The sequence below is a fragment of the Reinekea marinisedimentorum genome (genome assembly GCF_004341165.1).
Lineage (GTDB): Bacteria > Pseudomonadota > Gammaproteobacteria > Pseudomonadales > Natronospirillaceae > Reinekea > Reinekea marinisedimentorum.
Genome location: NZ_SLZR01000018.1, coordinates 1 through 57,671 on the forward strand (window position 1 = coordinate 1; position 57,671 = coordinate 57,671).

The following is a 57,671-nucleotide window of genomic DNA, read 5'->3' on the forward strand; positions in this document are numbered from 1 at the left end:
CTAGCATCTAGCATCTAGCATCTAGCATCTAGCATCTAGCATCTAGCATCTAGCATCTAGCATCTAGCATCTAGCATCTAGCATCTAGCATCTAGCATCTAACATCTAACATCTAGCGCCTTTCTACAGGCAATAAAAAACCCGAGGGCTTTCGCACTCGGGTTTCTAAAACGTGAACTGGCTAATTACTTAGCAGCAGCTTTACGCTCTTTAACTTCTGCAATTACAGCTTCTGCCACTGTGTTAGGGCAAGGCATGTAGTGGCTGAATTCCATAGAGAATTGACCACGGCCAGAAGTGATTGTACGCAGGTGACCGATGTAGCCGAACATTTCAGACAGAGGTACGTCTGCTTTGATTCGCACGCCAGTTGGGCCAGCTTCCTGGTCTTTGATCATGCCGCGACGACGGTTAAGGTCACCGATAACATCACCAACATTATCTTCTGGGCTGAACACGTCTACTTTCATGATCGGCTCAAGCAGTTGTGGCTTGGCTTTAGGAATAGACTGACGGAAAGCGCCTTTAGCTGCGATTTCATAAGCGATCGCAGAGGAGTCAACTGCGTGGTAGCTACCATCGTACAGTTCTACTTCCATATCCAGCATAGGGAAGCCGGCCAGTACGCCTTCTTCCATCATGCTAGCAAAGCCTTTCTCTACTGCAGGCCAGAATTCCTTAGGAACGTTACCGCCAACAACGGTTGACTGGAATTTGAAGCCTGAGCCTGGCTCACCAGGACGGATACGGTAGTCGATCTTACCGAACTGACCAGAACCACCAGACTGTTTCTTATGGGTATAAGAATCTTCAACAGCAGCTGTGATCGTTTCACGGTAAGCAACCTGTGGCTGACCAACTTCCAGTTCAACGCCGTAAGTACGCTTCAGGATGTCGACTTTAATGTCCAGGTGCAGCTCACCCATACCTTTCAGGATCGTTTCACCGGAATCTTCGTCGGTTTCAACCTGGAACGATGGGTCTTCAGCAACCAGTTTACCGATCGCAACACCCATTTTCTCAGAGCCGCCTTTGTCTTTAGGCTTAACGGCAATAGAAATTACCGGCTCAGGGAAGATCATTGGTTCCAGAGTACAAGGGTTCTTCGGATCACACAGGGTGTGACCAGTCTGTACGTTCTTCATACCAACAACGGCCAGAATGTCGCCTGCCTGAGCAGAAGACAGTTCGGTACGGTCGTTTGCGTGCATCTCAACCATACGGCCGATACGCTCGGTTTTACCGGTTGCTGAGTTCAGGATGGTGTCACCCTTGTTCAGAACACCCGAGTAGATACGGATAAAGGTCAGAGCACCGAAGCGGTCGTCCATGATTTTGAACGCCAGCGCGCGGAACGGCTCGTCAGTAGAAACGGTTGCAACTTTGCCTGTTGGTTCACCGGTTTCTTCGTCAGTCAGATCTTGTGGATCAACTTCAGTTGGCGCAGGCAGGTAATCAACAACAGCGTCCAGTACCAGCTGAACACCTTTGTTCTTAAATGCAGAACCACAGAACGTCGGGAAGAAGGTTAGATCACGGGTACCCTTACGGATACAGGTTTTGATCTGCTCAACAGAAGGTACTTCACCTTCCATGTAGGCCATCATCAGGTCATCGTCAACTTCAACCGCTGTTTCGATCAGTTGCTCGTGGTACATGTCAACGTCGTCAACCATGTCCGCTGGTACGTCCTGAACTTCAAAGTTTTCAGGCAGGCCGGTATCGTCCCATACGTAGGCTTTCTTGGTCAGTACGTCTACAACACCTACGAAGTCATCTTCAATACCGATAGGCAGGGTCATAACCAGTGGGTTTGCGCCCAGAACCTTACGTACCTGCTCTACAACGCGGTAGAAATCGGCACCCATACGGTCCAGCTTGTTCACGAAAATGATACGTGCAACTTCAGATTCGTTCGCATAACGCCAGTTGGTTTCTGACTGAGGCTCAACACCGCCAGAACCACAGAATACGCCAACACCACCATCCAATACTTTCAGAGAACGATATACTTCTACAGTGAAGTCAACGTGTCCTGGAGTATCGATGATGTTCAGGCGGTGGTCTTTCCAGAAACAGGTCGTAGCAGCAGACTGAATAGTAATACCGCGCTCTGCTTCCTGCTCCATGAAGTCCGTAGTGGATTCACCATCATGTACTTCACCGGTCTTATGAATTTTACCAGTCAGCTTAAGGATACGCTCGGTAGTTGTAGTTTTACCGGCATCAACGTGTGCGAAGATACCGATGTTTCTGTAGTGAGATAAATCTGCCATGTTTGCTCTCAAAAATTAGTCAGGAGAAAATCGAGCGGTACTATACAGGAATGTGAGAAAATTTTTAGCTTATCTTGCAAACTTGTTTAAAAGTTCGGCAATTTTTTGTCAATAAACAGTTAAGATCAGGGATTGCGCTCCATTTTGGGTAATAAAACTCACCAGTTCACCATGTTGTGTGACTTAAGGCAGTCAGATTGGAACAAAAAATAAAGCTTTTACATGCCCTTTCAGACCACAAAATTTGGTCTGGTGAGGCGTTGGCCTCGAAGTTGGGGGTTACCCGGGCTACGGTTTCGCAATGGATCAAGCTGCTTGAGAAAAGCGGGATGGAGTTCAATAAGGTAAAAGGCCGTGGCTACCGGCTTTTGTCTCCGGTTCAGATGTTGGACTACAAAGAGCTACTGGCCGGCCTGTCACCCGAGGTTCGAAACCGCCTGTCTCAGGTGGATATCTCGGTTCAATCCCCGTCTACAAATGACACGGCTATTAAAGCAAATTACGAACCAGGTAAGTGGAAATTGTTCACGACCGAGCACCAAACGCAGGGGCGTGGCCGAAGAGGACGCAGCTGGGAAAACCCTCCGTGTTCGAATCTCGCGTTCAGCCTCGGCTACAAGGGGCATATCCCGATGCCTCAGCTGTATATGTCGAGCCTGTTGGTGGGCTACGCTATTGCTGCGGAATTGACTGAATCCTTTGAGGTGGAGGCAAAGATTAAGTGGCCGAACGATATCTATGTCAACGACTGCAAGATTGCCGGCATATTGTGTGAGCTTCAGGGCTCTCCACCGGATGACGTCCTGCTGGTCATTGGCGTGGGTATGAATGTTTTCAGTGAGCCGGAATTGACCACTCAGAGCGCAGCAGGAATCACCTCATTGGCTCAGGTTTGCGGTAAGGCGTTTTCCAGAACTGAACTCCTGGCTCGGCTGGTCGACCGCATTGTTTCCAGTTTCTACGAATTTGAACAGCAGGGTACGAGTTGGCTGTTGGATCGATGGTCCGAGATGGATCTGCTACAGGGCCGGCCTATTAAGGTAATAAAGGGTGATCAGGAAATTCTCGGTACCGGGGCCGGCGTGGATGAGAGCGGTCAGTTGAGGTTGCTGGATGACAACGGAAGCATTGTTTTATTTAACGGCGGTGAGGTATCGGTAAGGTGGAGCTAGAAAACACGCTTTATCTTGATTGTGGAAATACCCGGGCCAAGTATCGCTACCAGGGTGAATACGGGGTGTTGCCTTATGCTGAAGTGCAGCGGTTCTTTACTGACAACCAGCCAGCCTCCGTGGTCTATTCTTCCGTTGCCGGTGCCAGGCAGGAAATAACCACAGCTGCCGATAGTCTGGAAATTGCCGTGGCTCGTTGTACCGTAGAGCAGGGCTTTGGTGATCTGACCCTGGCCTACGAGGATGTGTCCCGTTTAGGGGTCGACAGGTGGCTGGCTATGCTGCAGGCACGGGCGTTATTTTCCGATGATTATCACCGCCTGTTGATTGCCGATGCCGGAACAGCGCTAACCATGGATATCTTAAATAGCCCGAATCAGCATGCCGGAGGATTGATTGCTCCGGGCCTGAGAATGAGCGCCAGTTCACTGTTCAAAAATACGGTGGATTTACCGGAGGTGCTTTTAGAGGATGCGCCGGGCTTGGGGATAGATACCCGGTCCTGTATTAACTATGGTGTGGTTCATAGCGCGGTCGCTCTGATTGAATCCACTGTGGTAAGGTTTGGCAGTAATGAAAGTCAGCTGATTATTACCGGAGGGGATGCTGGCCTGATTTCACGGCACCTTTCCATGCCCTTTCTGTACCAGCCTAATCTGGTGGTCGATGGACTGTATTTATATTGGAAGTTAAAAATTCTGGGTGAGACAACAACATGAAATGGATCTTGATCGCGCTGGTATCTTTAAATCTGGCACTGTTTGGCTTTCAGTACTGGAGCTCCACGCAAGAAGACGGCGGCACAGAAGAAACGCTGAGTGCAACGTTAAATAACCTCGAATTAACGGCTTCACAGCAGGCGCGGTTCGAGCAGGTAGGTAAGTCGACTCCAAAGAAAGAGCCGGAGAAGGTTCTGCAGTGCATCCGTATTACCGGGCTTAAGGAAGGGGACAGCTACTCAGTCGTTGAGTCTAGGCTGGCGGCTCTGGAGGTTTCTTCGGAGAAGCGTGTTGTTAAGCAGTTAAGTAATACCGACTATCAGGTTTTGCTGGGGCCTTTTGTATCGCAGGAGGAGGCCCGTACCAAACTCGAGGAAGTGAAAGCATCCGGGGTTGAAAGTTATGTAATAACGTCAGGCCAGCATGCTAATTCGCTGTCGCTTGGGGTTTTCTCGAGCCTTGAGAATGCAAATCGACGGCGTGATGAATTATTTACAATGGATATCTCGGCAACTGTCTATGAGAACAAGCGCTACATAGATGCGGCAATTCTTGAAATTGATGCTCAATCAGCCGCGTTAATTTCAGATGAATCGATCTCCGGAATGCTCTCTGAGTTTGATGGCGCTAAATTTATTCGCTTTAACTGCAATTAGGCTTGCATTTGAAAAACTATGACACTAATATGCCGCCTCTCTCGCAATGCGAGGTGATGGGCAAAGTTGAGATTTGATGCCTAAGTGCTTGTTCTAATTGAAAAACTTCATATTTGAGGTTGACATAGAAAAAGCAGTGAGGCAGACTTTGCGCCCGTTTGGAGGGGTTCCCGAGTGGCCAAAGGGAGCAGACTGTAAATCTGCCGCGTAAGCTTCGATGGTTCGAATCCGTCCCCCTCCACCACTCCTTCCTTGGGAAGGGGTTGTAAGCGGGTATGGTACAATGGTAGAACCTCAGCCTTCCAAGCTGATGATGCGAGTTCGATTCTCGCTACCCGCTCCATTATAGGTGTTTTGCTCGCGTAGCTCAGTGGTAGAGCACTCCATTGGTAATGGAGAGGTCATGAGTTCAAATCTCATCGTGAGCACCATATTGAAATTTTTTAAGGCAGGCACTAAAGTGACTGCCTTTTTGGCATTATACGATTTAGTTAATTTAGTTAACCCTGAAAGGCGATTGATATGGCGAAGGCTACTTTTGAGCGTACTAAGCCCCATGTAAACGTGGGCACAATTGGTCACGTTGACCACGGTAAAACTACTCTGACTGCTGCGTTAACTCGTGTGTGTTCAGAGGTTTGGGGCGGCGAAGCGATCGACTTTGCTGGTATCGATAATGCCCCTGAAGAGCGTGAGCGCGGTATTACTATTGCGACTTCACACGTAGAATACGATTCTCCGACTCGTCACTACGCACATGTTGACTGTCCTGGACACGCCGACTATGTGAAAAACATGATTACTGGTGCTGCTCAGATGGACGGCGCTATTCTGGTTTGTGGTGCGACTGACGGCCCAATGCCTCAGACTCGTGAGCACATCCTGCTGTCTGGTCAGGTAGGTGTTCCTTACATCGTAGTATTCCTGAACAAAGCTGATCTGCTGGCTGAAGACTGTGGTGGCGTTGATTCTGAAGAATACGCTGAGATGCTTGAGCTGGTAGAGATGGAAATCCGTGATCTGCTGTCTCAGTATGACTTCCCAGGTGATGATGCTCCAATCATTGCAGGTTCTGCTCTGATGGCTCTGGAAGGTAAAGACGACAACGGTCTGGGTACTACTGCTGTTAAAGCCTTGGTTGAAGCTCTGGATTCTTACATCCCTGAGCCAGAGCGTGCGATTGATATGCCGTTCCTGATGCCAATCGAAGATGTATTCTCAATTTCTGGTCGTGGTACAGTTGTGACTGGTCGTGTTGAGCGCGGTATCGTTAATACTGGTGACGAAGTTGAAATCGTTGGTATTAAAGAAACAACTAAGACTACCGTAACAGGTGTTGAAATGTTCCGTAAGCTGCTTGACGAAGGTCGTGCGGGTGAGAACATTGGTGCGCTGCTGCGTGGTACTAAGCGTGAAGAAGTTGAACGTGGTCAGGTACTGGCTAAGCCAGGCTCTATCACTCCTCACACTAAGTTCGAGTCTGAAGTTTACGTACTGAGCAAAGATGAAGGTGGTCGTCACACTCCATTCTTCAAAGGTTACCGTCCACAGTTCTACTTCCGTACAACTGACGTAACGGGTGCTTGTGAGCTTCCAGAAGGCGTAGAAATGGTTATGCCAGGTGACAACATCAAGATGGTTGTTACTCTGATTGCTCCTATCGCTATGGATGAAGGTCTGCGTTTCGCGATCCGTGAAGGCGGCCGTACTGTTGGTGCAGGCGTTGTAGCTAAGATTATCGACTAATTCCTTTAGTTGAATATCTACATTGAGGGTGCTTCGGCACCCTTTTTGGTAGGTGCTGTTAATGCTTGGCGTGGCCAGGCGGTTATTTCTCTGAAAGTGCCTTCAAGTTAAAGTATTTTCTTAGAAAGGGTGGAAAATCTCATTGAATTTCAATAAGATGCGCATCCTCGAAAGCAGGCATTACTTTAGATTGCTATAGAATAGTCAAGAGTTCTGCTAAGTGCTTGTAAAGCACCGTTGGTTGGCGTAAAATCCGCCGCCCAAATTAAACATAGGCCAGTAGTTCAATTGGTAGAGCGTCGGTCTCCAAAACCGAAAGTTGGGGGTTCGAGTCCCTCCTGGCCTGCCACATTATTATCGACAGCACAGGTGTCTTGCTGAATGAATGCACAGGTTAATTCCTCAAACAAAGCGTTGGACTTATTGAAGTGGTTTGTTGTCGTCGCGTTAGTTGTTGTAGCTATCGGCGGTAACTACTATTTTTCTGCAGAGTCTCTGATTTTGCGCGTTGTGGGTGTGTTGGTTTTGCTTGCCGCTGCTGTTGGTGTTGCCCTGACCACTGAAAAGGGTAAGACGGTTGCTCGTCTGCGCAAAGAAGCGTGGGTCGAGGTTCGTAAGGTTGTATGGCCTACCCGTCAGGAAACAATTCAGACGACCGGTATTGTGGTTGTTTTTGTTGCAGTGGTCGCCTTAGTGCTTTGGCTGGTCGATATGCTTCTGGGCTGGGGCGTATCTTTCATAATCGGTTAAAGAGGGGGCTGTATGTCTAAGCGTTGGTATGTGGTTCATGCCTATTCGGGCTATGAGAAGCGTGTAGCTGGCTCTTTAAAAGAGCAGGTTGAGCTGCAGGGTATGCAGGATTTGTTTGGTGAGATCCTGGTGCCTACTGAATCTGTCGTTGAAATGCGTGACGGCAAGAAGCGCAAGAGTGAGCGTAAGTTCTATCCGGGCTATGTCCTGGTTGAAATGGATATGAATGATGAGACCTGGCACCTGGTTAAAGATACTCCTCGGGTGATGGGTTTTATCGGCGGTACTGCAGAAAAGCCTGCGCCGCTGACAACTAAAGAAGCGGATGCGATTCTTCAGCGCGTTAAAGATGGTGCTGATTCGCCAACTCAGAAAACGATTTATGAGCCAGGTGAAGTTGTCCGTGTTATCGATGGTCCGTTTGCAGACTTTAACGGTACCGTTGAGAAAGTTAACTATGAGAAGAGTCGCCTTCAGGTGTCTGTCTCTATTTTTGGTCGGGCAACCCCGGTCGAACTGGAATTCTCGCAGGTCGAAAAGACCTGAAGTTAAGGTGTGTGCATAAGCCCGGTCAGTTGATCGGGCTTTGTCGTATCTATTTGTTTAACAGGGGAGCAGTAATGCGTTTGTACCCGAATATAGGAAGCTATCATGGCTAAGAAAGTAGAAGCTTATATTAAGCTGCAAGTTAAGGCCGGTCAGGCCAACCCAAGTCCACCAGTTGGTCCTGCTCTGGGTCAGCACGGTGTGAACATTATGGAATTCTGTAAAGCATTCAACGCCGAAACTCAAAAGCTTGAGCCAGGCCTGCCAGTGCCAGTTGTTATTACTGTGTATGCAGACCGAAGCTTTACGTTTGTTACCAAGACGCCTCCAGCTGCGATTCTGCTGAAGAAGGCTGCTGGTATTCAAAGCGGTTCCGGTCGACCAAACACCGAGAAAGTAGGTACGGTTAGCCGTGCTCAGCTGGAAGAAATCGCAACTGCAAAAGATCCTGACCTGACAGCTGCCGATATGGACGCTGCGGTTCGTACAATTGCAGGTACTGCACGAAGCATGGGTTTGAATGTAGAGGGTGTTGAGTAATGGCTAAGTTAACTAAACGCGCTCAATTAGCGAAAGAAAAAGTAAATCCTACTCAGTCTTACGGCTTCGAAGAAGCTGTAGCGATTCTGAAAGAGCTGGGCACTGCCAAGTTCAAAGAGTCTGTAGATATCTCTGTTAACCTGGGTATCGATGCGCGTAAATCTGACCAGAACGTACGTGGTTCCACCGTACTGCCGAATGGTACGGGTAAAGACGTTCGCGTTGCTGTGTTCACTCAGGGTGCAAACGCTGAAGCCGCTAAAGAAGCCGGTGCTGACGTAGTTGGCATGGAAGATCTTGCTGAAGCAATGAAAGGCGGCGATCTGAACTTCGGTGTTGTTATCGCTTCTCCAGATGCAATGCGCGTTGTAGGTCAGCTGGGTCAGCTGTTGGGTCCTCGTGGCCTGATGCCTAACCCGAAGGTTGGTACTGTGACTGCAGATGTTGCAACAGCTGTGAAGAATGCTAAAGCGGGTCAGGCGCGTTTCCGTACTGACAAGAACGGCATTATCCACGCTTGCATCGGTAAGATTGATTTCGACGCAAAAGCAATCCAGGAAAACGCAGAAGCGCTTATCGCAGACCTGAAAAAACTGAAGCCAGCTTCAGCTAAAGGTGTCTACCTTAAGAAGATTTCTCTTTCCAGCACAATGGGCCCTGGCGTAACTATCGACCAGAGCTCTTTGAGCGTCTAAGAACTTTGGGGCGCAGCTTCCAGGCTGCGCAGTCAAAGACCGTAGGTGAACCATGGTTCTTAATTTCCTACGCAGACGGTAACCCGAGCACATATTTAAGATGTGCCTGATGAAGGGGCTTTCGACAGGGTCGTCAGTCACCGGCATCTAAGCGCATCAATGAGCTTACTCTGTTGCCGTTAAAAACAGGTCAACTCTTCGGAGTTGAAAATAGGTTGACCCTTTCGGGGGTTGTTAACAGGAGATTTTTCAGTGGCACTGAATCTCGAAGGCAAAAAAGCAATTGTTGCAGAAGTAGCCGAGCAAGCGCAAAGCGCGCAGTCAGTTGTAATTGCTGACTCACGTGGCGTAGCAGTGAATGATATGACTGCTTTGCGTGCAACTGCTCGCGAAAATGGCGTATGGCTGAAAGTCGTACGTAACACACTTGCTCGCCGTGCAGTTCAAGGGACCGCATTTGAAGGTCTGGCTGACGCTTTTGTTGGTCCTACGTTGATCGCTTTCTCTATGGATCACCCAGGCGCCGGTGCGCGTATTCTGGGCGATTTCGCTAAAGCGAATGACAAGCTTGAACTTAAGACTGCTATGTTCGAAGGCGAAGTAACGCCTGTAGCAGTATTGGCGAGTCTGCCGACTTACGACGAAGCTATTGCGAAGCTGATGATGACTTTGAAAGAAGCATCTGCTGGCAAGCTGGTACGTACTTTGGCTGCATTGCGCGATCAAAAAGAACAGGAAGCTGCTTAAGCCTCATTGCTTAAGAAAGCTAATTAACGGTTAAATGAGGCAAAGCCTCAACAGATTAGGAATTAAAGTCATGTCTCTGACTAAAGACGATATCATCAATGCAGTAGCTGAAATGTCTGTAAAAGACGTTGTTGAACTGATTGAAGCTATGGAAGAAAAATTCGGTGTATCTGCTGCTGCTGCAGTTGTTGCTGGCGGCGCTGCTGCTGGTGGCGAAGCTGCTGCTGAGCAAACTGAATTCGACGTAATCCTGGCAGGTGCTGGTGACAAGAAAGTTAACGTCATCAAAGCAGTACGTGAAATCACTGGCCTGGGCTTGAAAGAAGCTAAAGGCGTAGTTGATGGTGCTCCTGCTCCTGTTAAGGAAGGCGTATCTAAAGATGAAGCTGAAGAAATCAAAGGCAAGCTGGAAGCAGCTGGCGCAAGCGTAGAAGTTAAGTAATCTACGCTATTGAATGGGCAAGCCCCGTTCAATACCTGATGGCTGGTAGCGAAAACGTTACCGGCCTTTTCCTGTCTTACGGGAACAAGTTTTTAGCTGGTGCTTTTTGCCAGTTTGGACATTGCGAAAGCAAAGGGGCTCCTAGAAGATGGAGCGCACAGGAAGTGAAAGTCGGAGTTATTAGATATGTCTGCTGATAACTGCTTTCCGACATGCCGCAAAGGCGGATCAACCACACAGACACACCGTTGGTGAACAAGCTGGGGATTGCTGATGGCATACTCTTACACCGAAAAAAAGCGAATTCGCAAGAATTTCGGCAAACTAGAGCCAGTTATGGATATTCCATATCTTCTGGCAATACAGTTGGACTCCTACCGGAGTTTTTTACAGTCTGAAGCAGCTGCTGCAGAGCGACAGGATACTGGTCTGCATGCTGCGTTTAAATCCGTATTTCCTATTGTCAGTTATTCCGGAAATGCAGCTCTTGAATATGTTAGCTATGGCTTAGGAAAGCCTGCATTTGACGTGAAAGAATGTCAATTGCGTGGTGTTACCTATGCTGCTCCTTTGCGCGTCAAGGTGCGTCTGATCATCTACGACAAAGATTCACCAAGCAAAGCAATTAAAGATATCAAAGAGCAAGAAGTCTATATGGGTGAAATCCCTCTGATGACTGATAACGGTACTTTCATCGTTAACGGCACAGAGCGAGTTGTTGTATCCCAGCTTCACCGTTCTCCTGGTGTGTTTTTCGATCACGATAAAGGCAAGACTCACAGCTCCGGTAAGTTGCTGCATTCTGCCCGTGTTATTCCTTACCGTGGTTCCTGGCTTGATTTCGAATTTGATCCGAAGGATCAGGTGTTTGTTCGTATCGACCGTCGCCGTAAATTGCCGGCTACTATCTTGCTGCGTGCACTTGAGTACACAAATCAGGAAATCCTCGATATGTTCTTCGAACGGGTTGAGTTCAACCTGACCGAAGAAACGATCGAGATGAAAGTGATCGCCGATCGCCTGCGTGGTGAAACAGCGGCTTTCGAAATTAAAGATAAAGAAGGCAACGTCATCGTTGAGGAAGGTCGCCGCATCAATGCTAAGCATCTGCGCGCCTTCGATAAAGCCGGTTTAGACTCAGTCGTCGTTCCGGATACATGGTTGTTTGGCCGTTCTCTGGCAACCGATGTGATCAACACTGAAACCGGTGAGATCATCGCTAATTGTAACGATGAAATTACGGTTGAAGTGCTGGAAGCATTGCGCGTCGCTAAGATCGAGAAGTTCGAAACACTCTACACCAACGATCTCGATTGTGGTCCGTTTGTATCCGATACTCTGCGATCAGACCCAACCAATACACCACTGGAAGCTCTGGTAGAAATCTACCGTATGATGCGTCCGGGTGAGCCGCCAACGAAAGAATCAGCTGAAACTCTGTTCCAGAACCTGTTCTTCTCGACTGACCGTTATGACCTGTCGGCTGTAGGCCGCATGAAGTTCAACCGTCGTCTGGGTCGTGATGTAGACACCGGCGAAGGTATCCTGAGCCGTGAAGACATTGTTGAAGTGCTGCGTACGCTGATCGATATTCGTAACGGTAAAGGTCAGGTGGACGATATCGATCACCTGGGTAACCGTCGTGTTCGTTCTGTTGGTGAAATGGCTGAGAACCAATTCCGTGTGGGTCTGGTTCGTGTTGAACGTGCCGTTCGTGAGCGTCTGTCCATGGCAGAAAGCGAAGGCCTGATGCCGCAGGATCTGGTTAACGCCAAGCCCGTTGCTGCAGCGATTAAAGAGTTCTTTGGCTCTTCACAGCTGTCTCAGTTTATGGATCAGAACAACCCGCTTTCCGGTATTACCAACAAGCGTCGTGTTTCTGCGTTAGGCCCAGGTGGTCTGACCCGTGAGCGTGCCGGCTTTGAGGTTCGTGACGTACACTCCACGCATTATGGTCGTGTTTGTCCTATTGAAACGCCTGAAGGTCCAAACATTGGTCTGATCAATACCTTATCCACCTATGCGCGTACCAACAGCTACGGCTTCCTGGAAACGCCTTACCGTAAAGTGGAAAACGGTAAAGTCAGTGATGAGATCGTCTATCTGTCTGCTATCGACGAAGCCAAGCACACCATTGCTCAGGCAAACGTTCCGGTAAATGCAGAAGGTATGATCGAAGGCGAATTCGTACAGGTTCGTCACCAGGGTGAATTCACCATGGCTCCGCTGGAAAAAGTGGACATGATGGACGTTTCCCCGCGCCAGGTTGTATCGGTAGCAGCATCGCTGATTCCGTTCCTTGAGCACGACGATGCTAACCGAGCATTGATGGGATCGAACATGCAACGTCAGGCTGTTCCGACGCTGAAATCCGACAAGCCTCTGGTAGGTACCGGTATTGAGCGCAACGTAGCTGTCGACTCCGGTGTTTGTGTGGTTGCAAACCGTGGTGGTATCGTTGAGTACGTTGATGCTTCTCGTATTGTTGTGAAGGTTTCTGAAGATGAAATCAGCGAAGATGATGCGGGCGTTGATATCTACAACCTGACCAAATACACCCGTTCTAACCAGAATACCTGTATTAACCAGCGCACCATTGTGCGTCAGGGCGATGTTATTGCCCGTGGTGATGTTCTGGCGGATGGTCCTTCTGTAGATATGGGTGAGCTGGCTCTGGGTCAGAACATGCGTATCGCGTTCATGCCTTGGAACGGTTACAACTTCGAAGACTCGATTCTTGTTTCTGAGAAGGTTTCCCAGGAAGACCGCTTTACCTCGATCCATATTCAGGAACTGACCTGTATCGCTCGTGATACTAAGTTGGGCCCTGAAGAGATCACTGCGGATATTCCAAACGTGGGTGAAGCGGCACTGAGCAAGCTGGATGAGTCCGGTATTGTTTACATTGGCGCAGAAGTGGGTGCCGGTGACATTCTGGTTGGCAAGGTAACGCCGAAGAGCGAAACCCAGCTGACTCCGGAAGAAAAACTGTTGCGTGCGATCTTCGGTGAGAAGGCTTCAGACGTTAAAGATACGTCGCTTCGCGTTAAGGGTGGTATGCGCGGTACGGTTATTGACGTGCAGGTATTTACCCGTGACGGTGTTGAGCGCGATCAGCGTTCTAAAGACATCGAACGTCAGGCGCTGGAAGAGTTCCGTAAGGATCTGAACGCAGAATACCGCATTGTTGAAGACACCATCTTTGAGCGTCTGACCAATGCACTGGTCGGCTCTACTGTTTCCGGTGGTCCGGGTCTGGCTAAAGGTGATCAGCTGTCTGAATCTTACCTGGCTGATCTGCCACGTTCTGACTGGTTCAAACTGCGTCTGCAGGATGAAACACTGGCCGCTCAGCTGGAAGCAGCTGAAAACCAGCTGAAAGAGCGTAAAGAAGATCAGGAAGCCCGTTTTGATGACAAGAAGCGTAAGCTTCAGTCCGGCGATGACCTGCAACCGGGTGTCCTGAAGGTTGTTAAGGTTTATCTGGCGGTTAAACGTCGCATCCAACCGGGTGACAAGATGGCCGGTCGTCACGGTAACAAGGGTGTTATCTCCGTAATCATGCCTGTTGAAGATATGCCTTACGACGAGAAGGGTAATCCGGTCGACGTGGTTCTTAACCCGTTGGGTGTACCTTCGCGTATGAACGTAGGTCAGATTCTGGAAACTCACCTTGGCGCCGCTGCCAAAGGTTTGGGTGACCGTATCAACGACATGATCGAAGAAGAGCGCAGCACGGCAGAGGTTCGTGAGTTCCTCGACCGCGTTTATAACCAGACGGGTGCTGGCTACCGTAACGAAACTCTGGATGACTTCAGCGATGAAGAAGTTGTAGAGCTGGCGCACAACCTGCGCGGCGGTGTGCCTATTGCAACGCCGGTATTCGACGGTGCCAAAGAAGAAGAAGTGAAAGACCTTCTGCGTCTGGCAGGTACTTCGGATACAGGTCAGATCCAGTTGTGGGATGGCCGTACCGGTGATGCCTTCGAAAACAAAACGACCGTTGGTTACATGTACATGCTGAAGTTGAACCACTTGGTGGACGACAAGATGCATGCTCGTTCAACCGGTTCTTACAGCCTGGTAACTCAGCAGCCGCTGGGTGGTAAGGCGCAGTTCGGTGGTCAGCGATTCGGTGAGATGGAAGTGTGGGCACTGGAAGCATACGGTGCTGCCTATACTCTGCAGGAAATGCTCACAGTTAAGTCGGATGACGTAGCTGGCCGAACCAAGATGTATAAAAACATCGTTGATGGCGACCATCGTATGGAGCCTGGCATGCCGGAATCTTTCAACGTACTGGTGAAAGAAATCCGCTCGCTTGGTATCGACATCGAGCTGGAAAACGAAGAGTGATTGAACGGTGGGCAGCCTGATGGCTGCCCTGTTGCCAACTCCCCTCGGAGCTGAAACATGAAAGATTTATTAAACCTGCTTAAAACACAAGGTCAGGCGGAAGAATTCGACTCCATTCGAATCGGCCTGGCATCACCGGACATGATTCGTTCATGGTCTTTCGGTGAAGTTAAAAAGCCGGAAACGATTAACTATCGTACCTTTAAGCCAGAGCGTGACGGTCTGTTCTGCGCCCGTATCTTTGGCCCAATCAAAGACTACGAATGCCTGTGCGGTAAGTACAAGCGCTTAAAGCATCGCGGTGTTATCTGTGAAAAATGTGGCGTTGAAGTCACTCAGGCGAAGGTTCGTCGTGAGCGCATGGGTCACATTGAACTGGCTGCGCCGGTTGCGCACATCTGGTTTCTGAAATCACTGCCATCCCGTATCGGTTTGATGCTGGATATGACGCTGCGTGACATTGAACGCATTCTTTATTACGAGAGCTTCGTTGTTATCGATCCGGGCTTAACGAGCCTGGAAAAAGGTCAGTTGCTGACCGATGAAGAGTACTACGAGTCGATCGAAGAGTTCGGTGATGACTTCGATGCCCGCATGGGTGCCGAAGCGGTTCAGAAGCTGCTGGAATTCATCAACCTTGAAGGTGAAATTGCTCAGCTGCGTGAAGAAATTCCTGCAACCAACTCAGAAACCAAGATCAAGAAGCTGTCTAAGCGCCTGAAGCTGCTGGAAGCCTTCTACAAGTCTGGTAACAACCCGGAATGGATGGTCATGACCGTTCTTCCTGTGCTGCCACCAGATCTGCGTCCTTTGGTTCCTCTGGATGGTGGTCGTTTTGCAACGTCCGACCTGAACGATCTGTACCGTCGTGTTATCAACCGTAACAACCGACTGAAGCGTCTGTTAGAGCTGTCTGCTCCGGACATCATCGTACGCAACGAAAAGCGTATGCTTCAGGAATCTGTTGATGCGCTGCTGGATAACGGCCGTCGCGGTCGGGCCATTACTGGCTCTAACCGTCGTCCGCTGAAATCTCTGGCTGACATGATTAAGGGTAAACAGGGTCGTTTCCGTCAGAACCTGTTGGGTAAACGTGTGGATTACTCCGGTCGTTCCGTGATCGTGGTAGGCCCGACGCTGCGTTTGCATCAGTGTGGTCTGCCTAAGAAGATGGCTCTGGAGCTGTTCAAGCCGTTTATCTTCTCTAAGCTGGAGCACCGTGGTTTAGCGACGACGATCAAAGCTGCCAAGAAGATGGTCGAGCGTGAAGAAGCCGTTGTTTGGGATATTCTGGATGAAGTGATCCGCGAGCACCCGGTTATGCTTAACCGTGCACCAACACTTCACCGTTTGGGTATTCAGGCATTTGAACCGGTACTGATCGAAGGTAAAGCGATTAACCTGCACCCATTGGTGTGTGCGGCTTATAACGCTGACTTCGACGGTGACCAGATGGCTGTTCACATTCCGCTGACCATTGAAGCTCAGCTGGAAGCGCGTGCGCTGATGATGTCGACCAACAACATTCTGTCGCCAGCATCCGGTGAGCCTATTATCGTTCCTTCGCAGGACGTTGTACTGGGTCTGTACTACATGACCCGTGCGCGTATCAATGCGAAAGGCGAAGGTATGGTGTTCTCTAACATCGAAGAAGTTCAGCGTGCTTATGGCGCAGGTCAGGCCGCACTTCAGGCGATTGTTAAAGTACGTATCCGTCAGATGCTGCGCAATGAAGAAGGCGAGCTGGTTGAGAAGATCTCGGTTGAAGAAACCACCGTGGGTCGTGCCATCCTGTTCTCTATCGCACCAGACGGCATGCCATTCGACATGGTTAACCAGCCGATGAAGAAGAAGGCGATTTCTGGTCTATTGAACGAGTGTTACCGTTCAGTGGGTCTGAAAGAGACTGTGGTCTTTGCTGACCAGGTTATGTACATGGGCTTCAGCTATGCAACTAAGTCCGGTTCTTCTATTGGTGTGAACGACTTCGTTATTCCACAAGCCAAGTACGACCTGCTGGCCAAAGCCGAAGCAGAAGTACAGGAAGTTGAAGAGCAGTTCATCCAGGGTCTGATTACTCAGGGCGAGAAGTACAACAAAGTTGTTGACCTTTGGTCCCGTGCTAACGACCAGATCGCAAAAGCGATGATGGAAGGTATTTCCAAAGAGCAGGTTGTTGACCGTGACGGTAATGAAGTTGAGCAGGACTCCTTCAACGCCGTATTTATGATGGCCGACTCCGGTGCTCGTGGTAGTGCAACCCAGATTCGTCAGCTGGCCGGTATGCGTGGTCTGATGGCGAAGCCGGATGGCTCCATTATTGAGAACCCGATTAAAGCAAACTTCCGTGAAGGTCTGTCGGTTGGTGAATACTTCATCTCAACCCACGGTGCTCGTAAAGGTTTGGCCGATACAGCATTGAAGACAGCATCATCCGGTTACCTGACACGTCGTCTGGTCGACGTTTCTCAGGATGTTGTAGTGACAGAAGAAGACTGTGGCACCTCTGAAGGTATCACGCTGGAGCCTGTGATCGACGGCGGCGACGTTGTTGTACCACTAAGCCAGCAGGTACTGGGTCGTGTTCCGGCTGAAGATGTCATTGACCCGGCAACGGATGAAGTTGTTATCCCAGCCGGCACCATGATTGACGAGACGGTGGTAGAGATCATCGATGACCTGGGTGTTGATAGCATCAAGGTTCGTTCATCTATTACCTGTGAAACCCGCTTCGGTATCTGTGCTAATTGTTACGGCCGTGACTTGGCTCGTGGTCACCGAATCAACATTGGTGAAGCGGTGGGTATTATCGCTGCTCAGTCGATCGGTGAGCCGGGTACACAGCTGACGATGCGTACGTTCCACATTGGTGGTGCGGCATCCAGCTCGTCTGCTGTCGATAACGTACAGGTTCGTCAGGCCGGTACTGCGCACCTGCATAACGTTAAAACCGTTACCCGTGAAGATGGTCACCTGGTTGTTGTCAGCCGTTCCGGTCTGTTGGCCATTGCCGACGAACACGGTCGTGAGCGTGAGCGTTACAAGCTGCCGTACGGTTCTGAAATTTCCGTTAAAGACGGTGCCAAGGTTGATGCCGGTGACATCATTGTTCGCTGGGATCCGCACACGCACCCAATCGTATCGGAAGTGTCAGGTACTGTTCAGTTTATCGGTATGGAAGAAGGTCAGACCATTAACCGTAAGGTTGACGAACTGACCGGTGTGAGCACGACCGAGGTTATTCCTCAGGCACAGCGTAATGCCGCGGGTAAAGAGATTCGTCCGCTGATTAAACTGGTTGATGCCAACGGTGCAGACATCCTGATCGGTAACACCAATCAGCCTGTTCAGTACTTCCTGCCAGATGGCGCTCTGTTGAGCCTGTCTAACAGTGCAGAAGTGAAAGTCGGTGACGTACTGGCCCGTATTCCTCAGGAATCCGGCGGTAACAAAGACATCACCGGTGGTCTGCCACGAGTGGCCGACCTGTTCGAAGCGCGTAAGCCAAAAGAATCTGCGATTCTGGCGGAGATCTCCGGTACCTTCACCTTCGGTAAAGAAACCAAGGGTAAGAAGCGTATTGTGATCACACCGACTGACGGTTCTGAGGGTTACGAAGAGCTGATTCCTAAGTGGCGTCAGATGAACGTATTCGAAGGTGAGCAGGTCGAGAAGGGTGAAGTCCTGTCTGATGGCCCAATGAACCCGCACGATATTCTGCGTGTTCTGGGTGTTGAAGCTCTGGCGAAGTATATCGTTAAAGAGATTCAGGAAGTTTACCGATTACAGGGCGTAATCATTAACGACAAGCACATCGAGGTTATTTGCCGTCAGATGCTGCGTAAGGCATTGATTACTGACAGTGGCGAGACTGAGTTCATTAAAGGTGACCAGGTCGAGTACATGAACCTGCTCGAAGGCAACGACAAAGCTGAAGCTGAAAGCAAGCAAACGGCGAAGTACGAGCGTGTTCTTCTGGGTATTACCAAGGCATCGCTGGCGACAGAATCGTTTATTTCTGCGGCATCGTTCCAGGAAACAACCCGCGTACTGACCGAAGGTGCGGTAACAGGTAAGCGTGATTACCTGCGTGGCCTGAAGGAAAACGTGGTTGTGGGTCGACTGATTCCAGCCGGTACCGGTCTTGCTTACCATGCAGAGCGCAAGCGCAAGCGTTTGGAGCGCACTGGTGAGAAGCCGACGATCAGTGCTTCAGAAGTCGAAGCAGCTCTGAGTCAGGCTCTGAACAAGTAGTCAACGGTTCTGGCTGAACCACTGTTTTCAGTAAGGTTTCAGCCAGCTATTGACTAAGAAATGTGCGATAACGTAAAATCGCGCACCCTTCAGTACCTGAGTGGCTTTGCTACTCGGGTACTGTTCGTAATGAGAAGTGAAAAAGAGAGAGAAGCTTAATGGCTACTATTAACCAGCTAGTCCGCAAGCCGCGTAAGCGCACTGTGGAAGCAAGCGCTGTAAGGGCATTAGAAGCATGTCCACAGCGTCGTGGTGTTTGTACTCGCGTATACACAACCACTCCTAAAAAACCTAACTCAGCACTGCGTAAAGTATGTCGTGTACGTTTGACCAACGGTTATGAAGTTTCTTCATACATCGGTGGTGAAGGTCACAACCTGCAAGAGCACAGCGTTGTTTTGATCCGTGGCGGTCGTGTTAAAGACTTACCAGGTGTTCGTTACCACACAGTTCGTGGTGCTCTGGATACTTCGGGTGTTAACGATCGTAAGAACGGCCGTTCTAAATACGGTACTAAACGACCTAAGGGTTAATTTCAGTTTTAGTCTCAGAATAAGCAGTAAGGCTGAGTGGTTAATTGCTTTTTAAGGTAGTAATTAACAGCCATCTCAGATCTGCCTGAAGACCTAATATAAGGGGCTTATCAATGCCAAGAAGACGCGTCGCCGCAAAGCGTGAAGTATTACCAGATCCTAAATTTGGTAACGTTACATTAGCGAAGTTCATGAACCACGTAATGGTTGATGGCAAGAAATCTATCGCTGAAAAAATTGTTTACGGTGCATTAGACATCGTAAAAGAAAAGGGCCATGAGAACCCTATCGAACTGTTCGAAAAATCTCTGGAAAGCATTGCTCCACTGGTTGAGGTTAAATCTCGCCGTGTGGGTGGTGCAACCTATCAGGTTCCTGTTGAAGTACGTCCTGCCCGTCGTGAAGCTCTGGCTATGCGCTGGTTGGTGGAATATTCCCGTAAGCGTGGCGAGAAGAGCATGCGTCAGCGTCTGGCTGGTGAGTTATTAGACTCAGCAGAAGGCAAAGGTGCAGCTGTTAAGAAACGTGAAGACGTGCATAAGATGGCAGAAGCCAACAAAGCATTCTCTCATTACCGCTTCTAATTAAACTAAAACGGAGACAGGTTTGTGGCTCGTAAAACGCCTTTAGCTCGCTATCGTAATATTGGAATTGTGGCTCACGTTGACGCTGGTAAAACAACGACAACCGAGCGCATCCTTTTCTACACGGGTCTTTCTCATAAGATCGGTGAAGTTCACGATGGTGCCGCAACGATGGACTGGATGGAGCAAGAGCAGGAGCGTGGTATTACCATCACTTCTGCGGCAACAACCTGTTTCTGGGCCGGTATGGCACAGCAGTATGATCAGCACCGCATCAACATCATTGATACGCCGGGGCACGTTGACTTCACGATTGAAGTTGAGCGTTCCCTGCGTGTACTGGATGGTGCGGTTGTTGTTCTTTGTGCCTCTTCCGGTGTTCAGCCTCAGACCGAAACTGTCTGGCGTCAGGCGAACAAATACCAGGTGCCTCGCATGGTTTTCGTCAATAAGATGGACCGTGCAGGTGCCGACTTCTTACGCGTAGTAAGCCAGTTAAAAGAGCGATTGGGTGCTAACCCAGTCCCTGTGCAGCTGCCAATTGGCGCCGAGGACGAATTCGTCGGTGTCATTGACCTTCTAAAAATGAAAGCCATCTTCTGGAACGAAGCCGATCAGGGCATGACGTTCAACTACGAAGATATTCCTGCAGATATGCTGGATCAGGCAGAAGAGTATCGACTCAACATGATTGAAGCTGCGGCTGAAGCCAATGATGAGTTGATGGAAAAATACATGGAGACCGACACCCTGGCTGAAGAAGACATCAAAGCCGGTCTGCGTGCTCGTACTCTGGCCGGTGAGATCGTTCTGACTCACTGTGGTTCTGCCTTCAAAAATAAAGGTGTTCAGGCGGTTCTCGATAGCGTTATCGAATACATGCCGTCACCCACCGAAGTTAAAGCCATTGATGGTGTGTTGGACGACGAAACGCCAACGACCGTTGAAGTGCGCGATGATGCGCCATTCGCCGCTCTGGCATTTAAGATCGCAACCGACCCGTTTGTCGGTACGCTGACCTTCGTCCGCGTGTATGGCGGTGTGCTTAAATCCGGCGATGCGGTCTATAACTCGGTTCGCGGTAAGAAAGAGCGTGTTGGCCGTATGGTTCAGATGCACTCCAACAACCGTGAAGAGATCAAAGAGCTGCTGGCCGGCGATATCGGCGCACTGATCGGCATGAAAGACGTCACCACCGGTGATACCTTCTGCTCGCCGGATCATATCGTCACGCTGGAGCGCATGGACTTCCCGGAACCGGTTATCTCGGTTGCTGTGGAGCCACGCTCTAAAGCAGACCAGGAAAAAATGGGTGTTGCGCTGGGTAAACTGGCTCAGGAAGACCCGTCCTTCAAGGTTCACACCGATGAAGAGACTGGCCAGACCATCATTGGTGGTCAGGGCGAGCTGCACCTCGATATCATCGTTGACCGCATGAAGCGTGAATTCAACGTTGAAGCCAACGTTGGTGCGCCGCAGGTGGCGTACCGTGAGCGTATTCGCAGCGCCGCTGAAGTTGATTCCAAGTTTGCCCGTCAATCGGGTGGACGTGGTCAATACGGCCATGTTGTGGTTCGTTTCGAGCCGGCTGAAGACACCAACTCTGAGAAGCTGGAATTCGTGAACGAAATCGTTGGTGGTGTAGTACCGAAAGAATTCATCCCGGCTGTTGAAAAGGGTATCGCCGAGCAAATGCAAAACGGTGTTCTGGCCGGTTATCCGCTGCTGGGTCTGAAAGCTACGCTGATCGATGGTTCTTACCACGATGTCGATTCCTCCGAAATGGCGTTTAAAGTTGCAGCCTCCATGGCGGTAAGAAAGCTGGCCGACCAAGCCAACCCGGCATTGCTTGAGCCTGTCATGAAGGTTGAAGTGGTTACACCTGAAGATTACATGGGTGACGTGATGGGTGACCTGAACCGTCGTCGTGGCATGGTACAGGGCATGGAAGACAGTCCGATGGGTAAAGTCATCGATGCTGAGGTGCCATTATCAGAAATGTTTGGTTATGCAACGTCTCTTAGATCTATGTCACAAGGTCGTGCATCTTATACGATGGAATTCAGTGCATATGCTGAAGCACCGACTAATATTGTTGATGAGATCATTAAAAGAGCGTAAGTAAGCGCCTGCCTCCGCGAGCGCGCTGGCGCTCGTATGCTGGAGGATGCTCATGGCTAAGGCGACTTTTGAACGGAATAAGCCCCACGTCAACGTGGGCACTATTGGTCATGTCGACCACGGAAAAACCACTCTAACGGCAGCGTTAACCCGCGTCTGTTCTGAAGTATGGGGCGGTAGTGCAGTTGCCTTCGATGGCATTGATAACGCGCCTGAAGAACGCGAACGCGGTATCACCATTGCCACTTCCCATGTTGAATACGAATCTCCCACCCGGCATTACGCGCACGTTGATTGCCCGGGGCATGCCGATTACGTGAAAAACATGATTACCGGCGCAGCGCAGATGGACGGTGCCATATTGGTCTGTTCAGCTGCAGACGGCCCCATGCCGCAAACCCGCGAGCACATACTGTTATCGCGTCAGGTTGGTGTCCCCTATATTGTTGTGTTCCTCAATAAGGCCGACATGGTCGACGATGACGAGCTGCTTGAACTGGTTGAAATGGAGGTTCGGGATCTGCTGTCGCAATACGAATTCCCTGGTGACGATACTCCGATCATTACCGGCTCGGCACTGATGGCGCTCGAGGGCAAAGACGACAATGGCATGGGCACCACAGCTGTCAAAAAACTGGTCGAAACCCTTGATCACTACATTCCGGAGCCCGAACGCATGGTTGATAAGCCATTCCTGATGCCGATTGAAGACGTGTTCTCGATTTCCGGTCGTGGCACCGTCGCCACCGGTCGGGTGGAGCGGGGCATTGTTCACACTGGCGATGAAGTCGAGATCGTTGGCATTCGGGAAACCGGCAGAACCACCGTTACCGGCGTTGAAATGTTCCGTAAGCTGCTTGATGAAGGTCGGGCCGGCGAAAACATCGGCGCGCTGCTGCGTGGCACCAAGCGTGAAGATATTGAGCGTGGCCAGGTACTCGCTAAGCCGGGCTCAATTACTCCCCACACCTTCTTTGAAGCCGAAGTGTATGTGCTCAGCAAGGACGAGGGTGGTCGTCATACGCCATTCTTCAACGGCTACCGGCCTCAGTTTTACTTCCGCACGACCGATGTAACCGGTGCCTGTGAGCTACCCAGTGGTGTCGAAATGGTGATGCCCGGAGACAACATCAAGATGACGGTGAACCTGATCTCCGCCATTGCCATGGATGAAGGCCTTAGGTTCGCCATCCGCGAGGGTGGCAGAACGGTAGGTGCCGGCGTCGTATCGAAGATCCTTGAATAGGCGCAGACCCGTGTTTTCGCTAAGTTGAAGAAAAGGCCGATTATTCGGCCTTTTTTTATCGCGCCCGGTTTAAGGGCCCGCGCTTTTGTGGAGCCGTTCCTGCTATATAATTTACTCGGGCTATTACTAAAGGTGGCCTTGAAATTCTCTGCTTTGTGCTCCAATTTACTCTCAGGTTTAAACTCAATGAATGGGAATTAAAATGTTCAGAACAATGCTGTTCTTAGCAACAAACTTTGCAATTGTTATCGTGCTTGGCGTTTTCCTTAATGTCATTTTGCCGATGTTTGGTATACCGATGGGTAACACAACCGGTTTACTGGTTATGGCACTGGCGTTCGGCATGGGTGGCAGTTTCATCTCACTGGCGCTGTCTAAATGGATGGCTAAGCGCAGCACCGGTGCGCAGGTCATCGAGCAACCCAGAACGCCAATGGAGCGCTGGTTGGTCGAGACTGTTAAGCAGCAGTCAGCAAAAGCCGGTATTCCGATGCCGGAGGTTGCGATCTTCCCAAGCAATTCAATTAACGCCTTTGCAACAGGCGCGAGTAAGAAAAATTCGCTGGTGGCGGTTTCTTCCGGCCTATTGCAGCAGATGTCGCAGGAAGAGCAGGAGGCGGTGATTGCGCACGAAATATCTCACATCGCTAATGGCGATATGGTAACCATGGCGCTGGTGCAGGGCGTATTGAACACCTTTGTTATCTTTTTGGCGCGCGTTCTTGCTCAGGCTATTTCAGCAGCATTGGCACGCGGCAGCGATTCTGGCCGCGGCTTGGGAGGATTAGCTTATTTCGGCATCGTTATCGTACTTGAAATGGTGTTGGGTGTACTGGCGAGTATTATCGCTATGTGGTTTTCGCGTCAGCGCGAATACCGGGCCGATAAAGGCTCTGCGGACCTGGTTGGCAGCGGTAAGATGATTGCGGCCCTGCAACGCCTGAAGTCCAGCTCTGAGCCGGAACTGGACGGTCAGCTCGTAGCCTTTGGTATTAATGGTAAACGCTCTGAAATGTTTGCCTCTCATCCCAGCCTGGAGAAGCGCATCGAGGCGCTAAAGAGCCTGTAAATCACCGTTGGCTGCCCGTTTGGGCAGCCTGTTCTCAGGTCAATCTTTGCCGGTATTTCAGTGTGCCGGTGAATTTGACTGCTGATATCCCAGCCTTTATCGATTAGCATGTCAAATTAACAGGCTTAATCCAAACGTACTAATTATAAGAGCTTTCCCGAAATAGACCTTGTTTTACCAAGCTGGCTGATTCTTAATCTAGACTCTGTATGACAGGTTCAATTAGGTCATGTTGGTTAGGAATAGATATAGTAAAAGGATGACTATAAAAGTCATTTCTTAGAAATAAATTAGTCAGCGCCTAGAATTATAAGAACAACCTTTTTGGAGGACTCGACGTCCAATGACAATTGCAGAACAGTTAAATAGCGTGCTTGAAGCAAAACCATTCGAATTTCTTGGCATCTTTGAGCAGGAGAACGGCTGGTTTATCCGTGTATTTGTTCCCCATGCCGACACCGTCACTCTACTTTCATTAGACGGTGAAACTGAAATCGGCACCATGACAATGGTCGATCCTTCTGGCTTGTTTGAATTATCCATTGAGGCTGCTGAAAAGCCTTATTATCAATTGCAGGTCCAGAAGGCTGGTCACAGCTGGCGCGTCGCCGACGCCTACCAGTTTAAAGAAAGGGCCTGGGAAGACTTCGCCTGTGATTCGGAAACCCTCTATAAAACGATGGGTGCCCAGGTGTGCGAAGTCGATGCCGGCGGCGTTCCTGTTAAGGGCGTCCGCTTTGCCGTTTATGCGCCTAACGCCCGCACAGTCAGCGTGATTGGTCAGTTTAACGATTGGGACGGCCGCCGCCACCCGATGCAGAGTAACGCAGATGGTATCTGGCGGATCTTCATCCCCGGTGTCATTGCCGGTGATGAGTACAAGTTCGAGCTGAAAGATGCCAACGAACATATGCTGCCGCACAAGGCTGACCCTTATAACTTCAGCTGTACGCAGTACCCGGATTTCAACTCGGTGGTTCACGACCATTCCAGCTATGAATGGGGTGACAAAGACTGGCAAGCGCGTGAGGCGAAGCCGGTAACCCGTCAGCCTATGACCATCTATGAGGTCCACGCCGGTTCCTGGAAGCATAAGGACGGCAAGGCGATGAACTTCCGGGATTTGGCCAATGAGTTAATTCCGTACCTGAAGGAAATGCACTTCACTCATATCGAGTTTATCCCCGTCAGCGAGCATCCGTATGATGGCAGCTGGGGCTATCAGCCACTGGGACTGTTTGCTCCGACCAGCCGTTTTGGCAGCCCGGACGACTTTAAATACTTTGTTGACCAGTGCCACCAAAACAACATCGGCGTCATCGTCGACTGGGTTCCTGCACACTTTCCGTCCGATTCGCACGGTTTGGCACAATTTGATGGCACGGCGCTTTACGAGTATGAAGATCCGCGCCGTGGCTGGCACCCCGACTGGAACTCCTATATTTACGATTTCGGTCGCTACACAGTGTGCGATTTCCTGATCTCCTCGGCCATTGTCTGGCTCGACTACTTCCATGTCGATGGCATCCGTGTTGATGCCGTGGCGTCGATGCTGTATCTCGATTACTCACGGGAAGAAGACGAATGGTTGCCGAATGTTGACGGCGGTAACCACAACTATGAGGCCATTGAGTTTATTAAACGCTTTAACCAGGCGGTGTACGGCAAGTTCCCGAAATCCATCACCATTGCGGAAGAGTCGACCGCATACGATGGCGTAACCCGCCCGGTGTTCGCCGGTGGTCTGGGTTTTGGCTTCAAGTGGAACATGGGCTGGATGCACGATTCGCTGGAATATATGTCCCGCGATCCCATTCACCGTAAGTATCACCACAATGAAATGACCTTCTCTATGGTTTACAGCTATAACGAGAACTTTGTTCTGCCACTATCGCATGATGAGGTCGTTCACGGTAAAGGGTCTATATTGGATCGTATGCCGGGTGATGAATGGCAGAAAACCGCTAACCTGCGTGCTTACTATGGCTTCATGTTTGCGCACCCCGGTAAAAAACTGAACTTTATGGGCAATGAAATTGCCCAGAGCGTAGAGTGGAATTATAAATCGCAGTTGGACTGGTATTTGCTGCAGTTTGAACGGCATCAGGGCGTGCAGAATCTGTTTAAAGACCTGAACCGGGTCTATTGTGAAGAAAAGGCACTCTATGAATTAGATTGCGAACCGGCTGGTTTCCGCTGGATTAATCACGATGACGCTGAAACCAGTGTTTACAGTTTTGTGCGTTATTCTGATTCCGGTGAGGTGATCGTGGTGGTCAGCAATATGACGCCAGAGCCGATCGATGAATACCGCATTGGTGTGCCATCGGCCGGGCAGTATGACGTTATTCTGAATACCGACTCAATTCACTACGGTGGCAGCAATTACGAGTCAGATGACCGGTACGAAGCGTTAGAAGAGGGTGCTAATAATCTGCCCTATTCGATGGACATTTGTGTGCCGCCAATGGCAACGGTTTATTTGAAGCTGAAGGCCTGACAAGCATTACCGGGCCTTCAGGTCAGCTAACATTTAAGGATTGAGTTCGACATGATAACTCGCTTGGGTCCTGAGCAGGGTGTAGAAGCAGGACGTTCGTTTCCATTAGGAATTGATGTCACCCGCAAAGGCGTCAACTTTGCCGTGTACAGCCCGGATGCTCACGGCATAGAAGTCTGCTTCTTTGATGAGCTCGATAACGAAATCAGCCGTGCCCGGCTGCCGGCTCGTACCGGTGATACCTGGCATGGCTTTATTCCTGATGTTGCTGCCGGTCAGCGTTATGGCTTCCGGGTGCACGGCCCTTTCAATCCGCTGCAGGGGCTTTGGTTCAACCCTAATAAGGTTATTCTCGACCCTTACGCTCAGGAAATCACCGCACCCATCATGCCGAACATGCATATGTTCGCGCACGATACCAAGGTGCAGGGCACCATCGTCATGGACGAGCAGGACAACGCCCGTCATATTCCCAAGGCGCGTATCCCGAAGGACAACTATTTCGAATGGACCTCCGAACGGCCGCATCTGAGCTGGCGCGAAATTATCCTCTACGAGATGCATCCAAAGGGCTTCTCCATGAGAAACATGGATATCCCGGAGGATATTCGTGGCACTTACCTTGGCATTGCTCACCCGGCCAGTATTGATCACCTGAAGCGCCTGGGCATTACCACCGTCGAGCTGATGCCCTGTTTTGCCTTTATGTCCGAGCACCGCATCAGCGAGCTTGGGCTTTGCAACTACTGGGGTTACAACCCGGCGCTCTTCTTTGCTCCGGAACCACGTTACGCCAAGGAAGATGCAGTCGGTGAATTCAAAACCATGGTCAATGCGCTGCATGAAGCGGGCATCGAGGTGGTGCTGGATGTGGTTTACAACCATACCGCCGAAGGCGGCATGCTGGGCCCGACGCTCTCCAACAAGGGGTTGCACGCCCGCGCGTTCTACCGCTATCTGGACGGTGATTTTACGCACTACATCGATAACTCAGGCTGCGGTAACTCTGTTAACAGCCATAACCCCTATACGCTGAAACTGATTCTGGACAGCATGCGCCACTGGATGACAGAGTTTCATGTCGATGGCTTCCGTTTTGATCTGGCGGCCAGCATGGGCCGTGAACGCTGGGATTTCAGCCCCGACTCCACCTTCTTCAAGGCGATTATGCAAGACCCGGTGCTGTCAACCGCGCGGCTGATTGCCGAGCCTTGGGATATCGGCCGTCATGGCTATCAGCTGGGGAACTTCCCGGAAAACTGGTACGAGTGTAACGATAAATTCCGCGATACCGTTCGGCGCTTCTGGAAGGGCGATTACGGTGTCATCAGTGATTTCGCGACCCGCCTGATGGGCTCCAGCGATGTATTTCATAAGGGTTCCACCCGCTATTCCGCCAGTGTGAACTATGTGACCTACCACGATGGCTTTACCCTGCATGACCTGGTTTCTTATAACAACCGTCATAATGAAGCCAATATGGAGCACAACCTGGATGGTCATGGCCATAACCTAAGCCGTAACTATGGCGTAGAGGGGCCAACGACCGACAAGCGGATAGTGAAGTTGCGGGATCAGCAAAAGCGTAACCTGATTGCCACCATGATGATGTCTCAGGGTGCAGTGCATTTTCTCGGCGGTGATGAAATGGGCCGTACGCAGAACGGTAACAACAACGCCTACTGCCAGGATAACGACATCAGCTGGATACAGTGGGCCGATCGAGACCGTAAGCTGGAGCTGTTTACCCAGCAGATTATTGCTTTACGCAAGAGCAGCCCGCTGTTTAACAACCTGGTGCTGAAAGATCAGCAAAGCTACCAGTCGCCATTTTCATCCGATGAGGTGCACTGGTATCGTCAGGATGGCTATGCCATGGAGATTAAAGACTGGCATAACCCGGAGTTTCAGGTGTTTGGTATGCTGTTATCGACTGACATCAAGAACCCGGCCGTCAACCTGCACCTGTGTGATGAGTATTATCTGGTGTTGTTTAATGCCAGCGAGAAGGATGTCAGCTTTACTCTGCCGGCTAACCCGGTCAGTGGCTGGGTCAGCCTGTGCGATACCGCCCGCAACGATGGCTTACTGACGGAAGAGCCGGTGTTCAGCCGTGGCACCTATGAGTTGCTGGCGCAATCGCTGGTTGTTCTGGGCAAGGCGCATAAATCTTAACGCTTTGCCTGGGCGTCAAAATAAAAAAAGCAGCTCCTGGGCTGCTTTTTTTGTGGCCGTTTACCGGTTGATTTCAGACTGACATCAGCCAATCCTGCCCCGGTTTGGTTTCGCGCTCAAAGGCCTGATCGAACAGTGAGGCCTGTTGCTGGTTCATCGGTGTCCAACGGGCGTCCGGCCAGCTGGAAAGCATATTATTCAGCTCTGGTACCCAGGTTTCACCGGAGCTCGCATGGATGGCTCCCCAGGCAAGCATGGTTTTTTCTTTGCTGGTACTAGAGATGATACCAAGAGATGCGCGAAAACCCTGATGCCGGCACACGTATTTGAATACCTGATGGATCGAATTGGTCACCTTTATCTCCTAAATGCAGCGCTCAGCAACGCCCACTATAGGAGTCGAAAAAATGCAGCAAAACCGCAACCTACGAAGTGGCATATATTGCTACTTTTGGTTTCTTTTTAGTCGTCAGGCTGAGTTATTTCAGATCAAAGGTGAGATTAAGGCTACTGTTGGGTCGGTATGGTCAGGGTGCAGCGCAGCCCGCCCAGCGGAGACTTATCCAGCGTCAGCTGGCCGTTGAGCCAGCGTTCGACATAATTCCGGGTGACGTTTAAACCCGAGCCCAGCAATTCATTCGGCTTCGACGTGACAAACAGCTTCAGGGCATCGGTGTAGTTGCACTCATCAAGGCCCCAGCCACTGTCTTCCACGATGACCATGGTGCTTTCAGCAGCCGATTTCAGCTGAATGCTGACTTCCCCCGCCTCCGAGTTTTCCAGCCCGTGTAACAGCGCGTTAGACACCAGCTCTTTCAGCATTAACGTCAGCAGCACCATCGGCAGGGTGATGGTTTCGGATTCGCATTCGATGTGGACATTAAGCTTGTGCGGCGTTTCGCTGAAGTACTCACTAAACAGGTCCTTCCAGTAGTGCTTGACCATCAGTGAGGGCATGGTTTGGCTATCGTTGTCGGTTGCCTGATGAATCTTGTCGTCGAAATGGCGGAAGATTCGCGCCAGCCGGTTAGCAGACTTACGTGCAGACTCCAGCATTGGCCGGTCGGTTTCATGAAACTGTTCCGGAGACAGCAGCGACATGAAGTTCAAAACGTTGCCGACAGAGCGCGAGCTTATAGGAATCAACCCAATCATCTGCTCGGCCAGCGAGGCCATCTTCTGGCTGCCGGTCAGCTTGGCTTGCAGCTGTTGGATCTGGTGATTGGCTATCTCGGTTTCGGTTTTATGGCATTCCAGGCTGTTCAGCGCCTTGTTCAGCAGTTGCTCCGCCTTGTTGCGGGCAATCAGCTGGGAGAAGACATTGCTGAATATGCGGATCTGGTTCAGCTCGCTGTCGGTCAGCGGCCGGTGGTGGGTGAGGTTATCGATGTACAGCCAGCCGAGGATCTGATCATTGGAGGTAACGGCCGATTGTATATGCCAGCCAATGCCAACTACCTCGCCCAGGTCGTGCAGTGATGCCGGTTCGGTGAGCAGGATCGGGTCTTTTTCGCAGATATCGGTATGCCGGGCTTTGACTGCATCGCTAAAGCCATGTTCGTCGCGCAGCGCACCGGAGGCGTCGGTTCCCCAGGTGCCAAGCTGGCGCTTCGCCTTCTCGTCGAACTCAAGATAAGCCGCGCGGTCGAAGCCGAGGTCGTACCGCAGGGCCAGAATTGACTGCTTAATGAGCTCATCAAGGTTGTTCGCGGTGCCTATCCGGTCGAAGGCTCTGTTCAGTCGCTGCAAATTAGGCATAAATTAATGTCAGGTCCCGCCGATTAATATAGAAATAATTCACCTGAATCAGTCTAGCAGTTAATTCTGCCAATAGTCGTGCGGTTGTTTGCGCGAATATGGGATGCACACTAGTCTGATACAACGGTTAACGAGGATGGCGGAGGCTGCGATGGCAACGACCGAAATGTGGGTAGTGGTTCAACTCAACGGAGAGCCTCTGGCGTTTCCTGCAACGCTGATTAAAGAGGTGGTGCCCTGGCAGCCACTGAACCCGATTCCCAGTCATGCCACCGGTGTGATCGGTCTGATCAGCTTGCGGGGCGAAACACTGGCGGTCATGGATGTATTACAGATGAATGGTCTGGGCCAGGTTGAAAACCCCAGCTTTATGCTGGTGTTGGATTTCCCGGAAAGCCGCGTCGGTCTGGCGGTGGATAAGGTTGAAGGGGTGCAGTATTTCAATATCGACGAGCTCGATACCAATATGGCCGGTGGCTACGTTCAGGGTACACTGACCCGTGAAGACCGCCTGTATCAGATGATTAACCCGCAGGCGCTGGAGCAGCTGATGGCCCAGTTTACCGACATTGGCCAATTGGGCCAGATGGAGCCTTAAACCTGCGGTGAAATCCGAATAATCCGTTAAAAAGACCATGCAGACATTAGCGTTTGCATGTTCCTTCCACATTTGGTCATTATGCTTACTGAAGGATGTTTCAGAAAGCAGGCTTATGTTCATTTCTATTCGTACTAAATTATTTGCGTTGTTGATTCTGGCGAATGCACTGATGGTTGTGCTGCTGCTTGGTTTTAATGCGTTTACCTTTAACCGCAGCTTTTCCAGCTATATCGAGCAGCGCGAAGCCCGGCGTATGTCGGTGCTGATAGAGAACCTTGCGGATGTTTATGAAGATCGCGGCAGCTGGCATTGGTTGCGTAATGATCCGGCAACGGTGGCATCGATTGTTCGTGAAAGCCTGAACAACTTTGATTTTAGGGGACAGGATAAAAGCAACAGCAAAGGGGTGCGCATCACCTACTTTGAGCAGTTGAGAATATCTGATCCGGACGGCCAGATTGTGTTTGGCCGCGCGCTCAATGAACGAAAGATTACCTGGCTGTCTATCAATAACGATGACGGCAAGCTGATCGGCAAGCTCGGCGTTGAACTGAATAACCGGCTGGATGCGCAGGTGGATGAGCTGTTTATCAGTCGCCTCAAGCTGCAGCTGTATCTGGTTGGGGTTGCGGCCTTCATTATTGCCGGCGCACTGGCGATTCCCTTCTCTGGTTGGCTGGTGAAGCCCATTCAGCGCATTACTCAGGCCATGCGTAAGATGAGTGAAGGGGATTTCTCTGTGTCTGTCGATGACGACCGTAAAGATGAGCTTGGCCGCCTGGCCGCCGATTTCAACCACATGGCAACCGTACTGCAGAAGGCGCAAAATGACCGGCAGCAGTGGGTGAGTGATATTGCCCATGAACTGCGCACGCCGGTGGCGGTGCTGCAGGGCGATATCGAAGCCGCGCAGGATGGCATTCGCACCGTGGATGACCGCTGGCTGGCCAATATGTTTGCGCATTCGGAACGGCTTAACCGGCTGGTTAGCGATCTGCATCAGCTTTCGCAATCCGATGCCGGCACCCTGAGTTACCGCTTTGAAGAGCTGGACGTCAACAATCTGGCCAGCGAGGTGGTCGCGCAGTTCCGCACCAGCCTTGCCCAGCGCCATATCGAGGTAACATTCAAACCGGATGAAGAGCCAATGCTGGTGGATGGCGATGCTGAGCGCTTAGCCCAGCTGCTGACAAACCTGGCGCAGAACACCCTGCGTTATACGGATGGCAGTGCCGCGCAGCCCGGCAAATTGCAGGTTGAAATCAGCCGGACTGCCGAGACCATTCAGTTAATCTGGGAGGATTCTTCCCCCGGTGTCGCCGCCGAGCATATACCACGGCTGTTCGACCGCCTGTACCGGGTGGATGAATCGCGCAACCGCGAAACCGGAGGCTCGGGCCTTGGGCTTGCGATTGCGAAAAATATTGTTGAAGCCCATCAGGGGCACATTTCTGCTGCTCTGAGTAATTTAGGCGGACTGCGAATCTGTGTGCAGTTGCCACCGAAAAAGGAAAGTTAACGTGAGTCATATTTTAATTGTTGAGGATGAAAGTCATCTGGCCGATCTTGAACGCGATTACCTGAAGCAGGCCGGCTTTGACGTCACAGTGATTAACCGGGGCGATGAGGCAGCGCAATGGCTGCAGAAAAATGAGCCAGACCTGGTGGTGCTGGATTTAATGCTGCCGGGCAAGGATGGCCTCGATATCTGCCGCGATCTGCGTAAAAGCAGTGAGCTACCGGTCATCATGACCACTGCCAAGGTGGAAGAGGTCGATCGCCTGATCGGTCTGGAAATCGGTGCCGATGACTACCTGTGTAAACCGTTCAGTCTGCGTGAGCTGGTGGCGCGCGTTAAGGCGGTACTGCGGCGCTACAGCAGCAGTGTCGAAGCCGAAAGCCAGCCTCAGTCGGGGCAGCTGGTTATTTCTGAAAACGATACTCGTGCCTGCTTTGGTAAAAGCTGCACTGAACTGACCATTGTAGAGGTGCGGCTGTTGATGTTGTTGCGCAAGCACCCTCGGCAAATATTTTCCCGCGATCAGATTATCGATGGTATCTACGATGACCGGCGCGTGGTTTCCGACAGAACCGTCGACAGCCACATTAAGAAGTTGCGTAAGAAACTGCAGGAAATTAACCCCGAGCACAATTACATTCAATCGGTGTATGGCGCTGGCTATCGTTACGATGCCGAAGAAATTTAATAGCACACCAGTTCAGGCTCGCCAATAAAAAAACGGGGTAACAAACCCCGTTTTTTATTCTCGAAACCGCTCATTAATCAGCCGATTGTTTTCTTTTTTCATCCTTAGTTTGTGCACTATTTCATTCGATACTTTGTTTCGTGAAAGGCAAACAGCCTTTAACTAACAAACAGAATGAAAATATTGGAGAGAGACTATGAACACATTAAAAAACAAATTCGTTGCCGGTGGTATTGTTGTTGTATTGAGCGCAACTGCAGCAGGTGCCTTCGCTAAAGGTGGCTGGGACAATTCTGAAAAAGCGGCTCAGCGTGGCACCAACCTGGATTACATCTTCACTGAATTATCGCTGAGCGAACAGCAACAGGCAGATGTGAACGACGTGCTGGAAGCTCATCGTGCGCAAACCCGTGAACAACGCGATGCCATGCGCGAAGCGATGAGAAACGCTGAAGAAAAACCAAGCCGTGAAGATATGCAGGTGGCCCGTGAAGCGAACCGCAGCGCACAGTTTCAGGCACTGACCGATGAGCTGAACACTGTCTTAGCTGCAGACGATGCAGCCGATCTGGTTGCCTACCTGGAAGCGCATCAGCCTGATCGCGGTGCTGACCATAAAGGTGGACGTGACGGTCGCGATGGTCGCATGGCCAAGGGTGAGCGTGGCGACAAAGATGGACGCTTTGGCAAGTACTACGATTCTGATGACGACAGCTGGGAAGATGAGGAACATGACAGCGGCGACAACGATGCTTAATGGTTTGAAGCCAAGCATTGTATGAAGGCTGGCCTGCACGCCAGCCGATGCAAAATATCCGCGCAGATTTTTCTGCCAACCGGCCACCCAATTAGGGTGGCTTTTTCGTTTTTAGCCAAAGGTCATGCTTTTAAATAACAACTTTTGGCTCATCAGTTGTGCGCTTTTTTCCAGCACAATAGCCACAGTGATAGCTTTGCAATTCAATGGTGAAAGTGGGCTGGGTAATGTTGGTTACAGCCCGCCCGGATAGCTGATTGAAGTTTGTACAGATCATGAACCCGGTAAGTTTAATGGTCGCAAGCCGCAGCAAACGCCCTTTGAATTGTTCTCCCTTTCACCACCGCACAGCGGTGGTTTTTTTATTGGGGGGGCAGTCACATCGAATGAGCAGCTCGATTTACAGGCCACCTATACACAAGCCTGTTGCTTCCTCACATTTGCCTCATTTTTCTTACAAAGTGGTTTTACATAATGGTTGTCATTGAAGCAAAGCACAGCAATAAATTTTCAGAATTTAACAGGAGCAACACGATGAAAAACATGAAATCTAAATTAGCCGCCGCCGGATTAGCCTTGGTTATGTCGGCTTCTGCCGTCAGTTCTTTTGCTGGCACTAGCGATACGACTAGCCTGGAATACATCTACGGAGAACTGGGTCTGACCGCAGAGCAACAGCTTGCTGCAAGCGATGCAATCAGCGATCTGAAGCAAAACCAGACGTCCTGGGGTTCGCTGATCAGTGTAAAACGTCACAGCGATAAGGCATCGACAGCACAGATGAAAACTATGACCCGCAGCTACCTGAATGCACAGGAAGCCGCACTGCAGGATAAGCTGGATGACGTCATGAGCGACGATCAGGCAGAACAACTGGTTGCCTTCGTTGACATTAATATGCCTGCACCGGATTACTTCGCTTACCTGGATTCTGACGACTGATCCAAAGCTGAGCTTTAACGTTGTAATTTTTGAATCTCTTCTATTTATTTTAGCCACCCTTGCGGTGGCTTTTTTTTGCCGGACGAAAAGTTATGTGTTTAGTAAATAAGTATTGTCGTTAAGCATCTATACACAAGCCTACCGCTTTCTCACATTTGCCTCATTTTTCTTGCAAAGTGGTTCGACATAATGGCTTTCATTGAAGCAAAGCACAGAAATTTTTTTAAAGAATTTTACAGGAGTACCACCATGAAAAATATGAAGACTAAATTAGCTGCAGCCGGATTAGCTCTGGTAATGTCAGCATCCGCCGTCAGCTCTTTTGCCGGTACAGACGATGCCAGTAGCCTGGATTACATTTACGGAGAACTGGGCCTGACCGCAGAGCAGCAGCTCGCTGCAAACGATGCAATCAGCGATTTGAAGCAAAACCAGACGTCCTGGGGGTCACTGATCAGTGTAAAACGTCACAGCGATAAAGCGTCGACAGCCCAGATGCAAACTATGACCCGCGCCTACCTGAACGCACAGGAAGCAGGACTGATGGATAAACTCGACGACGTCATGACCGATGGTCAGGCAGAGCAACTGGTTGCTTTCGTTGAAGTAAACATGCCGGCACCGGATTACTTCGCTTATTTGGATGCGGATGACTGATGTCCCAAGTTGAGTCGAAAGCAAACTTTTAGTGCCTTCCAGAATTTATCCTTTTAGCCACCCTCGCGGTGGCTTTTTTGTGTTTGTCAGATTTTGGTGGCACAGCTTTCTTTTTTCTTCCTTATTTCATGCATTTTTAGGCTGGATACTGGGAACCGTTGAAGGCATAAGCCTCGGAATCTTTTGGAGAAATACTATGAGCACAATGAAGAAAAAAATTGCAGCCGGTGGTTTGGCATTGATTCTGGCAACCGCTGCTGTAGGCGCCTTTGCCAAGGGTGGTCAGGAAAACGGCGACAAAGGCGAACGTCGTGGCAATGTCAACCTGGATTACATCTACACTGAGTTGGCACTGAGCGAAGAGCAACAGGCCGATGTCAATGCCGTGCTGGAAGCGTTCCGTGATCAGACCCGCGAAGATATGAAAGCGGCCATGGAAGAATTCCGGGATGCCGAAGAGCGTCCAAGCCGTGAAGAAATGGCTGAAATCCGTGAAGCCCACCGTGCCGAGCTGCTCGCCAGCCTGACGGATGAGCTGAACACCGTGTTAACGGCAGATCAGGCGGAAGACCTGGTGACCTACATCGACGCCCACAGCCAGGGCGGCCCACGCGGCCCGCAGGGTGACCGCGCTAAAAACAGCTCTGATGACGAGAGCTGATCGCCTACCACTGAAGGCGCTTTACCTCTGAATAAAAAGCCACCCTAACCCGGTGGCTTTTTGCGTTTGTGCAGCGCACGCCTTGCTATCTGAGCCTATAATGGGGCAGCGGCGGTTTTACTGAAAAACCGGTTTATGAATGAACCTTTCGGCCGATAAACTACCTGTATCCGCGTCACTCGCAGAGGAAAACATCTTGTCGTCTAAAGCTCACCACTCTCAGGGCCTTTTGTTGTTCACACTGCACAACAGGCAGCGCTTTGCCATTGGCACCCTGAAGGTTCGGGAACTGGTGCCGTATCAGCCGATAACACCCATGCATCATCAGCAGCCCGGCATCGCCGGCGCGGTTACCATTCGCGGCACGACCATCCCAGTGATCGATATGGCAGCGGTCATTGGTGCCGGTGCGATCCCGAAGGATGAACTGAGCAAGGCCTATATAGTGGTTACCGATTGTCAGCGCCGGGTGGCCGGCTTTCTGGTCAGCGGTATTGAGCGCATCATAGAAACCAACTGGCGCGAGATTAAGCCGCCAGAGCCGGCACTGGGGAAGGGGGTTTTCATTACCGGCACCGTCGAGCTGGAGGGTAAACTGGTTCAGCTGATGGATGTGGAACTGCTGTTCGCCCGTTTGGATGCCTCCGACACAAAAGCGGCGCTGGTTTCGGTGACCGATGTTGACCGCGAACTGCTGCGCATGATGAATATTCTGGTGGTCGATGATTCCCGCACCGCCCGTAAGCAGCTGACCGACGTGCTCAGCGAGCTCAATGTCCCGTTTGAGGTGACCGATAACGGCGCTCATGCTCTGGAAATCATGCACCAGAAGGCCGCCCGCGGTGAGGCCATTGATATTCTGGTCAGTGATATTGAAATGCCCGGCCTGGATGGCTACGAACTGGCCTTTGAGGTGCGCAGTGCTGAAGCGCTTGCTCACGCTTACATTATTCTGCATACCTCGCTTTCCAGCGAGATCAGCGTCAGCCAGGCGCATCAGGTGGGGGCCAATGAGGCGTTAACCAAGTTTGATGCGAAAGAACTGGCGCGCTCGATGCTCAACGGAGCCCGCCAGCTAATGGAGAAGAAGGACTGACCGACGGTCAGTCTTTGCGGTTGGTGAACTGTAAATCCTGATCAATCTGCTTTTCTTCGCGCAACATAGCGATCACGCTCTGCAGGTCGTCGCGCTTCTTACCTTCAACGCGAACTTTCTCGCCCTGAATGTTGGCCTTGACCTTCAGTTTCTTTTCTTTAATCAGCTTTACAATCAGCTTGGCCGTTGACTGCTCCAGACCATTTTTAAACTTCATGTTCAGGGTAAAGGTTTTGCCGGTGTGGATCGGGGTGTCTTCCACCTCGGCATAGGCCGCGCTGATGCCGCGCTTTACACAGTTGCTGGCAGCAATGTCCTGCAGCTGTCGCACCTGAAAGTCAGACTCACACTTCAGCACAATCGTGTCTTCGCCGCTCAGCTCAATGCTGGCCTGCACGCCACGGAAGTCGAAGCGGGTGGCAAGCTCGCGGGTGGCATTGTCTACCGCGTTTTTCAGTTCGTTTTTGTCGGTCTCAGAAACAATATCAAAAGAAGGCATTGGCGTTATCCACAATGAATTTCGCTGCAGTATAACAAACCTGCCGCCGTGGTTTGATGCCTGCAGGTCACAGTAAGCTTGCGCTGGGTCGGTATTATTAAATTTGATTTAGGCGTTACAATAGGGCTACGGTTAAGGAGCAGGTCACTTAAGCCTGCAAATCACAAGCATCGGCGAGGATTTTAAGCATGACTATTCAGAAGGTTGGGGTTTTAGGTGCAGGTACCATGGGCGTTGGGATCGCACAGGTGTTTGTACAGAGTGGATTTGACGTTCAGTTGGTGGATAACCAGCCCAGCCATTTACAGCGTGCCTTTACCGAAATTCAAATTAGCCTGGAGCAGGCCATTGCTTCCGGCAGGCTCACCAAAGAGCAGGCAGAAGCCGCGATTGGCCGTCTGCGTACCTCCCCGCAACTGGAGGTGTTCAAAGAATGCGACTTAATCTTAGAAGCCGTCACAGAAGAAGAGCCTACCAAGATTGCGCTGTTCCAGAGCGTTGACCGTATCTGCCCGGAGCATACTATTCTGGCCTCGAACACCAGCGCGATTGCCATTACCCGCATGGCAGCAGCCACCAAACGTCCGGATCGCTTCATGGGCATGCACTTCATGAAGCCTGCCCTGGAGCGCGATGTGGTTGAGCTGATTCGTGGCCTGCAGACCAGCGATGAAACCTACAATGCACTGTTTGAACTGAGTGCCCAGCTGAATAAAACAGCGGTCTCGGTCAAAGATTACCCGGGCTTCGTTTCTAACCGGCTGTTAATTCCAATGATTAACGAAGCGATTTACGCGCTGTATGAAGGCGTTGCAACGGTTGAAGACATCGATACCGTTATGGAGCTGGGTCGCGGCCACCAGAAGGGGCCACTGAAGCTGGCCGATGGCATTGGTCTGGATATCTGCCTGTCGGTGATGAAGGTACTGCACCACGGCTTCAACGACGACAAATACCGCCCTTGTCCGCTGCTGCAGCAAATGGTGGATGCCGGCTACCTGGGTGAGAAATCCGGGCGCGGCTTTTACACCTACTGATCGCTTGCAAGCAAAGAAAAAAAACCGGGGCTTCCCGGTTTTTTTGGTTTTACAGCGGCGGCTCAGTCCGCTTCCATGGGGTTGCCCGGCATCGGCCGTACCGGAACCGGTTGCCATTTCTGCAGCCGGTGACTGTGCAGTAGCAGTGCCAGGCTGATGGCCACAGCCAGAACGCCGGCGGGTACCGGGCTGATATAGCCGAGTGCGGCCAGTGGAATGGCGATGCTGTTGTAGCTAACAGAGATCAGCACGTTTCTGCGAATGACCCTGTGCGTCCTGCGGGCGATCTGAATGGCCTCATAAACCAGGCTGATATCCTGACGCATCAGGTTGATTCCGCCTCGGCCAATGGCGGCATTTTCTTTGCGGCCCAGCACGATGCTGGCACCGGCAGACTCCAGCAGTTCATCGCTGTCGCGCAGACCATTGCCGATAAAGACGTTCTTGCTGTCGGCACTGACCGCATCATCGCTGAGGTTGTTTTCGACATTACGGATGCCCAATGAACTGGCAATGGCCTTGCTGGCTCCGGTTAGTCCGCTCTTAAACAGCGAAAACTCAAAGCCCTGCTGACGCAGCGTATCAATGGTTTCGTGGGCCATATCGCGAATGCGGTCTTTCAGGTCGAAGCGCGCAATAATGCTGCCGTTGGCGACGACCCACAGCCGGCCCTGATCCGGCTCGGAATTGCGAAGGTGAACAGGCTTGATGGGAATGTTTTGATCAATCAGCAGATCATCGCTGCCGATAATAAAGCTGACGCTGTTGCGTCTGGCGAGCGTACCCATTGCGCCCTGATTCACCCAATTGAAGTCGAGCTTTATCGGTTCCACCTTGTTCAGATAGGCCAGCGCCGCTTCCGCAATGGGGTGCCTGCTCTGTTGCATCACCTTTTTGGCTGCCGCCTGCCACTGCTCGTTTTTAGTCCACTGCTCCAGCTTAACTACCTGATGCTGGCCGGTGGTCAGTGTGCCGGAATTGCTGAACACCAGCTTGTCAGCTTTGGCTAACCCCTGCAGCTGGCGAAGGTTACGGAACAGCACCCCACGCTGAACGCCAAGGTTACTGGCAATCACAAAGGCGTAGGGGGCGGCAATGCTCAAAGCGCACGGGCAGGCGATCAGCAGCACCGCCATCACCGCTGTCAGTGCCGTCTGTACATCTGCCACATACCCGTGGTAGCCATAGCTGGCTGCTGCGGCAACGGTGACCAGCAGCATGTAGATCAGCGATGTCTTATCGAATTGCTTCTGTGTTTTCGGGTGGTGAGCCTGAGCGTCTATCAGGTAGCGGGTGGTCTGGTGCAACTGAAAATCTTCGGCGCGCTTGGTCACCCGAATGCGCAGCCCATCGTTCAGGTTTCGGCTGCCGGCCAGTACATAGTCGCTGTGCTGTTTTGGCGTGGCACCCTGCAGGCCGGTGAGCAGGCTTTCATCGACACTGCTGACCCCGGCAACAACATAGCCGTCGGCCGCAATCAGCTCGCCGGCGTGTGCCTCAATCTCGTCACCGGGGTTCAACCGGTTCACGGCGATGGTGATCAGTTTATCTTCCAGCCACTTATGAGCCACCGGCACGGTCAGGTTCAGTAATGGCTCCAGCTTACTGGCCGCGTGATACATCGCCTGATGCTTGGTCCATTTGCTGAACAGTGCCAGGGTGATCATCAGCGTGTTGATGTGGAAGTAGAGTTCATCGCTGCCGGTAACCAGCCACAGGTACAGGCTGTAGAAGTAAGCCAGGCTGGTGGCCAGTGCGGTGGTGAGGTCGATATTGGCGTGGCCGGTGGTCACCGACCAGAGTGCGCCGCGGTAAAGCCGGGCACCCAGATAAAACTGGCAGATAGTGGCGAGCAGGCACAGTGTTTCAACAGGTATCTGGATATCGACAGTCAGCCAGTTCAGCACCAGAGGCAGCCAGCACAGCACCGAGAGCACAGCCGAAAGCACGAGTTTTCTGCTGCGGCGTTGCTGAATCGAACTCTTCTTGTTGAAGCTGTCTTCAGTGGCCACCGGTGCGCCAATTTTGTTCAGTGCTGCTTCAATCTCTTTTTGCGTCAGTACGGCCGCGTCGTAGTGCAGATGCAGCTGCGATGTCGCCAGGTTGACATAGGCACTGGCCGTGCCGGCAAGGCCAAGCATGGCTTTTTCAATACGGGCAGCACTGGCTGAGCAATCGACCAGCTCCAGGCGCAGGGTGGCCTGTTGATAAGTGCTTTTTTTCGCTTCTGTGGCGCCACCGGCACCAGTAGGTTCACTGATGGCTGCCAGTCCTTCTGAATTCGTGTGAGTCATTTTACTGCCTGTGGCTCTGACGATTTGCTTCAACTACGAGGGCTGTGATGGGGCATTCTGCCGTTTAGAGCCGGTTTAGAGTCAATACCCCTTTGGGATGTGCGGCAATTTTAACAGGACGAAAGGTCAAGAAAGTGTAAGCTCGCCAACATGGTCAGTTGCTACTAGGCTATAGCAAAAGGGCATCGGGAATCGTTAATGGCCCCAACTGCAAAATCGTTTAAAGCCTATGGTCGCGCCTACGCCGGGTATGTCATGGTGAAATGGCTGACGATCAGCATCAGCTTTTTTCTGCTGTCGCGCTTCGAAGGTTTTACTCTGCTGTGGATGCTCTGGTGGCCCATGTTTGGCGCGCCGGTGCTGATCAGTATTAACGTCTTTCTTCTGCGCCGAAAACGCCTGTTGTAAGCCGGCCGCTTCGCGTTAAATCTTCCTCAGTACTTTTCACTTCCGTCTTCGCAGAGTATTTTGAGCAGCGTTTTTCTTAATAAGGAGCAGGCTGAATGAAGCACTGTATGGAATGCGGCAGCAAACTGGAACTGAAACCACTCCGCGATGAAGGGCTGATCCCTTACTGTTCATCGTGCCAGGCGTTTCGTTTTCCGGTATTTAATACCGCCGTCAGCATGGTGGTGTTAAATGAAAGTGCAGATAAGATTCTGCTGATCCAACAGTATAATATTGAGGGCTTCATTCTGGTCGCCGGCTATGTCAGCAAGGGTGAAAGCGCCGAGCAAACGGTAGCGCGTGAGCTGAAGGAAGAAACCGGGCTCGATGTGATCGACATGCAGTTCAATAAAAGCGAATACTTTGAAAAGAGTAACACCCTGATGCTGAATTTTGCCTGCCGGGTGAGCAACGATGAGCGCATGCAAACCAACCACGAAATCGATCACGCCCAGTGGTTCAGCATTGAACAGGCGCGGGAAAACATCCGCCCCGGCAGCTTGGCGCAGCGTTTTCTGGAAGGCTGGTACGCCAACACCCGTCTGCGCTGACGGCATTCTTTGAGTTGCCATCGCGGTTATTCCTGCTGAACGTCACTCTTACGCTGTTGAATCAGCGGCTTCTTGCAGTGCGGGCACTGGCGCAGCTTGGCCTGATACTTCTTCAGGTACTCGTGGGTCAGTTCTTCCACATCATCGTACGTTAAACCCAGCCGTTCGCGCAGCTCATCCAGATGCAGCTGCTCGGTATGGGTAATGACGCCGTCACCGAAAACCTGCTCCAGCTGATCCTCATAGCGTGAGCGGCGGCGGTGAATCTGGTCGGCAAAGCCGGAAGCCAGAATACCGGCGGGCAGGGCGATCATGCCCATACCGATAATGGTGATAATGCCACCAAAAATCTTCCCCATCGGCGTGACCGGCACGGCATCGCCATAGCCGACGGTGGTCAGCGTCGCCATTGCCCACCACATGGCATCAGGAATGCTGCCAAAGGTTTCCGGTTGAATGTCGTGCTCAATCAGGTAGATACCGCTGGACGCCAGCACCAGCAGCGTCATCAGCACAACAAAGGAGGCCAGAAAGGCGTTGGCCTCTTCTTTGAACACACTCAGCACCAGGTTCATGGCACCGGAATAGCGGGTGAGCTTGAACACGCGCAGCAGGCGCACAACCCGCAGGAAACGCAAGTCGAGCACGAAGAAGAAGCTTAGGTAGAACGGCGCAATGGCCAGCAGATCGATCACCGCCAGCGGTGTCATCATGTACTTCAGCCGGGCCTTGGTGGGGGAGTCGTTATGGTAGCCGGCCAGTTCCACGCTCGACCACACCCGCAACAGGTACTCCACAGTAAACACCGCCACGGAAAAGACATCAAACCAGTGCAGCTGTGAGCGGTACTGTTGTTGAAAACTGGGCACCGATTCCAGAATAATGGCGGCCACGTTCAGGCAAATCAGGCTGATCAGTATAATATCGACAATACGGCTGAGGCGGTGTTTGCCATCCACACTCAGAATGCGGGCAATGGTTTTACGACGAGTGTTTGTCACGTGCCAGGTCTCTTTTATTGTTGTATTTCAGCACTTAGGGCGGCAGCGGGTCGTTACCGCCTAAAAACTAAAGCGCTTCTTTTAATGCCTTCACCAGCGTTTTCACAACCTCGACACGGGCGTACTTTTTATCCTGCGCCGGAATGATGGTCCACGGCGCTTTCTTACTGCTGGTTTTTTCCAGCATGTCATGAATGGCTTCACGGTACTGCGGCCATTTTTCGCGGTTGCGGTAATCTTCGTCGGTAATCTTATGCATCTTGTGCGGTGTAATCTCGCGCGCTTTGAAGCGCGCCATCTGCTCATCCTGATCGATGTGCAGCCAGAACTTCACCACGATGATGCCGTGTATGGTCAGCTGTTCTTCAAAGTCGTTGATTTCATCGTAGGCACGCATCCATTGCTCTGGTGTTGCCAGTTCCTCCACGCGCTCTACCAGCACCCGGCCATACCAGCTGCGGTCGAAGATGGTCATCATGCCGTTAGCCGGAATGTGCCGCCAGAAGCGCCATAAATAGTGGTGTGCGTATTCTTCATCGGTCGGCTTGGCGACCGGAACAATGCGGTAAATGCCGGCGTCGATGGCCGAGGCCACCCGGCGGATGGCGCCGCCTTTACCGGCCGCATCAACCCCCTCGAACACACAGACGACGGCCTGACCCTGCTCATGGGCCTGATCCATCAGCTGGTGCAGCTGCTCACGGTATTTTTTCAGTGAGCTGTCGTATTCCTCTTTATTGATCTCCGGGCTGAGATCGATGCTGTCGAGCAGGTTCGGGTCGGCCGGTGGCGGGGCCTCGTACTCTTCCGCTGCCGCAACCGCAACCGGCGCCCGTGCCAGCCACTTCTGCATGGCCTGCAGAATCGTCTGGCCAGCATGAATGTTCCGGCTGGTGGGGTCTTCACCGCTGATCACATGCCAGGGGGTGTCTTTGCTATGGGTTTCACACAGGACGTGATCGATGGTTTCGATGGCCTTATCAAAGTTCTTCAGGGCCAGCTCGTCTTTGGGGTCAAAAAAGCTGGTATCGCGAATCTCATCCACGCGTTCCTGGTGGGCGTCCTTGGACAGGTGCAGCCATATCTTCACCACCAGAGCGCCATCATCGTGCAGGCTTTTCTCAAACTGCCGAATGTAGGCCAGTCGTCGCTTCAGCTTTTTGCCGGAGATATCGTCATTCAGGTACTGCACAACCGAGGTGCTGGTCCAGGCACGCATGTAAATGCCGATGTGGCCGCCGGCAGGAATATCCCGCCAGTAGCGCCAGAAGAACGGCTTCTGCTCATCGAGCTTTTCGGCCGGGCCATAGGCGTTCACGCGGATAAAGCGCGGGTCCAGCCAGCCCATCAGGGTGTTGATGGTTTCGTGGCGTCCGGCACGGTCGTCGCCGGCTATCACGAGAATGACCGGTTTATCCTGCTTGGCAACCTGAAACTGCAATTGCAGCAACTGCAGCCGCAACCCCTTGATGAGGGCCTTGGCGGTATCTTTTTCGTACACCGGCATATCTTTGTAGAGCTGTAATAACTTGGTCATTCCATTCTCCGCCGCGGGTCGGTTGCGCTCTGGCTTTCCATAACCTTAGCAAAAAAGTGAGCCGGCATCGCAGCACCGACGTAAGTACCAGAGCGTGAAACACCCTGTTCAGGGGGCTTTAAAGGTAGCTAAAAAATAACCTATTGATTTATTGAGAACAGTTCTTAAATTCAAAGCAGCGATGATTGCTGAAGGGAGCAACGGGTGATGAAACTTAAACAAATGTTGGCCGCAGGGTTGCTGGGGTTGTCGGCACTGGCCGGTGCCTCGCCGTTTATGGAACTGGTGGATACGCACATTCACTACAGTCACGATGCCTGGGAACGTACACCGCCGCCGGAGGCCATTCGCTTGCTGCGCCTGGCCGGTTTACAGAAGGCCTTTGTTTCCAGCTCCAGCGATCAGGGCACGCAAATGCTCTACGCCGAAGCGCCGGATCTGATCGTGCCGGTACTGCGCCCGTACCGCAAGCGCGGTGAAATCAGCACCTGGTTCCGCGATGAAACGGTCATCCCCATGCTCGAAGACCTGCTGGAAAAGAACACCTACGCTGGCATCGGCGAGTTTCACATCTATGGTGATGACGCCAACATGCCGGTCATTCGCCGGGTGGTGGAGCTGGCGCAGCAATACCACTGCTTCCTGCACTTGCATGGCGATGCTGAAGCGGTCGAAAACGTCTTTAAGCAAGACCCGAACGCCACCATCCTGTGGGCGCACTCCGGTTTTGAAGGCCCGGCGGTGGTATCACAAATGCTGGCACGCTTCCCGAACCTGAAGGCCGATCTCGCCTTCCGTAACGACCATGCCTTTCAAGGCAAGGTGGATGCCCAGTGGCGCGAGCTGTTCCTGAAATACCCGGATCGGATCATGGTCGGCACCGATACTTTCGCACCGGAGCGCTGGCACTACATTATGGATCACGCCGACTGGACGCGTGAATGGCTGAAGGATTTACCCGAATCTGTGGCGCAGAAGATCGGCTATCAGAACGGCTTGGATTTAGCCGCGTGGGCGCTGAATAAATGACGATCAAGCGCTTACTGCTGCCACTGTTCAGCCTGACCCTGGCCGGTCAGGCCTTGGCCGACTGCCAGCTCAGTGGCGATTACAGCGGCCATGCGCAGAGCCTGAGTGTCGGCTTTTCAACCCTGCCTGCGCCGGTGGCCATCGGCGAAGCCTTCTCCCTGATGCTGACCGCCTGCCATGACGACGGCACGCCCTTTACCGGCCAGATTACCGCCTCGGCGGTAATGCCCGCGCATCAGCACGGCATGAACTATCAGCCCACGGTGCAGCGCCTTGCGCCGGGGCACTACCGGCTGGATGGTTATCTGTTCCATATGCCGGGCGACTGGCAGTTTCAGTTCCGCATGGCATCCGGCGGCCGCTATGAAACGGTCACCGTTGATTACCCGCAATGATGCGCCTGCTGATCAGCCTGTTGTTCACTTGTGGCCTGGCCGCTGCCAGCGACTGGAGCGCCACCGAGCGGGCCTTTGTTCAATCGCTCGGGCCCTGGCCGCAAGCCGCAGTGGCCGATGCCAGCAACCGCTTATCCGGTGACGTTCGCGCCATCGAGCTGGGCCGGCAGCTGTTTTTCGACCGCCGGCTCTCTGCTAATAACGCCCTGGCCTGCGCAGACTGTCACCGGCCGGATGCACAGTTTGCCGATGGCATTGCGCTCAACCGCGGCTTTGGCGCTCTTGCGCGTCATACGCCGGCGTTGCTTAACCTCAGCCAGCGCTACTGGTTTGGCTGGGGGGGCGAAAACGACAACCTGTGGGCGCAGTCGATGCGGCCCATCCTCACCCCGGAAGAAATGAATGCCAGCCTGACGCAGGTGTCAGAAACCCTGCGCCAGGACGATGCCTTCGCCTGCCGCTTTCAGGCCACGACCGGGCTTGCGCTGCAAACGCTGGATGAACAGACGCAGCTGGTTTGGATAGGCAAGCTGTTGGCCGCCTATCAGGAGACCATCGTCACCGGGCGAACCGCCTTTGATACCTTTCGTGATCAGCTGCTTCAGGGCCAGCCGCTAACGGCGTTGAATGCCTCTGAACAGGCCGGTCTGAAGCTGTTCATCGGCGAAGGCCGCTGCGTGTTCTGTCATTCCGGTGCCGGTTTTAGCAATGGCGAGTTCGGCGATATCGGCGTCAGCTTCTTTACCGCCAGCGGTGTCGATAAGGGCCGCTATGCCGGTATTCAGTCGGTGACCCGCTCGCCTTTCAACCGGCTGGGCGCGTTCAGTGATTCCATCGCCAGTGGCAGCCGTACGCAGCATATTCAGCTGCTGCACCGTAACTGGGGCGAGTTCCGCGTCCCGTCATTGCGTAATGTGGCCGATACCGCGCCCTACATGCACAACGGCAGCGTTGAAACGCTGGCCGAGGTCGTCGATTTTTATTCAGAGCTGGATGAAGAACGGCTGCATACCGACGGCGAGAAAATACTGCGGCCACTGCATCTTTCTGCACCGGAAAAACAAAATCTGATCGCCTTTCTGCAAAGTCTGTCGGCACCGGTCAGCGCGGCCACTGACCAGCCTGACCTGTTTCAGAACTGCCCACAGGCCGCCGGTTGAAGCAACAGTTTCAGCCTTATGTTTTAACTTTGTGATGAACTGATGGAGGCGGTTTAATTCGTGAACTGGCGGCGTCCAAACACCGCCATTTGGACGCTAAATACCTGTTGTTTACTTAATCTGCGCCGGTGTCGAACTGCACGTGAGCCTCACGGCTGCTGTCTTGCAACGACTACCTTCAAACAACAGGAGAAATCAAATGAAGGCCTTTCCCAGCGCCGCAATTTTCAGTGCATGCTTACTCAGCGTTGCGTTAACCGGCTGTAATTCCAGCGATGACGACGACAGCACGAGCGAATCAACAGAAACGACTACGACGTCATCGTCTTCAACGACGACTACGACCACCACATCCACGGAATATGGTACCTACAGCATTGCCGACTCCGAACAGGAAAGCTGCTACGACAATACCCTTGAAATGACCTGCTCAACCGATACCAGCTACTTTTATGGACAGGATGCGCAGAACATCGGCAGCGTGAACGCGCAGTCTTACACCGATAACGGGGATGATACCGTCACCGATAACATCACCGGCATTATGTGGACACAAAGCCCGGATTTAGACGGCATCGGTAACGACGATGGCTACATTACATCGGACGACAAGCTCTCGTCCGATAACGCCTATACCGCCTGTGAAGACCTGGAGCTGGCCGGCTATACCGACTGGCAGCTACCCAATATTAAACAGCTGTACTCGCTGATGAACTTCAAAGGCATGGACCCGGAAAACTCCGGTGATGTCACCACTTATCTGGTGCCGTTTATTGATGCAACCGTCTATGACCCTAGCACCGGTGCCATTAACACCCAGGGCGAGTACGCGGCCTTCCACTTTGCCTATGGCACCACGGACGATGAACGTATTATCGACTCGCAATACGCCACCACGTCTAAGTACTACAACGACGAAGGCACTGAGATGATGTTCGGTGTGAACTTCGCCGATGGGCGCATTAAAGGCTATACCGAAGAGTTCCTGCCGGGTCAGGATAAAACCTACTTCGTCATGTGTATGCGCAACAACACCAGTTACGCGACCAACGATTTTGAACTGACCGATGATGAAACCACCGTCACCGACAATGCCACCGGCCTAATGTGGGCGCGCGATGACAGCGGTGAAGATTACAGCACCGGCTTTGATTACACCGCGCTGGACTGGACCGACAGCGACGACAACGGCCTGTTGGTGAGCGATGAAAGCGATGATGACGAAATGCGCGGTGCCATGAGCTGGCAGGCCGCACTGGATTACGCTCAGGAAATGAACGAAGCCGAATACTTAGGCTATAGCGACTGGCGTTTACCGACCATTAAAGAGCTGCACTCCATTACCGAGTATTCAGAATCGTACGTTGGCGCAGCCATCGATACCGACTACTTCTATGCCACGCCAATCACCAACGAAAACGGTGACGAAGACTATGCCTTCTACTGGAGCAGCACCACGCACGCCACCGATGGTGCTATTTATGGCTCAGACAATGTTTACGGCGGCCAGACGGATGACTACGGCGATGCCGGCTCTTACGTTGCCTTTGGCCGGGCGCTGGGTTACGACAGTGACGGTGCCAGCGACGAAAACGATTGGGTCGATGTTCACGGTGCAGGCGCTCAGCGCAGTGAAATGAAAGAATGGGATGGCGAAGACTATTCGGGTGGTTCCGGCCCGCAGTACGATGCCGTGCGTTTCTATCACTATGTGCGTTTGGTGCGTGACGCTGAGTAATCAGTCTTTGTAAGCCAAAAGCTAAAAAGCCAGCATTTTTGTTGCTGGCTTTCCAGGTTGCCGGTAAACCCCGCCGCCGAAAAGGTATCACTTAAATGGACCGCTGCAAGTATCGTCCTGATACGCTCGACGAAAACATCCATGTTTTCGACGTCCATTTAAGTGATACCTTTTCACCGTCTCGAAGGCTGTAGCAGCTTTGTCATCAGCCTGAAAAGCCAGCACTTTCGTGCTGGCTTTCTTATGTACTTACGCCGCCTCGATCTGTGCCCGGCGTTGATAGCTCGGCATGGCCTCAATGCGTTCTTTGTGGGCCAGGATGGCCGGGTAATCATCCAGCGGGAAGCCGCCCCGTTGCGCGCGCGAATAGCACCAGTGCAGGTAGGTATCGACAATGGCCCATTGCTCGCCATACCACCAGTCAGATTCTTGCAGGCGCTTTTCAATGGCTTGCAGATGAACCGTTAGTGCGATCTTACCGCGGGCAACCACATCGTCTTTATCTTCCGCGACCGTATAGTAGGCCGGCACGCACACATGGCGCACCGACGGGTGCACAGTGCTGGAACACCACATTAAATCGGAATAATACAGCGAGCGCTGAAAGGCATCGTCGGTTTCGGGTATCAGCTTCGAGCCTTCAACCAGCGAGTTCAGATAAATAAGAATGGCCGGATTTTCGGTCAGCAGTTTGCCATCGGCAACCAGCGCCGGCACCTTGCCGTGCGGGTTAATGCTCAGATAGCGTTCTGTTTTGTGCTCACCAGAAGAAAGATCCACCCGGATAAATTCACAGTCCAGCCCCAGTTCTTTAATGGCGTTAATGGTGATGCCAGAGCAGGCACCAGGCGAGTAGTACAGCGTTAATGACATTGCATTCCCTATGAATGGTTTGCTCGGCCCACAGTAAAACATGCAGGCGCGGGTGCTCCAATATGCATTCCGTGTAAAGGTGGCAATGCCGGAAAAAAGTGCGGCTCAGTTTTGCGAATGCAGGCCAATCATATTGCCTTCGGTATCGATAACCAGAGCAATAAAGCCGTACTCACCTATGGAAAATTTGGGCTTAAAGACCTTACCGCCAGCGCCTTCAATGCGGCTCTGCTCCTGAGCGCAATCCTCGCAGCCAAAGTACACCATGGTGCTGTTACCGCCGGCCGGTACGCCTTCCATCTGTACCAGTGCGCCAGAGGCACCATATTTAGTCATCTCGGAGGGGAAGCCCATCATGATCATGCTCTGATCGCTTGGGTCGCCTAAAGGCTCCAGCCGGCTGTTAAACACCTGCTGATAAAAGTGGGCTGCTCGGTTGATGTCATCGACATAAATTTCAAACCAGGTTACCGGGTTAAATTCCATCTTCTTGCTCCTCGTATTCTGCGTTGGCAGGCCGAAAGAAAATCATAACGGTGGCCGATAGGGGTGCAGCCAAACTGCACCGCATCAATATAGCAGAGCGGGGTAAATGCGAAGGAAAGAATAGCGCCGGTGTCGTCAGCTTTTCATCTTTGCAAACATCTCGAACGGCAGCTCAAACAGCTTTACCAGATCATCAGAAGACTCTTTGCGGTTGCGTTCCAGCCAGGTGTGCAGAGTGGTGCTAATACTCAGCTGTATCGAGTTATGGAAGTAGACGTACTGAACTTCATTAAGACCAAAGCGCTCCAGCTTCTCTTGCATCTTGATTTGCGAAGCTGCGAAGAACATTTCGCCAAATATTTGCCAGCGGTGGGCTTTATATAGCGCGTTGAGCAGATCGCCACGGGCTACCCAGAAGTCGAAGAAGATTTTTATCTCTGCACTGGTATCAATGTCAGGAGCCATGTTGCAGGTAGCTTCATGAAGCTGTTCAAAGTGTTGGTTCGTGGCAAAGCGTAGAATGTCATCTACATAGTCGAAATTACGATAAAAGGTAGCGCGGCCAATTCCGGCTTTCTCACATACCTCTTTAATGCCAATTTTATCGAATTCTTTTTCGTCCATTAGCTCTAAAACCGCGTTATAGAGCGCCTCCGCCGAATGTATGACACGTTTGTCTGTGCTGTTTCGATACATATGTCTAACTTTTGTCTCGTTGCTAAGTTTTACCATTGAAAGCAATTTTAGTAAGCCCTATATTCGCCGCAATTACAATACATATGTTTCATAAGTCAATCACAAAGCGTTTTTTATAAAACGGGAGATTTTTCAAAATGGGTTATCGAATCGGCGGCAGCGTCGTCATTCTTATCGGTATTGCTTTGTTCCTGGTATTACAGGGCGCAACCAATGCATCTCAGATTCAAACGTCACTGAGCACGGTTAAGGTACTGCAGGTGACCAGTGCCGATCAGGTACAGCAGCGTAACTTTCCCGCGAAGGTCGTGGCTTCGTCTTCGGCTAACCTGGCGACCAAAGTGGGCGGCCAGGTAAAAATTATCTATGTAGAGCCGGGCGATCTGGTGAAGAAAGGCGATACCCTGCTGGAAATTGACCCCGTCGACTATCAACTGGGCTACGAGCAGGCGGAAGCTAACCTGACTCTGGCGCAGGCAACCTACAATCGCATCTACGCTTCTTTTCAGAAGGGCGTTTCCACGCAATCAGATCTGGATAACGTTAAAGCTCAGCTCGATCTGGCACAGATCGCCCTGAAGCAGGCCCGTAACAGCCTGACCGATACTAAGCTGATTGCGCCCTACGATGCCATTGTGGTGCGCGTAGACCCGGAAGAGCACGAATTCGTTTCGCCACAAACACCGCTGGTTTTTATTCAATCCCGCGAGGCCATCCTGGTTGAGTTTCAGGTGCCAAGCGACATCATCGCCACCGTGGGTGATGTAAATAACCTGCCGCCAGCGACTGTGCGTTTCGATGCCATGCCAAAGCAATCTTACCCGGCCACCATTAAAGAGTTCTCTATTGAATCAGACGCCTCAACACGCGCCTACGATGTCACCCTGCAGATTCCGTTAAACGGCGCGAACAATATTCGCCTGTTGCCGGGTATGGAAGCCACCGTAGAACTGAAAGTTGATCGCCCGGAATCGACCGGCAGCGTTGTGGTGCCAAGCCATGCCGTGTTCATGAATGGTGATCAGGCGAGCGTATGGGTAGTAAATGAAGATCACGTTGTGCGCACCAATGTCGAGTTAGGCTCGTTGCGTAACAACGGCATTGAAGTGAATGCAGGCCTGAATGCCGGTGATGTCATTGTTGTGGCAGGGGTTTACCAGCTGACCGACAACCAGATGATTAATGTTTGGGCAGGCGAATAATTCATGGTCGATGTAGCGAAGTATTTTATCGAAAAACGCGTTACCAGCTGGATGATTACTTTCATTCTGCTGGTGGGCGGCGCGGTTGCGTTTACCAACTTAGGCCGCTTGGAAGACCCGGAGTTTTCGATCAAGCAGGTGAACATTTTCACCAGCTACCCGGGCGCCACGCCAGAGCAGGTTGAAGACGAAGTGACCTACCTGTTGGAAGCAGAAATGCAAAACCTGCCGTATGTCGATCAGATTACCTCAACCAGTACCGCAGGTATGTCGGAGCTGAACGTAGAGCTGAAAGACACCATACCAGGCGACAGTCTGGGCCAAATTTGGGATGAAGTTCGTAAGAAGATCAGTGACTTGGAGCCTTACTTCCCGCCGGGTGTGGGTTCACCGTTGGTTGTTGATGACTTCAGCGATGTATACGGCATTCTGCTGGCCTTCACCGCGACCGAAGAAGGCGGCTACAGCTATGCCGAACTCGATAGCATTGTCACCGATCTTAGCAAAGAGCTGGCACTGGTAGAGGGCGTTTCCAAAGTGGCCGTGGGCGGTGATCAGACTGAAGAGATCCGCATTGAAGTGCCCACTAAAAACCTGGTCTCGATGGGTATTCCGATTGAAACCATCGCCGCTGTTTTAAGTTCACAAAACACGGTCTCCAGTTCGGGTTCGATTACCGTTGGCCAGGAATACATCCGTTTATCGCCCACCGGTGAGTTCCAGTCGGTCGATGAACTGGGCCTGTTGACCATTACCAGCGAAAACGGCAACACCGTAAAGCTGCGAGATATCGCCACCATTGAACGCACCTACAGCGAACCTGCCACGCACATCATTCAGTTCGATGGTAAACCGGCCATTACCCTGGGCGTTTCCTTCCTGCCCGGTGTAAACGTGGTGGAAGTGGGTGAGTTGGTGCGTGCCGAGCTGGAATCGCTGTCGTCCATGATTCCTCTGGGTGTTGAGTACAACCCTATTTACTTCCAGAGCGATGAAGTGGCCAACGCCGTTTCCGGCTTCCTGATGAGCCTGGTACAGGCCGTGGGCATTGTTATTGTGGTGCTGCTGGTCTTTATGGGCCTGCGTTCCGGTATTTTGATTGGCCTGATTCTGGTGATCACCATTTTCGGTACCTTCATCATTATGGATATGGCCGGAATATCGTTACAGCGCATCTCACTAGGCGGCTTAATTGTCTCGCTCGGTATGCTGGTGGATAACGCCATTGTGGTGGTTGAAGGCGTGCTCATTGGCATGAAGAAGGGTAAGACCAAGCTTCAGGCCGCAAGTGATGTGGTTAAGCAAACCAAATGGCCCTTGCTGGGTGCCACTGTGGTCGCCATTACCGCATTCGGCCCTATTGGTCTTTCGCCGGATTCCATCGGTGAGTTCGTCGGTTCGCTGTTCTGGGTGCTGTTAATCAGCCTTTTAATCAGTTGGTTCACCGCCGTTGCCTTAACGCCATTCTTCTGCGACCTGATGTTTAAAGAGGGTGCCGCTGTGGTCAGCGACGAAGAAGAAAACGACCCGTATAAAGGTTTCATCTTCACCATTTATAAAAAGCTGTTGTCTGCCGCCATGGCACACCGCTGGGTTTCTATCGTTGTGCTGGTGGGCATGTTGTTCGGCGCGTTGTGGTCATTCCAGTTTGTGAAGCAGGCATTCTTCCCGGCTTCGGCAACGCCCATGTTTTATGTTGAGCTGCGCTACCCGGAAGGTACCAGCATGGAAACAACCACGGCAAAAGCAGCCGAACTGGGCAGCTTCTTAAGTGAAGACGAGCGCGTCGAGTTTGTGGCCTCAACCATTAACTACGGCTTCTCCCGCTTTATGCTGACCTACCAGTCGGTGGAATACGGCGAGAACAATGCGCAGCTGGTGGTGCGCACCCACAACCGTGATGAAATTCCTGCGCTGCTGAACGATATCGACAGCTATCTTTCTTACGAGCAGCCGGAAGTATTCTTCATGACCCGCAGAATACAACTTGGGCCTGCCAGTGGCTCTAAACTAGAGGTTCGCTTCCAGGGTAAAGATGCAACCGTACTGCGTGAGCTGGCTGAAGAAGTTAAAGATATTTATCGCAGCAACGAATACCTTTCCGGCGTTCGTGACGATTGGAAACAGCCGGTGAAAGTACTGCAACCTGTATTCGATGTAGAAAAGGGTGCAGAGCTGGGCATTACCAAGTCAGATTTCGAAACCGCACTGCTAACGTTTGCCGAAGGGCAAACGGTAGGTGTGTATCGCGACGGAACCGACCTGCTGCCGATTAAACTGACGCTGCCAGAAACGGAACGCGATGGTGTTGATCAGCTGCAGAATATTCAGCTGTACTCCAACGGCCGTTACATCAACATTACCGAAGTGACCGATGGCTTTAATGTGGTTTGGGAAAACCCAACCATTGAACACCGCGACCGCGAGCGAACCATTACCGCCATGGCAGACCCGGCGCTGGATAGCCCGTACATTGCCGACGAGCTGTTCTTCCAGGTGAAAGATGCCATCGACGCCATTGAACTGCCAGAGGGCTATACCCTAACCCACGGCGGTGAGTACGAAAGCTCTGCAGAAGCACGCGGCAACATGGCACGCCTGGCACCGATGGGTTACATGTTTATGCTCATCATCACCATACTGCTGTTTAACTCGTTTAAAGAAGCCGCCGTCGTGTGGTTGTGTGTACCGCTGATGCTGGTGGGTATTGTGACCGGCCTGCTGGTACTGAACATACCGTTCGGCTTCATGGGCTTCATCGGCCTGCTCAGCTTAACCGGCATGGTGGTGAAAAACGGCATTGTCTTGATAGACCAGGTGAACGTTGAAATAAACGACGGCAAAGACCATTACCGCGCCATGTACGATGCCGCCATCAGCCGTTTACGACCGGTGATGATGGCCGCCGTAACCACCATTCTGGGCTTACTGCCACTGCTGGCTGACCCGTTCTTCCAGGATATGGCCGTGGTGATCAGCTTTGGTTTGGGCTTTGCCACGCTGTTGACGTTGGTCGCCGTACCGGTGTTTTACGTGACCTTCTTTAAAGCGAAACGTACGGTATAACTTGAAAGTTTTAACAGTTCTAAGATGACTACGCGATAAATGACTGCGTAATTTTATAAGCACCTTCGGGTGCTTTTTTTTGGCTGAAAGAAAGTGCTAATAACAATAAATCGTTAAGAAATTTGGCCTCAAAAAATCTGTCAGAGCTGCCGAGTTAGTACATTAGGCGGGTTCGCAGCTGTCGCTTTTTATCGGAAATTTCGTGGTTATACGACAGCTGTCGCAATTGCTGGAAATTACAAGAAATCCAAAGATTACAAGCATTAAATCATCGTTTTAAATGCGGGCTGTAATCTATTGATTTTATTGGTTTTTTATGGTTTTCGCGTATCTCCGAACATTGCGACACTTGTCGCTTTTTATGGAATATTGACATTGACAGAAAATGCCGAGGTGCTCAATATTGCTGGCCTGTAGCGGTGTTTTATTTGTCGCGTTAATTTGAAGACTACGACACGGAAGAAAGCGACGGATATCTAAGCGTTATGGCCCCTAAGTTCACCCAATAATATCAATCAATTCTAGGAGTAGTTGTGGTAGGTAATTTTCAAGACGATGACCGTGAAGAAGCAATGCGTGTTCTGTTCGAGTTATATAAAGACGATAGCGAAGGACGAGATGGTGTTGACGCACATATGGAAATTGATGGGATGGTTGTACCTTTTGAACTTAAGACAACTTCAACGGGGGCAGTGACCACAGTTAGGGATTTTGGTCCTGATCACATTCAAAAATGGAAAGACAAACATTGGCTCATTGGCTTTTTTATTAAAGGCCGAGAATTTTACCATTATGGCTCTCCCGACATGATGCAAGACTGGATTAAAAGCAAAGAGCAATATATTAAACCTGATTTCATGTTGGCAGATTTAGCATCTAGTAAGCTTTCGATTGAGGATCTGTATCAGGTAGTGGAAGAAAAACCACTCTATACATATGAGGATGCAAAGGGACTACAAAAAAAGCAGTACAAGAAGAGCAAATATATTGAGCTGCAGGATGTCCCTGGAGGCTATAGCCCAGAGAGGATGTTAGAAATTATTAAAGATAGAGCCAAATATCTTGTACAGAGAGGTAGTACTCTAAATAACCCACACATTCCTTTTACATACTTTAATGGGTGGGTTGAAATTACAGAAAATCATGCTGAAACATTACGGAGATTCGTCAGAGCATACTACGCTCAAATTCATCCTAACTGAGCGCAATAGCAACATTTTTTGCAACCTGATAGGCAACAGGCGGGGCAACAGAGTTTCCGATTTGCCCCAAAGCCTGATAAACGGCCCCTGAGAGCTTCCAGCTTTCTGGAAATCCTTGCAATAAGCCAACATCCGAAACACTTAATCTAAAATGATCGTGCTTAGCGGGAAACCCTGAAGCTTTTTCTCTGTCAGCTTGAACGCCATTTGGCCATATCAGCATATCGCCCCAAGCCTTTTGGCCTGCAGAGCTATTTAATACAGAAGTTGTATTTCTCTTACCTGTAAAAGCAGAGCGAATTGTTGGGGCTAAGCTATCAAAGCCGATATCTGGTAGTCCAAGTGCTTCCCGAACGCCCATAGTTTTTGGCTTTTCGGTAGCGAATAAGTCCTGAACATTTCTGTTTTTAGGGTTATCTAATGAGCTTTTGTCATGGGTCGGCTCTGGAATAGTAAATTTGGAAAAAGCTTTCTTTGTTTTAAAGCCAACAAAGAAAACTCGCCTTCTAATTTGCGGTACGCCATAGTCAGCTGCATGCATTTCAAATCTTACTATGTGGTAGTCGTTGAGCTGCTCCAAGATATACTTCTGGACAAACCCTTCGAACTTTGGGTTCATTAGCCCTAATACATTTTCTGCAACAAACGCTTT

48 protein-coding genes and 4 tRNA genes (1 of these 52 running past the window's edge) are annotated in these 57,671 nt (G+C 51.4%); 41 read left to right on the forward strand and 11 right to left on the reverse strand.

From position 1 onward, the window contains the following. Positions 1-185: 185 nt before the first annotated feature. Complete coding sequence (gene fusA / locus BCF53_RS15935) at positions 186-2,276, reverse strand: elongation factor G (protein WP_132703171.1); 2,091 nt, start codon at positions 2,274-2,276, stop codon at positions 186-188. A 197-nt stretch (positions 2,277-2,473) separates the two neighbouring features. Here fusA (BCF53_RS15935) and BCF53_RS15940 point away from each other — a divergent pair, with 197 nt between their 5' ends. The 23 genes from BCF53_RS15940 to glgX all read left to right on the forward strand — a co-directional run bounded on the left by BCF53_RS15940 (position 2,474) and on the right by glgX (position 29,127). Beyond that, on the forward strand, positions 2,474-3,448 hold the full coding sequence (locus BCF53_RS15940) for a biotin--[acetyl-CoA-carboxylase] ligase (protein ID WP_132703173.1): 975 nt from the start codon (positions 2,474-2,476) through the stop codon (positions 3,446-3,448). Then, positions 3,439-4,167 (forward strand): type III pantothenate kinase, encoded by a 729-nt coding sequence (locus BCF53_RS15945; RefSeq protein ID WP_165901948.1) that lies wholly within the window; start codon positions 3,439-3,441, stop codon positions 4,165-4,167. Before BCF53_RS15940 ends, BCF53_RS15945 begins: the two co-directional genes overlap by 10 nt. After that, entirely contained in the window at positions 4,164-4,823 is a 660-nt protein-coding gene (locus BCF53_RS15950) for an SPOR domain-containing protein (protein ID WP_132703177.1), read from the forward strand. The genes BCF53_RS15945 and BCF53_RS15950 overlap by 4 nt, the downstream gene beginning before the upstream one ends. Positions 4,824-4,983: 160 nt before the next feature. Then, a tRNA-Tyr gene (locus BCF53_RS15955) sits at positions 4,984-5,067 on the forward strand. A gap of 25 nt (positions 5,068-5,092) precedes the next feature. Then, positions 5,093-5,166, forward strand: a tRNA-Gly gene (locus BCF53_RS15960). Between the two features lie 13 nt (positions 5,167-5,179). Continuing rightward, positions 5,180-5,254 (forward strand) — tRNA-Thr (locus BCF53_RS15965). 91 nt (positions 5,255-5,345) lie between these two features. Further along, complete coding sequence (gene tuf / locus BCF53_RS15970; protein WP_132703179.1) at positions 5,346-6,569, forward strand: elongation factor Tu; 1,224 nt, start codon at positions 5,346-5,348, stop codon at positions 6,567-6,569. Positions 6,570-6,842: 273 nt separating this feature from the next. Continuing rightward, positions 6,843-6,918: transfer RNA gene (locus BCF53_RS15975), tRNA-Trp, on the forward strand. Between the two features lie 32 nt (positions 6,919-6,950). Beyond that, a complete protein-coding gene (gene secE / locus BCF53_RS15980; RefSeq protein WP_132703181.1) occupies positions 6,951-7,319 on the forward strand; it encodes a preprotein translocase subunit SecE in 369 nt (122 codons plus the stop codon). A gap of 12 nt (positions 7,320-7,331) precedes the next feature. Next, positions 7,332-7,865, forward strand: a complete 534-nt coding sequence (gene nusG / locus BCF53_RS15985; RefSeq protein WP_132703183.1) for a transcription termination/antitermination protein NusG — start codon at positions 7,332-7,334, stop codon at positions 7,863-7,865. Between the two features lie 105 nt (positions 7,866-7,970). After that, positions 7,971-8,405: a 50S ribosomal protein L11 gene (rplK, locus tag BCF53_RS15990; RefSeq protein WP_132703185.1), complete on the forward strand. Its 435-nt coding sequence runs from the start codon at positions 7,971-7,973 to the stop codon at positions 8,403-8,405. After that, positions 8,405-9,100 (forward strand): 50S ribosomal protein L1, encoded by a 696-nt coding sequence (gene rplA / locus BCF53_RS15995; protein WP_132703187.1) that lies wholly within the window; start codon positions 8,405-8,407, stop codon positions 9,098-9,100. The genes rplK and rplA overlap by 1 nt, the downstream gene beginning before the upstream one ends. A 252-nt stretch (positions 9,101-9,352) precedes the next feature. Beyond that, positions 9,353-9,847: a 50S ribosomal protein L10 gene (gene rplJ / locus BCF53_RS16000; RefSeq protein ID WP_132703189.1), complete on the forward strand. Its 495-nt coding sequence runs from the start codon at positions 9,353-9,355 to the stop codon at positions 9,845-9,847. Between the two features lie 70 nt (positions 9,848-9,917). Beyond that, positions 9,918-10,289 carry a 50S ribosomal protein L7/L12 gene (gene rplL, locus BCF53_RS16005; RefSeq protein WP_132703191.1) on the forward strand — a complete coding sequence of 124 codons (372 nt, stop codon included), beginning with the start codon at positions 9,918-9,920 and terminating at the stop codon, positions 10,287-10,289. 273 nt (positions 10,290-10,562) lie between these two features. Then, complete coding sequence (rpoB, locus tag BCF53_RS16010; protein WP_132703193.1) at positions 10,563-14,645, forward strand: DNA-directed RNA polymerase subunit beta; 4,083 nt, start codon at positions 10,563-10,565, stop codon at positions 14,643-14,645. 57 nt (positions 14,646-14,702) lie between these two features. After that, positions 14,703-18,899 carry a DNA-directed RNA polymerase subunit beta' gene (gene rpoC / locus BCF53_RS16015; protein WP_132703195.1) on the forward strand — a complete coding sequence of 1,399 codons (4,197 nt, stop codon included), beginning with the start codon at positions 14,703-14,705 and terminating at the stop codon, positions 18,897-18,899. Positions 18,900-19,057: 158 nt separating this feature from the next. Beyond that, a complete protein-coding gene (gene rpsL, locus BCF53_RS16020) occupies positions 19,058-19,432 on the forward strand; it encodes a 30S ribosomal protein S12 (RefSeq protein WP_132703197.1) in 375 nt (124 codons plus the stop codon). Positions 19,433-19,545: 113 nt separating this feature from the next. Further along, entirely contained in the window at positions 19,546-20,016 is a 471-nt protein-coding gene (gene rpsG, locus BCF53_RS16025) for a 30S ribosomal protein S7 (RefSeq protein WP_132703199.1), read from the forward strand. Between the two features lie 24 nt (positions 20,017-20,040). Then, positions 20,041-22,137, forward strand: coding sequence for an elongation factor G (gene fusA, locus BCF53_RS16030; protein WP_132703201.1), 2,097 nt, complete (start codon positions 20,041-20,043; stop codon positions 22,135-22,137). 52 nt (positions 22,138-22,189) lie between these two features. Continuing rightward, complete coding sequence (gene tuf / locus BCF53_RS16035; protein WP_132703203.1) at positions 22,190-23,383, forward strand: elongation factor Tu; 1,194 nt, start codon at positions 22,190-22,192, stop codon at positions 23,381-23,383. 202 nt (positions 23,384-23,585) lie between these two features. Next, positions 23,586-24,452: a protease HtpX gene (gene htpX, locus BCF53_RS16040; RefSeq protein ID WP_132703205.1), complete on the forward strand. Its 867-nt coding sequence runs from the start codon at positions 23,586-23,588 to the stop codon at positions 24,450-24,452. A 343-nt stretch (positions 24,453-24,795) separates the two neighbouring features. After that, positions 24,796-26,952, forward strand: a complete 2,157-nt coding sequence (gene glgB, locus BCF53_RS16045; protein ID WP_132703207.1) for a 1,4-alpha-glucan branching protein GlgB — start codon at positions 24,796-24,798, stop codon at positions 26,950-26,952. Between the two features lie 51 nt (positions 26,953-27,003). Beyond that, positions 27,004-29,127 (forward strand): glycogen debranching protein GlgX, encoded by a 2,124-nt coding sequence (glgX, locus tag BCF53_RS16050; protein WP_132703209.1) that lies wholly within the window; start codon positions 27,004-27,006, stop codon positions 29,125-29,127. A gap of 73 nt (positions 29,128-29,200) precedes the next feature. Here the strand turns inward: glgX and BCF53_RS16055 are convergent, their stop codons facing one another. Together BCF53_RS16055 and BCF53_RS16060 are read right to left on the reverse strand one after the other, a co-directional pair. After that, entirely contained in the window at positions 29,201-29,482 is a 282-nt protein-coding gene (locus tag BCF53_RS16055) for a hypothetical protein (protein ID WP_132703211.1), read from the reverse strand. A gap of 152 nt (positions 29,483-29,634) precedes the next feature. Then, a complete protein-coding gene (locus BCF53_RS16060; RefSeq protein ID WP_132703213.1) occupies positions 29,635-30,885 on the reverse strand; it encodes an ATP-binding protein in 1,251 nt (416 codons plus the stop codon). A gap of 151 nt (positions 30,886-31,036) precedes the next feature. On the opposite strand from BCF53_RS16060, the gene BCF53_RS16065 reads away from it, so the two are divergent. From BCF53_RS16065 to BCF53_RS16100, 8 genes are all read left to right on the forward strand, one after another. Next, positions 31,037-31,483 carry a chemotaxis protein CheW gene (locus BCF53_RS16065; RefSeq protein WP_165901949.1) on the forward strand — a complete coding sequence of 149 codons (447 nt, stop codon included), beginning with the start codon at positions 31,037-31,039 and terminating at the stop codon, positions 31,481-31,483. 115 nt (positions 31,484-31,598) lie between these two features. After that, complete coding sequence (locus BCF53_RS16070) at positions 31,599-33,005, forward strand: ATP-binding protein (protein WP_165901950.1); 1,407 nt, start codon at positions 31,599-31,601, stop codon at positions 33,003-33,005. Between the two features lies 1 nt (position 33,006). Further along, on the forward strand, positions 33,007-33,693 hold the full coding sequence (locus BCF53_RS16075) for a response regulator (RefSeq protein WP_132703219.1): 687 nt from the start codon (positions 33,007-33,009) through the stop codon (positions 33,691-33,693). A 196-nt stretch (positions 33,694-33,889) separates the two neighbouring features. Further along, complete coding sequence (locus tag BCF53_RS16080) at positions 33,890-34,450, forward strand: Spy/CpxP family protein refolding chaperone (RefSeq protein ID WP_132703221.1); 561 nt, start codon at positions 33,890-33,892, stop codon at positions 34,448-34,450. Between the two features lie 534 nt (positions 34,451-34,984). Beyond that, the gene (locus BCF53_RS16085) at positions 34,985-35,392 is read left to right on the forward strand and encodes a hypothetical protein (protein ID WP_132703223.1); all 408 of its coding nucleotides are present in this window, start codon (positions 34,985-34,987) and stop codon (positions 35,390-35,392) included. Positions 35,393-35,641: 249 nt separating this feature from the next. Beyond that, a complete protein-coding gene (locus tag BCF53_RS16090) occupies positions 35,642-36,049 on the forward strand; it encodes a hypothetical protein (RefSeq protein WP_132703225.1) in 408 nt (135 codons plus the stop codon). Positions 36,050-36,245: 196 nt separating this feature from the next. Next, positions 36,246-36,710: a Spy/CpxP family protein refolding chaperone gene (locus BCF53_RS16095; RefSeq protein WP_132703227.1), complete on the forward strand. Its 465-nt coding sequence runs from the start codon at positions 36,246-36,248 to the stop codon at positions 36,708-36,710. A 196-nt stretch (positions 36,711-36,906) separates the two neighbouring features. After that, positions 36,907-37,806 carry a chemotaxis protein gene (locus BCF53_RS16100; protein ID WP_132703229.1) on the forward strand — a complete coding sequence of 300 codons (900 nt, stop codon included), beginning with the start codon at positions 36,907-36,909 and terminating at the stop codon, positions 37,804-37,806. Positions 37,807-37,813: 7 nt separating this feature from the next. On the opposite strand, the gene BCF53_RS16105 is transcribed toward BCF53_RS16100, so the two are convergent. Beyond that, positions 37,814-38,305 (reverse strand): YajQ family cyclic di-GMP-binding protein, encoded by a 492-nt coding sequence (locus tag BCF53_RS16105; RefSeq protein WP_132703231.1) that lies wholly within the window; start codon positions 38,303-38,305, stop codon positions 37,814-37,816. Between the two features lie 188 nt (positions 38,306-38,493). Here BCF53_RS16105 and BCF53_RS16110 point away from each other — a divergent pair, with 188 nt between their 5' ends. Then, positions 38,494-39,342, forward strand: coding sequence for a 3-hydroxyacyl-CoA dehydrogenase NAD-binding domain-containing protein (locus tag BCF53_RS16110; protein ID WP_132703233.1), 849 nt, complete (start codon positions 38,494-38,496; stop codon positions 39,340-39,342). Between the two features lie 62 nt (positions 39,343-39,404). Here the strand turns inward: BCF53_RS16110 and BCF53_RS16115 are convergent, their stop codons facing one another. Next, a complete protein-coding gene (locus BCF53_RS16115; RefSeq protein WP_132703235.1) occupies positions 39,405-41,636 on the reverse strand; it encodes a heavy metal translocating P-type ATPase in 2,232 nt (743 codons plus the stop codon). Positions 41,637-41,834: 198 nt separating this feature from the next. Between BCF53_RS16115 and BCF53_RS16120 the strand changes: the two genes are divergently transcribed. Together BCF53_RS16120 and BCF53_RS16125 are read left to right on the forward strand one after the other, a co-directional pair. Next, a complete protein-coding gene (locus BCF53_RS16120; protein ID WP_132703237.1) occupies positions 41,835-42,044 on the forward strand; it encodes a hypothetical protein in 210 nt (69 codons plus the stop codon). Positions 42,045-42,139: 95 nt separating this feature from the next. After that, positions 42,140-42,634, forward strand: a complete 495-nt coding sequence (locus tag BCF53_RS16125) for an NAD(+) diphosphatase (protein WP_132703239.1) — start codon at positions 42,140-42,142, stop codon at positions 42,632-42,634. 26 nt (positions 42,635-42,660) lie between these two features. On the opposite strand, the gene BCF53_RS16130 is transcribed toward BCF53_RS16125, so the two are convergent. Together BCF53_RS16130 and pap are read right to left on the reverse strand one after the other, a co-directional pair. Next, positions 42,661-43,635 (reverse strand): ion transporter, encoded by a 975-nt coding sequence (locus tag BCF53_RS16130; protein ID WP_132703241.1) that lies wholly within the window; start codon positions 43,633-43,635, stop codon positions 42,661-42,663. A 67-nt stretch (positions 43,636-43,702) separates the two neighbouring features. Beyond that, a complete protein-coding gene (gene pap, locus BCF53_RS16135) occupies positions 43,703-45,172 on the reverse strand; it encodes a polyphosphate:AMP phosphotransferase (RefSeq protein WP_207902759.1) in 1,470 nt (489 codons plus the stop codon). Between the two features lie 207 nt (positions 45,173-45,379). Here pap and BCF53_RS16140 point away from each other — a divergent pair, with 207 nt between their 5' ends. From BCF53_RS16140 to BCF53_RS16155, 4 genes are all read left to right on the forward strand, one after another. Then, positions 45,380-46,201, forward strand: coding sequence for an amidohydrolase family protein (locus BCF53_RS16140; RefSeq protein WP_132703243.1), 822 nt, complete (start codon positions 45,380-45,382; stop codon positions 46,199-46,201). Next, positions 46,198-46,596, forward strand: a complete 399-nt coding sequence (locus tag BCF53_RS16145) for a FixH family protein (protein WP_132703245.1) — start codon at positions 46,198-46,200, stop codon at positions 46,594-46,596. The genes BCF53_RS16140 and BCF53_RS16145 overlap by 4 nt, the downstream gene beginning before the upstream one ends. Next, positions 46,593-47,756, forward strand: coding sequence for a cytochrome-c peroxidase (locus BCF53_RS16150; RefSeq protein WP_132703247.1), 1,164 nt, complete (start codon positions 46,593-46,595; stop codon positions 47,754-47,756). The genes BCF53_RS16145 and BCF53_RS16150 overlap by 4 nt, the downstream gene beginning before the upstream one ends. 199 nt (positions 47,757-47,955) lie before the next feature. Then, on the forward strand, positions 47,956-49,494 hold the full coding sequence (locus BCF53_RS16155; protein ID WP_132703249.1) for an Lcl C-terminal domain-containing protein: 1,539 nt from the start codon (positions 47,956-47,958) through the stop codon (positions 49,492-49,494). A gap of 249 nt (positions 49,495-49,743) precedes the next feature. Here BCF53_RS16155 and BCF53_RS16165 read toward each other — a convergent pair whose 3' ends face one another. The 3 genes from BCF53_RS16165 to BCF53_RS16175 all read right to left on the reverse strand — a co-directional run bounded on the left by BCF53_RS16165 (position 49,744) and on the right by BCF53_RS16175 (position 51,585). Beyond that, positions 49,744-50,367 carry a glutathione S-transferase family protein gene (locus tag BCF53_RS16165; RefSeq protein WP_165901951.1) on the reverse strand — a complete coding sequence of 208 codons (624 nt, stop codon included), beginning with the start codon at positions 50,365-50,367 and terminating at the stop codon, positions 49,744-49,746. 105 nt (positions 50,368-50,472) lie between these two features. Then, complete coding sequence (locus tag BCF53_RS16170; protein ID WP_132703253.1) at positions 50,473-50,853, reverse strand: VOC family protein; 381 nt, start codon at positions 50,851-50,853, stop codon at positions 50,473-50,475. Between the two features lie 135 nt (positions 50,854-50,988). Then, positions 50,989-51,585, reverse strand: a complete 597-nt coding sequence (locus tag BCF53_RS16175; RefSeq protein ID WP_341539416.1) for a TetR/AcrR family transcriptional regulator — start codon at positions 51,583-51,585, stop codon at positions 50,989-50,991. Between the two features lie 101 nt (positions 51,586-51,686). Here BCF53_RS16175 and BCF53_RS16180 point away from each other — a divergent pair, with 101 nt between their 5' ends. The 3 genes from BCF53_RS16180 (at position 51,687) to BCF53_RS16190 (ending at position 57,019) form a co-directional block, all read left to right on the forward strand. Beyond that, positions 51,687-52,751 (forward strand): efflux RND transporter periplasmic adaptor subunit, encoded by a 1,065-nt coding sequence (locus BCF53_RS16180; RefSeq protein ID WP_132703257.1) that lies wholly within the window; start codon positions 51,687-51,689, stop codon positions 52,749-52,751. A gap of 3 nt (positions 52,752-52,754) precedes the next feature. Next, complete coding sequence (locus BCF53_RS16185) at positions 52,755-55,817, forward strand: efflux RND transporter permease subunit (RefSeq protein ID WP_132703259.1); 3,063 nt, start codon at positions 52,755-52,757, stop codon at positions 55,815-55,817. Positions 55,818-56,350: 533 nt separating this feature from the next. Beyond that, positions 56,351-57,019 carry a hypothetical protein gene (locus BCF53_RS16190; protein WP_207902760.1) on the forward strand — a complete coding sequence of 223 codons (669 nt, stop codon included), beginning with the start codon at positions 56,351-56,353 and terminating at the stop codon, positions 57,017-57,019. On the opposite strand, the gene BCF53_RS16195 is transcribed toward BCF53_RS16190, so the two are convergent. Then, on the reverse strand, positions 57,012-57,671 hold the 3' portion of the coding sequence (locus BCF53_RS16195; protein WP_132703261.1) for a DNA cytosine methyltransferase. 531 nt of this gene lie beyond the right edge of the window; 660 of the gene's 1,191 nt are visible here — the last part of the coding sequence; the start codon falls outside the window, past its right edge; it ends in the stop codon at positions 57,012-57,014. The genes BCF53_RS16190 and BCF53_RS16195 overlap by 8 nt on opposite strands.

Bases quoted from the DNA above. Each gene is read 5' to 3' on its own strand.
- rpoB (WP_132703193.1), top strand. From the start codon at position 10,563: ATGGCATACTCTTACACCGAAAAAAAGCGAATTCGCAAGAATTTCGGC.
- BCF53_RS16065 (WP_165901949.1), top strand. From the start codon at position 31,037: ATGGCAACGACCGAAATGTGGGTAGTGGTTCAACTCAACGGAGAGCCT.
- BCF53_RS16120 (WP_132703237.1), top strand. From the start codon at position 41,835: ATGGCCCCAACTGCAAAATCGTTTAAAGCCTATGGTCGCGCCTACGCC.
- rpoC (WP_132703195.1), top strand. From the start codon at position 14,703: ATGAAAGATTTATTAAACCTGCTTAAAACACAAGGTCAGGCGGAAGAA.
- rplA (WP_132703187.1), top strand. From the start codon at position 8,405: ATGGCTAAGTTAACTAAACGCGCTCAATTAGCGAAAGAAAAAGTAAAT.
- BCF53_RS16180 (WP_132703257.1), top strand. From the start codon at position 51,687: ATGGGTTATCGAATCGGCGGCAGCGTCGTCATTCTTATCGGTATTGCT.
- tuf (WP_132703179.1), top strand. From the start codon at position 5,346: ATGGCGAAGGCTACTTTTGAGCGTACTAAGCCCCATGTAAACGTGGGC.
- BCF53_RS16060 (WP_132703213.1), bottom strand. From the start codon at position 30,885: ATGCCTAATTTGCAGCGACTGAACAGAGCCTTCGACCGGATAGGCACC.
- BCF53_RS16090 (WP_132703225.1), top strand. From the start codon at position 35,642: ATGAAAAATATGAAGACTAAATTAGCTGCAGCCGGATTAGCTCTGGTA.
- BCF53_RS15950 (WP_132703177.1), top strand. From the start codon at position 4,164: ATGAAATGGATCTTGATCGCGCTGGTATCTTTAAATCTGGCACTGTTT.
- BCF53_RS16110 (WP_132703233.1), top strand. From the start codon at position 38,494: ATGACTATTCAGAAGGTTGGGGTTTTAGGTGCAGGTACCATGGGCGTT.
- rplL (WP_132703191.1), top strand. From the start codon at position 9,918: ATGTCTCTGACTAAAGACGATATCATCAATGCAGTAGCTGAAATGTCT.
- BCF53_RS16115 (WP_132703235.1), bottom strand. From the start codon at position 41,636: ATGACTCACACGAATTCAGAAGGACTGGCAGCCATCAGTGAACCTACT.
- BCF53_RS16140 (WP_132703243.1), top strand. From the start codon at position 45,380: ATGAAACTTAAACAAATGTTGGCCGCAGGGTTGCTGGGGTTGTCGGCA.
- BCF53_RS16155 (WP_132703249.1), top strand. From the start codon at position 47,956: ATGAAGGCCTTTCCCAGCGCCGCAATTTTCAGTGCATGCTTACTCAGC.
- glgB (WP_132703207.1), top strand. From the start codon at position 24,796: ATGACAATTGCAGAACAGTTAAATAGCGTGCTTGAAGCAAAACCATTC.
- BCF53_RS16085 (WP_132703223.1), top strand. From the start codon at position 34,985: ATGAAAAACATGAAATCTAAATTAGCCGCCGCCGGATTAGCCTTGGTT.
- rplK (WP_132703185.1), top strand. From the start codon at position 7,971: ATGGCTAAGAAAGTAGAAGCTTATATTAAGCTGCAAGTTAAGGCCGGT.
- BCF53_RS16165 (WP_165901951.1), bottom strand. From the start codon at position 50,367: ATGTCATTAACGCTGTACTACTCGCCTGGTGCCTGCTCTGGCATCACC.
- BCF53_RS16105 (WP_132703231.1), bottom strand. From the start codon at position 38,305: ATGCCTTCTTTTGATATTGTTTCTGAGACCGACAAAAACGAACTGAAA.
- htpX (WP_132703205.1), top strand. From the start codon at position 23,586: ATGTTCAGAACAATGCTGTTCTTAGCAACAAACTTTGCAATTGTTATC.
- BCF53_RS16170 (WP_132703253.1), bottom strand. From the start codon at position 50,853: ATGGAATTTAACCCGGTAACCTGGTTTGAAATTTATGTCGATGACATC.
- BCF53_RS16070 (WP_165901950.1), top strand. From the start codon at position 31,599: ATGTTCATTTCTATTCGTACTAAATTATTTGCGTTGTTGATTCTGGCG.
- rpsL (WP_132703197.1), top strand. From the start codon at position 19,058: ATGGCTACTATTAACCAGCTAGTCCGCAAGCCGCGTAAGCGCACTGTG.
- BCF53_RS16150 (WP_132703247.1), top strand. From the start codon at position 46,593: ATGATGCGCCTGCTGATCAGCCTGTTGTTCACTTGTGGCCTGGCCGCT.
- secE (WP_132703181.1), top strand. From the start codon at position 6,951: ATGAATGCACAGGTTAATTCCTCAAACAAAGCGTTGGACTTATTGAAG.
- BCF53_RS16125 (WP_132703239.1), top strand. From the start codon at position 42,140: ATGAAGCACTGTATGGAATGCGGCAGCAAACTGGAACTGAAACCACTC.
- nusG (WP_132703183.1), top strand. From the start codon at position 7,332: ATGTCTAAGCGTTGGTATGTGGTTCATGCCTATTCGGGCTATGAGAAG.
- BCF53_RS16145 (WP_132703245.1), top strand. From the start codon at position 46,198: ATGACGATCAAGCGCTTACTGCTGCCACTGTTCAGCCTGACCCTGGCC.
- BCF53_RS16175 (WP_341539416.1), bottom strand. From the start codon at position 51,585: ATGGTAAAACTTAGCAACGAGACAAAAGTTAGACATATGTATCGAAAC.
- pap (WP_207902759.1), bottom strand. From the start codon at position 45,172: ATGACCAAGTTATTACAGCTCTACAAAGATATGCCGGTGTACGAAAAA.
- tuf (WP_132703203.1), top strand. From the start codon at position 22,190: ATGGCTAAGGCGACTTTTGAACGGAATAAGCCCCACGTCAACGTGGGC.
- BCF53_RS16185 (WP_132703259.1), top strand. From the start codon at position 52,755: ATGGTCGATGTAGCGAAGTATTTTATCGAAAAACGCGTTACCAGCTGG.
- BCF53_RS16080 (WP_132703221.1), top strand. From the start codon at position 33,890: ATGAACACATTAAAAAACAAATTCGTTGCCGGTGGTATTGTTGTTGTA.
- glgX (WP_132703209.1), top strand. From the start codon at position 27,004: ATGATAACTCGCTTGGGTCCTGAGCAGGGTGTAGAAGCAGGACGTTCG.
- fusA (WP_132703171.1), bottom strand. From the start codon at position 2,276: ATGGCAGATTTATCTCACTACAGAAACATCGGTATCTTCGCACACGTT.
- BCF53_RS16095 (WP_132703227.1), top strand. From the start codon at position 36,246: ATGAGCACAATGAAGAAAAAAATTGCAGCCGGTGGTTTGGCATTGATT.
- rpsG (WP_132703199.1), top strand. From the start codon at position 19,546: ATGCCAAGAAGACGCGTCGCCGCAAAGCGTGAAGTATTACCAGATCCT.